Source organism: Pseudomonas sp. Z003-0.4C(8344-21) (assembly GCF_900104975.1).
GTDB classification, from domain to species: Bacteria; Pseudomonadota; Gammaproteobacteria; order Pseudomonadales; family Pseudomonadaceae; genus Aquipseudomonas; species Aquipseudomonas granadensis.
The window spans coordinates 1,934,131-1,991,151 of record NZ_LT629756.1 but is presented as its reverse complement, the minus strand read 5'-3'; the positions used below and the strand labels follow the sequence as shown (position 1 = coordinate 1,991,151).

The 57,021-nt window shown below is 60.7% G+C and carries 54 protein-coding genes, 6 tRNA genes and 1 pseudogene (2 of these 61 cut by a window edge); 12 read left to right on the top strand and 49 right to left on the bottom strand.

Annotated elements, in window-relative coordinates:
• The 14 genes from BLU24_RS09215 to BLU24_RS09150 all read right to left on the bottom strand — a co-directional run.
• On the bottom strand, positions 1-183 hold the start of the coding sequence (locus BLU24_RS09215) for a TetR/AcrR family transcriptional regulator (protein WP_090285183.1). It extends 456 nt beyond the left edge of the window; 183 of the gene's 639 nt are visible here — the first part of the coding sequence; it begins with the start codon at positions 181-183; the stop codon falls past the left edge of the window.
• A 350-nt stretch (positions 184-533) separates the two neighbouring features.
• Positions 534-1,325, bottom strand: a complete 792-nt coding sequence (locus BLU24_RS09210) for a TatD family hydrolase (protein WP_093099425.1) — start codon at positions 1,323-1,325, stop codon at positions 534-536.
• Positions 1,326-1,337: 12 nt separating this feature from the next.
• Positions 1,338-1,694: a PilZ domain-containing protein gene (locus BLU24_RS09205; protein ID WP_093099423.1), complete on the bottom strand. Its 357-nt coding sequence runs from the start codon at positions 1,692-1,694 to the stop codon at positions 1,338-1,340.
• 42 nt (positions 1,695-1,736) lie between these two features.
• On the bottom strand, positions 1,737-2,720 hold the full coding sequence (locus BLU24_RS09200; RefSeq protein ID WP_093099421.1) for a DNA polymerase III subunit delta': 984 nt from the start codon (positions 2,718-2,720) through the stop codon (positions 1,737-1,739).
• Positions 2,713-3,345, bottom strand: a complete 633-nt coding sequence (gene tmk / locus BLU24_RS09195) for a dTMP kinase (RefSeq protein ID WP_090285190.1) — start codon at positions 3,343-3,345, stop codon at positions 2,713-2,715. The genes BLU24_RS09200 and tmk overlap by 8 nt, the downstream gene beginning before the upstream one ends.
• A 19-nt stretch (positions 3,346-3,364) precedes the next feature.
• Positions 3,365-4,537 (bottom strand): endolytic transglycosylase MltG, encoded by a 1,173-nt coding sequence (gene mltG, locus BLU24_RS09190; protein ID WP_093099418.1) that lies wholly within the window; start codon positions 4,535-4,537, stop codon positions 3,365-3,367.
• Between the two features lie 3 nt (positions 4,538-4,540).
• Positions 4,541-5,356, bottom strand: coding sequence for an aminodeoxychorismate lyase (gene pabC / locus BLU24_RS09185; RefSeq protein ID WP_093099415.1), 816 nt, complete (start codon positions 5,354-5,356; stop codon positions 4,541-4,543).
• Positions 5,356-6,600: a beta-ketoacyl-ACP synthase II gene (fabF, locus tag BLU24_RS09180; RefSeq protein WP_093099413.1), complete on the bottom strand. Its 1,245-nt coding sequence runs from the start codon at positions 6,598-6,600 to the stop codon at positions 5,356-5,358. The genes pabC and fabF overlap by 1 nt, the downstream gene beginning before the upstream one ends.
• 108 nt (positions 6,601-6,708) lie before the next feature.
• The gene (gene acpP, locus BLU24_RS09175) at positions 6,709-6,945 is read right to left on the bottom strand and encodes an acyl carrier protein (RefSeq protein ID WP_005892238.1); all 237 of its coding nucleotides are present in this window, start codon (positions 6,943-6,945) and stop codon (positions 6,709-6,711) included.
• Positions 6,946-7,141: 196 nt separating this feature from the next.
• Complete coding sequence (gene fabG / locus BLU24_RS09170; protein ID WP_090285198.1) at positions 7,142-7,885, bottom strand: 3-oxoacyl-ACP reductase FabG; 744 nt, start codon at positions 7,883-7,885, stop codon at positions 7,142-7,144.
• A 16-nt stretch (positions 7,886-7,901) separates the two neighbouring features.
• Positions 7,902-8,840: an ACP S-malonyltransferase gene (gene fabD, locus BLU24_RS09165; RefSeq protein WP_090285200.1), complete on the bottom strand. Its 939-nt coding sequence runs from the start codon at positions 8,838-8,840 to the stop codon at positions 7,902-7,904.
• A 123-nt stretch (positions 8,841-8,963) separates the two neighbouring features.
• Positions 8,964-9,974: a phosphate acyltransferase PlsX gene (gene plsX / locus BLU24_RS09160; RefSeq protein ID WP_093099412.1), complete on the bottom strand. Its 1,011-nt coding sequence runs from the start codon at positions 9,972-9,974 to the stop codon at positions 8,964-8,966.
• Between the two features lie 4 nt (positions 9,975-9,978).
• Positions 9,979-10,161 carry a 50S ribosomal protein L32 gene (rpmF, locus tag BLU24_RS09155; RefSeq protein ID WP_003179396.1) on the bottom strand — a complete coding sequence of 61 codons (183 nt, stop codon included), beginning with the start codon at positions 10,159-10,161 and terminating at the stop codon, positions 9,979-9,981.
• Positions 10,162-10,174: 13 nt separating this feature from the next.
• Positions 10,175-10,702 carry a YceD family protein gene (locus BLU24_RS09150; protein ID WP_003204262.1) on the bottom strand — a complete coding sequence of 176 codons (528 nt, stop codon included), beginning with the start codon at positions 10,700-10,702 and terminating at the stop codon, positions 10,175-10,177.
• Positions 10,703-10,807: 105 nt separating this feature from the next.
• On the opposite strand from BLU24_RS09150, the gene BLU24_RS09145 reads away from it, so the two are divergent.
• Entirely contained in the window at positions 10,808-11,386 is a 579-nt protein-coding gene (locus BLU24_RS09145) for a Maf family protein (protein ID WP_093099411.1), read from the top strand.
• A gap of 50 nt (positions 11,387-11,436) precedes the next feature.
• On the opposite strand, the gene sppA is transcribed toward BLU24_RS09145, so the two are convergent.
• Genes sppA through rluC form a run of 3 tightly spaced genes read right to left on the bottom strand, consistent with a single transcriptional unit; the run spans position 11,437 to position 14,055 of the window.
• Positions 11,437-12,426 (bottom strand): signal peptide peptidase SppA, encoded by a 990-nt coding sequence (gene sppA, locus BLU24_RS09140; protein WP_093099410.1) that lies wholly within the window; start codon positions 12,424-12,426, stop codon positions 11,437-11,439.
• A 20-nt stretch (positions 12,427-12,446) separates the two neighbouring features.
• Positions 12,447-13,109 carry an HAD-IA family hydrolase gene (locus tag BLU24_RS09135; RefSeq protein ID WP_093099409.1) on the bottom strand — a complete coding sequence of 221 codons (663 nt, stop codon included), beginning with the start codon at positions 13,107-13,109 and terminating at the stop codon, positions 12,447-12,449.
• Positions 13,096-14,055: a 23S rRNA pseudouridine(955/2504/2580) synthase RluC gene (gene rluC, locus BLU24_RS09130; RefSeq protein ID WP_093099408.1), complete on the bottom strand. Its 960-nt coding sequence runs from the start codon at positions 14,053-14,055 to the stop codon at positions 13,096-13,098. Before rluC ends, BLU24_RS09135 begins: the two co-directional genes overlap by 14 nt.
• A gap of 700 nt (positions 14,056-14,755) precedes the next feature.
• Here rluC and rne point away from each other — a divergent pair.
• Positions 14,756-18,013 (top strand): ribonuclease E, encoded by a 3,258-nt coding sequence (gene rne, locus BLU24_RS09120; RefSeq protein WP_093099407.1) that lies wholly within the window; start codon positions 14,756-14,758, stop codon positions 18,011-18,013.
• A 183-nt stretch (positions 18,014-18,196) separates the two neighbouring features.
• Here the strand turns inward: rne and BLU24_RS09115 are convergent, their stop codons facing one another.
• From BLU24_RS09115 to BLU24_RS09060, 12 genes are all read right to left on the bottom strand, one after another.
• Entirely contained in the window at positions 18,197-18,793 is a 597-nt protein-coding gene (locus BLU24_RS09115; RefSeq protein ID WP_093099402.1) for a nucleotidyltransferase family protein, read from the bottom strand.
• Positions 18,790-19,770: an XdhC family protein gene (locus BLU24_RS09110; RefSeq protein WP_093099400.1), complete on the bottom strand. Its 981-nt coding sequence runs from the start codon at positions 19,768-19,770 to the stop codon at positions 18,790-18,792. Before BLU24_RS09110 ends, BLU24_RS09115 begins: the two co-directional genes overlap by 4 nt.
• Positions 19,770-22,091 (bottom strand): xanthine dehydrogenase family protein molybdopterin-binding subunit, encoded by a 2,322-nt coding sequence (locus BLU24_RS09105; RefSeq protein WP_093099398.1) that lies wholly within the window; start codon positions 22,089-22,091, stop codon positions 19,770-19,772. The genes BLU24_RS09110 and BLU24_RS09105 overlap by 1 nt, the downstream gene beginning before the upstream one ends.
• Positions 22,088-22,558, bottom strand: coding sequence for a (2Fe-2S)-binding protein (locus BLU24_RS09100; protein WP_093099396.1), 471 nt, complete (start codon positions 22,556-22,558; stop codon positions 22,088-22,090). The genes BLU24_RS09105 and BLU24_RS09100 overlap by 4 nt, the downstream gene beginning before the upstream one ends.
• 313 nt (positions 22,559-22,871) lie before the next feature.
• Positions 22,872-23,891 carry a UDP-N-acetylmuramate dehydrogenase gene (gene murB, locus BLU24_RS09095; RefSeq protein ID WP_093099394.1) on the bottom strand — a complete coding sequence of 340 codons (1,020 nt, stop codon included), beginning with the start codon at positions 23,889-23,891 and terminating at the stop codon, positions 22,872-22,874.
• Complete coding sequence (locus BLU24_RS09090) at positions 23,888-24,352, bottom strand: low molecular weight protein-tyrosine-phosphatase (protein WP_093099392.1); 465 nt, start codon at positions 24,350-24,352, stop codon at positions 23,888-23,890. The genes murB and BLU24_RS09090 overlap by 4 nt, the downstream gene beginning before the upstream one ends.
• On the bottom strand, positions 24,352-25,116 hold the full coding sequence (kdsB, locus tag BLU24_RS09085) for a 3-deoxy-manno-octulosonate cytidylyltransferase (RefSeq protein ID WP_093099390.1): 765 nt from the start codon (positions 25,114-25,116) through the stop codon (positions 24,352-24,354). The genes BLU24_RS09090 and kdsB overlap by 1 nt, the downstream gene beginning before the upstream one ends.
• Entirely contained in the window at positions 25,113-25,298 is a 186-nt protein-coding gene (locus BLU24_RS09080; protein ID WP_003179363.1) for a Trm112 family protein, read from the bottom strand. The genes kdsB and BLU24_RS09080 overlap by 4 nt, the downstream gene beginning before the upstream one ends.
• A gap of 24 nt (positions 25,299-25,322) precedes the next feature.
• Positions 25,323-26,333: a tetraacyldisaccharide 4'-kinase gene (gene lpxK / locus BLU24_RS09075; protein WP_093099388.1), complete on the bottom strand. Its 1,011-nt coding sequence runs from the start codon at positions 26,331-26,333 to the stop codon at positions 25,323-25,325.
• Entirely contained in the window at positions 26,333-26,761 is a 429-nt protein-coding gene (locus tag BLU24_RS09070; RefSeq protein WP_090285229.1) for an ExbD/TolR family protein, read from the bottom strand. The genes lpxK and BLU24_RS09070 overlap by 1 nt, the downstream gene beginning before the upstream one ends.
• On the bottom strand, positions 26,758-27,393 hold the full coding sequence (locus BLU24_RS09065) for a MotA/TolQ/ExbB proton channel family protein (protein WP_167359904.1): 636 nt from the start codon (positions 27,391-27,393) through the stop codon (positions 26,758-26,760). The genes BLU24_RS09070 and BLU24_RS09065 overlap by 4 nt, the downstream gene beginning before the upstream one ends.
• A 101-nt stretch (positions 27,394-27,494) precedes the next feature.
• On the bottom strand, positions 27,495-29,729 hold the full coding sequence (locus BLU24_RS09060; protein ID WP_093099386.1) for a DNA internalization-related competence protein ComEC/Rec2: 2,235 nt from the start codon (positions 29,727-29,729) through the stop codon (positions 27,495-27,497).
• Between the two features lie 136 nt (positions 29,730-29,865).
• On the opposite strand from BLU24_RS09060, the gene BLU24_RS09055 reads away from it, so the two are divergent.
• Positions 29,866-30,384, top strand: a complete 519-nt coding sequence (locus BLU24_RS09055; protein ID WP_093099384.1) for a DUF2062 domain-containing protein — start codon at positions 29,866-29,868, stop codon at positions 30,382-30,384.
• A gap of 804 nt (positions 30,385-31,188) precedes the next feature.
• Here BLU24_RS09055 and BLU24_RS09050 read toward each other — a convergent pair.
• The 4 genes from BLU24_RS09050 to BLU24_RS09035 form a co-directional block, all read right to left on the bottom strand.
• Positions 31,189-31,968: an ABC transporter permease gene (locus BLU24_RS09050; protein WP_039760202.1), complete on the bottom strand. Its 780-nt coding sequence runs from the start codon at positions 31,966-31,968 to the stop codon at positions 31,189-31,191.
• The gene (locus BLU24_RS09045) at positions 31,965-32,897 is read right to left on the bottom strand and encodes an ABC transporter ATP-binding protein (RefSeq protein ID WP_090285239.1); all 933 of its coding nucleotides are present in this window, start codon (positions 32,895-32,897) and stop codon (positions 31,965-31,967) included. Before BLU24_RS09045 ends, BLU24_RS09050 begins: the two co-directional genes overlap by 4 nt.
• Before the next feature lie 133 nt (positions 32,898-33,030).
• Positions 33,031-33,654 carry a glutathione S-transferase family protein gene (locus BLU24_RS09040; protein WP_093099382.1) on the bottom strand — a complete coding sequence of 208 codons (624 nt, stop codon included), beginning with the start codon at positions 33,652-33,654 and terminating at the stop codon, positions 33,031-33,033.
• 43 nt (positions 33,655-33,697) lie between these two features.
• The gene (locus BLU24_RS09035) at positions 33,698-34,357 is read right to left on the bottom strand and encodes a transglutaminase-like domain-containing protein (protein WP_093099380.1); all 660 of its coding nucleotides are present in this window, start codon (positions 34,355-34,357) and stop codon (positions 33,698-33,700) included.
• Between the two features lie 248 nt (positions 34,358-34,605).
• Here BLU24_RS09035 and BLU24_RS09030 point away from each other — a divergent pair, with 248 nt between their 5' ends.
• Both BLU24_RS09030 and BLU24_RS09025 read left to right on the top strand, forming a co-directional pair.
• Positions 34,606-37,053, top strand: a complete 2,448-nt coding sequence (locus BLU24_RS09030; RefSeq protein ID WP_093099378.1) for an acyl-CoA dehydrogenase — start codon at positions 34,606-34,608, stop codon at positions 37,051-37,053.
• An 89-nt stretch (positions 37,054-37,142) separates the two neighbouring features.
• Positions 37,143-37,550: a PA2817 family protein gene (locus tag BLU24_RS09025; protein WP_090285247.1), complete on the top strand. Its 408-nt coding sequence runs from the start codon at positions 37,143-37,145 to the stop codon at positions 37,548-37,550.
• A 652-nt stretch (positions 37,551-38,202) separates the two neighbouring features.
• On the opposite strand, the gene BLU24_RS09020 is transcribed toward BLU24_RS09025, so the two are convergent.
• Complete coding sequence (locus BLU24_RS09020; protein WP_093099376.1) at positions 38,203-39,201, bottom strand: LysR family transcriptional regulator; 999 nt, start codon at positions 39,199-39,201, stop codon at positions 38,203-38,205.
• 90 nt (positions 39,202-39,291) lie between these two features.
• Between BLU24_RS09020 and BLU24_RS09015 the strand changes: the two genes are divergently transcribed.
• From BLU24_RS09015 to BLU24_RS09005, 3 genes are all read left to right on the top strand, one after another.
• Entirely contained in the window at positions 39,292-39,918 is a 627-nt protein-coding gene (locus BLU24_RS09015) for a hypothetical protein (protein ID WP_093099374.1), read from the top strand.
• A gap of 87 nt (positions 39,919-40,005) precedes the next feature.
• Positions 40,006-40,776 (top strand): 2OG-Fe(II) oxygenase, encoded by a 771-nt coding sequence (locus tag BLU24_RS09010; RefSeq protein ID WP_093099372.1) that lies wholly within the window; start codon positions 40,006-40,008, stop codon positions 40,774-40,776.
• Position 40,777: 1 nt separating this feature from the next.
• A complete protein-coding gene (locus BLU24_RS09005; RefSeq protein ID WP_093099369.1) occupies positions 40,778-41,416 on the top strand; it encodes a LysE family translocator in 639 nt (212 codons plus the stop codon).
• A 128-nt stretch (positions 41,417-41,544) separates the two neighbouring features.
• Here BLU24_RS09005 and BLU24_RS09000 read toward each other — a convergent pair.
• The 6 genes from BLU24_RS09000 to BLU24_RS08975 all read right to left on the bottom strand — a co-directional run bounded on the left by BLU24_RS09000 (position 41,545) and on the right by BLU24_RS08975 (position 42,168).
• Positions 41,545-41,620, bottom strand: a tRNA-Gly gene (locus BLU24_RS09000).
• A 2-nt stretch (positions 41,621-41,622) separates the two neighbouring features.
• A tRNA-Glu gene (locus BLU24_RS08995) sits at positions 41,623-41,698 on the bottom strand.
• Between the two features lie 57 nt (positions 41,699-41,755).
• Positions 41,756-41,831, bottom strand: a tRNA-Gly gene (locus BLU24_RS08990).
• A 3-nt stretch (positions 41,832-41,834) separates the two neighbouring features.
• Positions 41,835-41,910 (bottom strand) — tRNA-Glu (locus tag BLU24_RS08985).
• Between the two features lie 104 nt (positions 41,911-42,014).
• Positions 42,015-42,090 (bottom strand) — tRNA-Gly (locus tag BLU24_RS08980).
• Between the two features lie 2 nt (positions 42,091-42,092).
• A tRNA-Glu gene (locus BLU24_RS08975) sits at positions 42,093-42,168 on the bottom strand.
• A gap of 380 nt (positions 42,169-42,548) precedes the next feature.
• Between BLU24_RS08975 and BLU24_RS08970 the strand changes: the two genes are divergently transcribed.
• The gene (locus BLU24_RS08970; protein ID WP_172833250.1) at positions 42,549-43,307 is read left to right on the top strand and encodes a hypothetical protein; all 759 of its coding nucleotides are present in this window, start codon (positions 42,549-42,551) and stop codon (positions 43,305-43,307) included.
• A 754-nt stretch (positions 43,308-44,061) separates the two neighbouring features.
• On the opposite strand, the gene BLU24_RS28195 is transcribed toward BLU24_RS08970, so the two are convergent.
• The 4 genes and pseudogenes from BLU24_RS28195 to BLU24_RS08955 form a co-directional block, all read right to left on the bottom strand.
• Positions 44,062-44,766 carry a methyl-accepting chemotaxis protein gene (locus tag BLU24_RS28195; protein WP_434598319.1) on the bottom strand — a complete coding sequence of 235 codons (705 nt, stop codon included), beginning with the start codon at positions 44,764-44,766 and terminating at the stop codon, positions 44,062-44,064.
• A 204-nt stretch (positions 44,767-44,970) separates the two neighbouring features.
• Positions 44,971-45,147: pseudogene (locus tag BLU24_RS28190) on the bottom strand (HAMP domain-containing protein); the annotation flags it as partial.
• Positions 45,148-46,137: 990 nt separating this feature from the next.
• Positions 46,138-47,538, bottom strand: coding sequence for an aminotransferase-like domain-containing protein (locus BLU24_RS08960; RefSeq protein ID WP_093099363.1), 1,401 nt, complete (start codon positions 47,536-47,538; stop codon positions 46,138-46,140).
• Positions 47,539-48,262: 724 nt separating this feature from the next.
• Positions 48,263-49,024: an SDR family oxidoreductase gene (locus BLU24_RS08955; protein ID WP_093099361.1), complete on the bottom strand. Its 762-nt coding sequence runs from the start codon at positions 49,022-49,024 to the stop codon at positions 48,263-48,265.
• 246 nt (positions 49,025-49,270) lie between these two features.
• Between BLU24_RS08955 and BLU24_RS08950 the strand changes: the two genes are divergently transcribed.
• Entirely contained in the window at positions 49,271-50,275 is a 1,005-nt protein-coding gene (locus tag BLU24_RS08950) for an NADP-dependent oxidoreductase (protein WP_093099358.1), read from the top strand.
• A 122-nt stretch (positions 50,276-50,397) separates the two neighbouring features.
• Here BLU24_RS08950 and pyrF read toward each other — a convergent pair whose 3' ends face one another.
• A complete protein-coding gene (gene pyrF / locus BLU24_RS08945; protein ID WP_172833249.1) occupies positions 50,398-51,096 on the bottom strand; it encodes an orotidine-5'-phosphate decarboxylase in 699 nt (232 codons plus the stop codon).
• Between the two features lie 296 nt (positions 51,097-51,392).
• Here pyrF and BLU24_RS08940 point away from each other — a divergent pair, with 296 nt between their 5' ends.
• On the top strand, positions 51,393-52,142 hold the full coding sequence (locus BLU24_RS08940; RefSeq protein ID WP_093099355.1) for a response regulator: 750 nt from the start codon (positions 51,393-51,395) through the stop codon (positions 52,140-52,142).
• Complete coding sequence (locus BLU24_RS08935; protein WP_093099352.1) at positions 52,142-53,194, top strand: sensor histidine kinase; 1,053 nt, start codon at positions 52,142-52,144, stop codon at positions 53,192-53,194. The genes BLU24_RS08940 and BLU24_RS08935 overlap by 1 nt, the downstream gene beginning before the upstream one ends.
• A 673-nt stretch (positions 53,195-53,867) precedes the next feature.
• On the opposite strand, the gene BLU24_RS08930 is transcribed toward BLU24_RS08935, so the two are convergent.
• From BLU24_RS08930 to BLU24_RS08915, 4 genes are all read right to left on the bottom strand, one after another.
• Positions 53,868-54,920 carry an AI-2E family transporter gene (locus BLU24_RS08930; protein WP_093099349.1) on the bottom strand — a complete coding sequence of 351 codons (1,053 nt, stop codon included), beginning with the start codon at positions 54,918-54,920 and terminating at the stop codon, positions 53,868-53,870.
• Between the two features lie 67 nt (positions 54,921-54,987).
• Positions 54,988-55,794: a DUF4892 domain-containing protein gene (locus BLU24_RS08925; protein ID WP_093099346.1), complete on the bottom strand. Its 807-nt coding sequence runs from the start codon at positions 55,792-55,794 to the stop codon at positions 54,988-54,990.
• A gap of 115 nt (positions 55,795-55,909) precedes the next feature.
• Positions 55,910-56,764, bottom strand: coding sequence for an alpha/beta hydrolase (locus BLU24_RS08920; RefSeq protein WP_093099343.1), 855 nt, complete (start codon positions 56,762-56,764; stop codon positions 55,910-55,912).
• Positions 56,761-57,021, bottom strand: partial view of an alpha/beta fold hydrolase gene (locus BLU24_RS08915; protein ID WP_093099340.1) — the 3' end only. It continues 546 nt past the right edge of the window; only the last 261 of its 807 coding nucleotides appear in the window; its start codon lies beyond the right edge, outside the window; its stop codon occupies positions 56,761-56,763. The genes BLU24_RS08920 and BLU24_RS08915 overlap by 4 nt, the downstream gene beginning before the upstream one ends.

The following is a 57,021-nucleotide window of genomic DNA, read 5'->3' as shown; positions in this document are numbered from 1 at the left end:
ATAGATCTCGGCCTTGGATTTGAAGTGCTTGTAGATCGTGCCTTTGCCGATACCCACGGCATCCGCAATCATCTCGACGGTGACACTGTCTTCACCTTGTTCGAGGAACAGCTTGAGCGCGGTATCGAGAATTTCCTGCTCGCGGCGACGAAACTCACGGACCTTACGAGGTTCTTTGTGCATAAGAAAAGGTCTGAAGGGTCAAAATACGAAGCCGCGTATTATGCCTAAATTGCGCAAAAATGCACGGATCATCGACCATATCTGTGTTTACCGTTCATTTTGGGAACGTTTCAGAGGCAATGAGAACTCAACTGAAGCAAACGTATTCCAAATTTGTTTAAAAACCCCGACTGGCTTACTGGACTGCACGCCAGACTGATCAATACTTGAACTGTCGGGCGACATCTCCCCCAAGTGTCGCGCCGGTAAAGGTACCAACGGACCGCGTGCCTTTGTTTTACTCCTAATGGTCTTAACCCGGATTCACCCCCCAGAACCCGGGTTTTTTTTGCCTGCGATTTGGCCAGCCGCTACGGGGCAGATCTAACACTCGCCAAAGGGAACAAACGCTTGAAGTTCTCGGTGGTCTGCTCGGCAAAGCGCTCATAGTTCTCGCCGCGCAGCATCGCCAGAAATTCCGCCACCTCGCGCACATACTGCGGCAGGTTGGGCTTGCCGCGATAAGGGATCGGCGCCAGATACGGCGAATCGGTCTCCACCAGCAGACGATCTGCCGGCACTTTGCTGGCGACATCGCGCAACGCATCGGCATTGCGGAAGGTGACGATGCCCGACAGGGAAATGTAATAACCCATGTCCAGCGCGGCTCTGGCCATGTCCCAGTCTTCGGTGAAACAATGCAGCACACCGGCCTGGGGCAATGCCGCTTCGCGCAGCAGTTCAAGCGTATCGGCTCGGGCACCGCGGGTGTGAATGATCACCGGTTTGCCGGTCTGTTGCGCGGCCTGCAAGTGCAGGCGGAACGACGCCTGCTGCAGCTCGGCAGCTTCAGGTTCGTAATGGTAGTCGAGACCGGTTTCGCCGATTGCCACCACTTTCGGGTGATCGAGCTCGTGCAGCAGCCAGTCGAGCGCCGGCGCCGCGCCGGGCTGGACGTCGAGCGGGTGCACGCCGACCGAGCAATCGACATCGCTGTAGCGTTCGGCGAGGGCTTTGACGTCGGCGGCGTTGTCGGCGCTGACGCCGATGCACAGAAAGTGCCCGACGCCGCGCCCGCGAGCTGCATCGAGCGCAGCATCCAGCGAGCCGTCATGGGCGGCGAGGTCAAGGCGATCAAGGTGACAATGAGAATCTACGAGCATAAAAACGGCAACTTACATCGTGTGGGTGGGACGGTCGGACTTCAACGCTCCGGCCAGATGGGTTTCGATGCGACTGCGCGCGGTGTCGTCGCCATCGTTAAACTGCACGCCGACACCGGCGGCACGATTGCCTTGCGCACCTTTGGGAGTGATCCAGGCAACCTTGCCGGCAACCGGGATCTTCTCCGCCTCGTCCATCAGGTTGAGCAGCATGAACACCTCGTCGCCCAACCGGTAGCTCTTGTTGGTCGGGATGAACAAGCCGCCGTTCTTGATGAACGGCATGTAGGCGGCATACAACACGGATTTGTCCTTGATCGTCAGGGACAGGATGCCGTTGCGCGGGCCGGGGCTGATCGGTTCAAACATGTTCACCTCCACTGCTGATGTTCAGAGTCTAGGTACACATCTCTATCTTTGACCAGGCAATCCCACCCATTGCACCAACAATGCTTCGAGCAGCAACGCCGGATTGAGATTGGCCTTGCTCAGCACCTTCTGCCGTTGGGCGAGAATCCAGTCCTGAATATCGAGGACTTTACCCTGCGCACTTTTCTGCGCCAGGTACTGCACGACCTTGCGCATGTCAGGCAGACCGAGGCCGGCCTCGTCCTGAGTCAGTTGATAGCGCAGAATCAGGCTCGACCAGTCGCAGAACCAGTCGAACAGACGCAGCATCGGAATGTTTTTCCATTCTTCGGCCAATTGCGTCGGCGACTGCTGGCCCTTGAGCAACTTTTTTACGCCTTCAACCACTTGCGCGCGCTGCTCACGAACGCCTTGGGCTTGCAGGCTGACCGCCATCAGCGGCGAACCGGCAGCCAGCGTCAACAGTTCGACACGCTCGTCTTCGGAACACTCCGGCAACGCTTGCGCCAGCCACTTCAGACTCATCGCCTCACCCGGCAACGGACAGGCCTGCTGCACGCAGCGGCTCTTGATCGTTGGCAGCAAACGGCTGGTCTGGTGGCTGACCAGCAGCAGCACGGTATCGCCGGACGGCTCTTCAAGACTCTTGAGCAAGGCGTTGGCGGCGTTGATGTTCATCGACTCGACCGGTTCGATCAGCACCACTTTGCGCCCGCCCAGTTGCGCGGTCTGCACGACGAAACTGACCAGATCGCGTACCTGGTCGACCTTGATGGCCTTGTCGGCTTCTTCCGGTTCGAGAATGTAGTTGTCCGGGTGGCTGCCGGCCTTGAGCAAAAGACAGGATTTGCATTCGCCGCAAGCTTCCGGCGTCGGACGCTGACACAGCAGGCTGGCCATCAGACGCTCAGCCAAAGCCCGCTTGCCGATCCCGGCCGGGCCGTGCAGCAGATACGCGTGAGCGTGCTGGCTACGCCCGGCCAATTGCTGCCAGAGGCTGTCCTGCCACGGATAGGCCTCAGCCACGGCTCAGCTCCACCAGATTCGGAATCAGGGTATCCAGCGATTGTTGCACCTTGCTCAGTGGCTGACCGGCGTCGATCCGTACATAGCGCGCAGGATCGGCTTCGGCACGCTTGAGGAACGCACTGCGCACCGCCTCGAAAAAGGCCCGCCCTTCGAGCTCGAAACGATCCAGCCGGCCACGAGCGCTGGCGCGCGCCAGGCCGATTTCCACCGGCAGGTCGAAGATCAGCGTCAGGTCCGGACGCAGATCGCCCTGCACGAAGCTTTCCAGCGTGGCGATGCGTTCCAGCGACAAGCCGCGACCACCGCCCTGATAGGCGTATGTCGAGTCGGTGAAACGATCGCAAAGGACCACCGCGCCACGAGCCAACGCGGGGCGGATCACCTCGGCCAGATGCTGCGCACGCGCGGCGAAGACCAGCAACAGTTCGGTATCGGGGTTCATGACTTCGTCGGCCGGGGCCAGCAGCACGTCGCGAATCCGCTCCGCCAGTGGCGTGCCACCCGGCTCACGGGTCAGCACAACCTCGATACCGGCGGCGCGCAGGCGCTCGGCGAGGTATTCGCGGTTGGTGCTTTTGCCGGCACCTTCCGGGCCTTCGAGGGTAATAAACAAGCCAGTCACAGGCAGTCCTTAATCAAAGTCATTGCGCGTTTTCGGGGGTAGCGGCATCCGGTGCCGGCGCAGGCTCCTGCGGCGCAACCTGTGGCAGTGTCTCCGGGGCAGGATTGGGCGAGGCTGGCGGAATCGCTTCCTCGCTTGCCGGGGTTTCCGGCGCTGTTGCCGGCGCCGGGCTGGAGCGGTAATCGGCACGGCGCTTGAGCTGATACTCGCGCACCGCATTGTTGTGCGCATCCAGATCATCGGAGAACACGTGGCTGCCGTCACCACGGGCGACGAAATACAGGCTGGTGCCTTCCACCGGATTCAGCGCGGCATGAATGGCTTCACGTCCGACCATCGCAATCGGTGTTGGCGGCAGGCCAGGAATCACATAGGTGTTGTACGGCGTCGGTTCTTTCAGGTGCGCGCGTGTCAGCTTGCCGGTGTAGCGCTCACCCAGGCCGTAAATCACCGTCGGGTCGGTCTGCAGTTGCATGCCCAGCGCCAGGCGGCGCACGAAGACCCCGGCAATCTGCCCGCGCTCCTGCGGTACGCCGGTTTCCTTCTCGACCAGCGAAGCCATGATCAGCGCCTGATACGGCTCTTTGTAAGGCACATCGGTCGAACGTTTTTCCCACTCGCTAGCCAGCACTTCGTCTAGACGAGCAAAGGCCTTTTTCAGCAGCTCGGCATCGGACATGCCGCGCACGAAGCGGTAGGTGTCAGGGAAGAAGCGTCCTTCCGGGAACAAGCCTTTATGGCCAATCTTCGCCATGACGTCGCTGTCGCTCAGACCGCTCAGGGTCTGTTCGAGCTTCTCGTCCTTGGCCAATGCAGCGCGCACTTGATGGAAATTCCAGCCCTCGACCAGCGTCAGGCTGTATTGCACTACATCGCCGCGCTTCCACGAGTCGATCAGACCGTTGACGGTCATGCCCGGCTGCATGCGGTATTCGCCGCTGTGGATGGGCGTGCCGGCGAGGTTGAAGCGCCAGTACACGCGAAGCCAGAACGCGTCCTTGATGACACCATCGGTTTCGAGAGAAAGGAATGTACGGGTCGGCGTCGAGCCTTTCGGCACATCCAGCAATTCTTCCTGGGTGATGTTCAGTGGCTGCTCCAGCGCACTGTGAATCTTCCAGGCGCTGGCGCCCAACAGCAGCCCTGCCAGAACCAGTCCGGTTTCCAGCAGCAGCAAAAGTTTACGTCTCACAAATCAGGCATCCAATAGGGCGCGGGCAAGGGTTTGCAGTTTACGGGTGAGCGGGCCAGCCGGCCAGCTCAGTGCAGCGTAGGCGCGTACCGGCCACACGCCATACACGCTGTTGCAGACAAACACTTCATCGGCCCATTGCAGCTGTTCCAGGCTGATATCAGTGATTTGGCTGGGGATGGCCAATGACTCGGCCTGAAACAAAATTTCCGCACGCATCACACCGGCCACGCCACAGCGTTTCAAATCCGGAGTTATCAACACGCCGTCGCGCACGATGAACAGGTTGCTGAACACACCTTCAATAACGCGCCCGGTACGGTCGAGCATCAAGCCTTCGGCGTGCTCGCTGTCCTGCCATTCGGCGCGGGCGAGTACCTGTTCGAGTCGATTGAGGTGTTTGAGCCCGGCCAGCAGCGGCTGCCTGGACAAGCGCGTATTGCAGGGAAACAGGCGTATGCCGTGCTCAGCGTTGGCAGCGGGATAAGCAGCGGGAGGATTGCCTTGCAGAATGCGGCGGCCTGATGCCGTCGGATCGGGCGCATAACCGCGCTGACCGTCGCCACGGGTGAGGATGAGTTTGAGCACGCCCTCACCCATAGCTGCCGCATAGCGCAGCAGCTCGTCGCCGATCAGTTCGATATCAGCGACGATGGCAAGACGCGCACAGCCTTCGGCCAGACGCGTCAGGTGCCGCGCCAGCAGAATCGGCCGGCCGCCACGTACCGCGATGGTCTCGAACAGGCCATCGCCGTAAGCCAGGCCGCGATCTTTCAGCGACAGACTGTCAGCCGGTTGACCGTCGACCCAGCAGTCCATCAGCCTGCGAACCGGCGGAACGCCAGGGTGCCGTTGGTGCCGCCAAAACCGAAGGAGTTCGACAGCACGACATCGATGTCCATGGTGCGCGCAGTGTGTGGCACGAAATCGAGGTCGCAGCCTTCGTCCGGCTCATCGAGGTTGATGGTCGGCGGCGCCACCTGGCTGTTGATTGCCAGCACGCTGAAGATCGCCTCGACCGCGCCCGCTGCACCCAACAAGTGACCGGTCATCGACTTGGTCGAGCTGACCGACAGTTTGTAGGCGTGATCGCCGAACACCGACTTGATCGCATTGGCTTCGGCAAGGTCGCCGGCCGGGGTCGAGGTGCCGTGGGCGTTGATGTATTGCACCTGATCGACATTGATCTTCGCGTCGCGCAGTGCATTGGTGATGCAGCGTGCAGCGCCGGCGCCATCGGCCGGTGGCGAAGTCATGTGGAAGGCATCGCCGCTGGTGCCGAAACCGATCAGCTCGGCATAGATGGTCGCACCGCGCGCCTTGGCGTGCTCGAGTTCTTCGAGCACCAGCGCACCGGCACCGTCAGACAGCACGAAACCATCACGGCCCTTGTCCCACGGACGGCTGGCACGGGTCGGTTCGTCGTTGCGGGTCGACAGCGCACGGGACGCGCCGAAGCCGCCCATGCCCAGACCGCACGCGGCCATTTCGGCCCCGCCGGCAATCATCACATCGGCTTCGTCGTACATGATGTTGCGCGCCGCCATGCCGATGCAGTGCGTACCGGTGGTGCATGCGGTGGCGATGGCGTAGTTAGGTCCCTGTGCTCCGAGATGGATGGACAGGAAACCGGAAATCATATTGATGATCGAGCCTGGCACGAAGAACGGCGAAATTCGTCGTGGGCCGGTCTCATGCAGGGTACGACTGGTTTCTTCGATGTTGGTCAGACCGCCGATCCCCGAACCCATGGCAACGCCGATGCGCTCACGGTTCGCGTCGGTGACTTCCAGCCCGGCGTTGCGCACAGCTTGAAAGCCTGCGGCGAGGCCGTACTGAATGAACAGGTCGAGCTTGCGCGCTTCCTTGACCGACAGGTATTCCTCGACATTGAAGCCTTTGACCGAACCGCCAAAGCGGGTCGAATAGGCAGAAAGGTCGGTGTGTTCGATCAGACCAATGCCACTGCGGCCAGCCAGAATGCCCTGCCAACTGCTCGGCACATCCGTGCCCAGTGGCGACAACATACCCATACCGGTGACTACGACGCGTCTACGCGACACAGCACTCTCCTTTTTCAAATGACGATTTTGCATCAGGCCTAAAGAAAAAACCGCACGCCATGATGGCAGTGCGGTTTTTCCATGACAGCAAGCAACGATTACAAACTATTACGCCTGGTGGCTGGTAACGTAGTCGATTGCAGCTTGTACAGTAGTGATCTTCTCAGCTTCTTCGTCAGGGATTTCGGTCTCGAATTCCTCTTCCAGAGCCATCACCAGCTCAACGGTGTCAAGGGAGTCGGCACCCAGGTCTTCTACGAAGGAAGCGGTGTTGACCACTTCGTCTTCTTTAACACCCAGTTGCTCGGCAACGATTTTCTTGACGCGCTCTTCGATGGTGCTCATACCTTGTTTTCACTCCTAATGGACAAATTCAGGCAGCTGGCCAGTGGGTAAGTGTATAGAAAGACTTTTCAGTTTTTCAACTGAAAGCTTCACTCCTCAAACCCTGCAGCCCTCTGCCTATAAATAGATTGCAGCTTTATAACGGATTTTAGACAGCTCGTATGACATTTTTTTGAAGCAATCCGTCACATTTTACTCACATGTACATCCCACCGTTCACCGGGATTGTAGCCCCAGTGACGTATGCCGCACCGTCGGATGCAAGAAAAGCGACCACGGACGCGATCTCTTGAGCTTGCCCCAAACGACCCAGCGGAATCTGCGTCTGCAAGGCTTCACGCTGTGCTTCAGGCAGCTCGCGGGTCATATCGGTGTCGATGAACCCTGGGGTCACCGAGTTGACCGTAATGGAACGCGAACCGACTTCACGCGCCATCGCCCGGCTGAAACCTTCCAGACCGGCCTTGGCGGCTGCATAGTTTACTTGGCCGGCGTTGCCCATGGCACCCACCACCGAGCCAATACTGATAATTCGACCCCAACGCGCCTTGGTCATGCCGCGCAGAACGCCTTTGGACAGGCGATACAGACTGTTCAGGTTGGTATCGATCACGTCGTACCATTCATCGTCTTTCATGCGCATCATCAGGTTATCGCGGGTGATGCCGGCATTATTGACCAGAATCGCCACCGGCGCACCGAACTGCTCCTGAATGCCCGCCAGTACCGCGCTGACTGATTCGTCGCTGGTGACGTTGAGTTCGAAACCGGTGCCCTGGATACCGTTTTCCTTCAGGGTCGCGGCAATGCGCTCGGCGCCCGACGCGGAGGTCGCGGTACCGACAACGATAGCGCCCTGACGACCCAGTTCCAGCGCGATGGCCTGGCCGATACCGCGGCTTGCACCGGTGACCAGTGCAACTTTACCTTGCAGACTCATGCAAGTTTCTCCTGATTCAGGCCTGCGCTGCGCGAGCGGCAGCGAAGGCATCTGGGGTATTGAGGTTAGAAGTCGCAACGCCTTCGGCGCAACGCTTGTTCAGACCGGCCAGGACCTTGCCCGGACCGCATTCGACCAGATCGGTCGCGCCTTTGGCGGCCAGCGTCTGCACCGACTCGACCCAGCGCACTGGCTTGTAGAGCTGTTCGAGCAGATCGCGTTTGAGGGTTTCCAGGTCGGCCGGCACTTGTGCACTGACGTTCTGTACGACCGGGATCTGCGGCGCCTGCCAGTCGATGGCGGCGATGGACTCGGCAAAGCGCTCGGCGGCCGGGCGCATCAGTTCGCAGTGCGACGGCACGCTCACCGGCAGCGGCATGGCGCGCTTGGCACCACGGGCCTTGCAGCCTTCAATGGCACGTTCGACGGCAGCCTTGGCACCGGCAATCACCACTTGGCCAGGCGAGTTGAAGTTGACTGCGCTGACGACCTCACCTTGCGCCGCTTCGGCGCAGGCGGCCAGCACGTCAGCATCTTCCAGACCGAGAATGGCGGCCATGCCGCCCTGCCCGGCCGGAACCGCTTCCTGCATCAGCTGACCGCGGCGCTCAACGAGCTTGACCGCATCAGCCAGAGTCAGGCTGCCGGCAGCGACCAGCGCGCTGTATTCACCCAGGCTGTGACCGGCAACGAATGCCGGACGCGCACCACCTTCCGCCAGCCACAGGCGCCACAAGGCGATCGAGGCGGTCAGAATGGCCGGTTGGGTCTTGTCGGTTTGATTGAGCAGCTCTTCCGGGCCCTGCTGGGTCAACGCCCACAGGTCATAGCCCAGCGCAGCAGAGGCTTCTTGAAAGGTTTCGAGGATCAGCGGATGTTGCGCGCCCAGCTCGGCCAGCATGCCGAGGGACTGCGAACCCTGTCCTGGAAAGACGAATGCGAGGGAAGCAGACATGTAACAAGCCCCTAATGATCTTGTCGTCGGAAAATAACGCCCCGCTCGGGACGCCAGAAACTGACAGTTTGGATGGCCCTTTGAACCGGGCGGTCACATTTAAGCATTGTCCGACGAAAACGCCTAAGACAACAGGTCCTCCAGACGACCGTGGAGACGCTGGGGCAAGTTCTCCTGGATCTCGATCAGTGCACGGGAAATCGCGCTCTGAAAGCCCTGAACGCCGGCCGATCCGTGACTTTTCACCACGATGCCCTGCAAGCCGAGAAAGCTTGCGCCATTATGTCGCGCCGGCGCCAGATCGGCCTGCAAGCGCTTCATCAGCGGCAGCGCCAGCGCTCCTACCGCCCGCGAGGCAAGATTCTTCTTGAACAACGCTTCGATGCGCGCAGCGATCATCGTCGCCAGGCCTTCGCTGGATTTGAGCAGAATGTTGCCGACGAAACCGTCGCACACCACCACATCCGCCTCGCCACGGTACAAACCGTCGCCTTCGATGAAACCGGTGTAGTTGATGCCACGCGCCGCCTGTAACAGCGTCGCCGCCAGCTTGACCTGCTGATTGCCCTTGATGTCTTCGGTACCGATGTTCAGCAAGGCCACGCGCGGGCGATGAATGCCCAGCGTCTGCGCCGCCACCGAGCCCATTACGGCGAACTGCAACAGATGTTCGGCGCTGCAATCGACGTTGGCGCCCAGATCAAGCAACTGACAATAGCCAGTCTGCGTCGGGATCGCGGCGACCATTGCCGGACGATCAATGCCCGGCAAGGTCTTCAGCACGAACCGCGACAACGCCATCAACGCACCTGTATTGCCGGCGCTGACACAGGCCTGAACCTTGCCGTCACGCAACAATTCGAGGGCGACACGCATCGACGAGTCCGGTTTGCCACGCAGCGCCTGGGTCGGCTTTTCGTCCATGGTGATGACTTCGCTGGCCGGTACAATCGTCAGGCGCGCGCGATCGGCAGCCGATTGGCCGTTGATCAGTTCTTCAAGAAGGGAAGGTTGACCGACGAGGGTCAGGTGCAGCGAGGGCGTAGCAGACAGGCAAGCAAGGCTGGCCTGAACAATGCTGCGGGGACCGAAGTCCCCGCCCATTGCGTCAATCGCGATGACTTGAGCAGACAAGTGATTACTCGTCAGCGCCCTTGTCGATCACTTTACGGCCACGGTACACGCCTTCTGGCGATACGTGGTGACGCAGGTGAACTTCACCGGTGGTTTTTTCTACAGACAGGGTGCTAGCCTCGAGAGCGTCGTGCGAACGGCGCATGTCACGGGCAGAGCGGGATTTTTTGTTCTGCTGAACAGCCATAATTGATTAACTCCTAAACGTTTGGGTCACGCTTTAACTGCGCCAATACACTGAACGGGTTGGACCGCGTTACCTCGTCCTCGCTCGGTTCGGGCTCATCTGCTCCCGCCGGCTGCTGGCATTCTTCCGGATGATGAGCAGGCACAATGGGCAAGGCGAGCAAAAGCTCCTCCTCGATCAGTGACTGCAGATCCAATGGATCTTCGCCCAGTTCCAGCACGTCATAACCTTTCGGCAACGACTGGGTATTCGCACCCTCCTTCACCACGGCGTAACTGCATTCGCTGTGGATCGGCAGGGTGACCAGCTCAAGACAACGCTGGCAAACCATTTTGACTTCGGTGTCGATAAAGCTGTGGATCACCACAGATTTACGTTCATCTCGTTCAAAAACGAATTTGGCCTGCACCGTACCGACATCGTCGGAAAGCGGGTCGCAGAGTCTCTTCAAATCGGCCAGCAGCAGTTCACCTTGAAGGGTGGTGCCACGGTCAGCCAATTTGCGCGGGTCAACGTGAGGTGGAATCGGGTCATTCAACATAGGCGCAGCATTATAGGGATGCACCCACCCATGTCAAAGGAAATTGTGCCCTGTCCGTCACTTGCGTGCCTCCGCTAGAATCCGCACCTGCCTGAGGAGACGTCCATGCTGCCTTTATTACTTGCTTCAAGCTCGACCTATCGACGCGAATTGCTCGCTCGCCTGCACTTGCCGTTCGTCTGCAGCTCGCCGGACATCGACGAAAGCCACCGTCCCGGCGAGCGAGCCATCGACCTGGTCAAACGCCTCGCCGAGGAAAAAGCGCGGGCATTGGCCGACAGCCATCCGGACCATCTGATTATCGGCTCGGACCAGGTTGCCGTACTCGGCGAGCAGATCATCGGCAAGCCGCACACCTTCGAGAAGGCTCGCGAGCAACTGCTCGCCGCGAGCGGCAGTCGCGTAACCTTTCTGACCGGCCTGGCCCTGCTCAACAGCCAGACCGGCCACTGCCAGGTCGACTGCGTGCCGTTCACCGTGCACATGCGCCAACTCGAGCCAGCGCGCATCGAGCGCTATCTGCACCTCGAACAGCCTTACGACTGCGCCGGCAGCTTCAAGGCCGAAGGCCTCGGCGTGAGCCTGTTCCAGTCCACCGAAGGCCCGGACGCCACCAGCCTGGTCGGCCTGCCGCTGATTCGCCTGATCGACATGCTGCTGGCCGAAGGCGTGCAGATTCCCTGACCCAGAAAAAAACCGGCCATTGAAGGCCGGTTTTTTTCTACAGCGAAGGCTTATCGCAACGATGGACCGTGGAATCCCATCCACATCGCCAACTGCTCGGCCACACTGGCGCCGAGCTTTTTCGAGAAGCGATCGAACGGCGATTCCTGGACGGTGAAGTCCACCAACTCCTTCTCGCCAATCACGTCACGCGCAACCGAACTGGCACTGCCCAGACCGTCGATCAGACCCAGCGGCAGCGCTTGCTCGCCTGACCAGACCAGACCGGAGAACAGTTCCGGATGCTCTTTGTCCTTCAAGCGATCGCCACGACCCTGCTTGACGCTGTTGATGAACTGCTTGTGCGTGGTATCCAGCACACTCTGCCAGAAAGCCGTTTCTTCAGGCTTCTGCGGCTGGAACGGATCAAGAAACGCCTTGTGCTCGCCCGACGTGTAGGTGCGACGCTCGACGCCGAGCTTTTCCATGGTACCGACAAAGCCGTAACCGGCTGCCGTTACACCAATCGAACCGACCAGACTGGCCTTGTCGGCGTAGATCTGATCGGCCGCGCTGGCGATGTAGTAGGCCCCGGAAGCACCAAGATCGGAAATCACCGCATACAACTTGATCTCTGGATGCAGACCGCGCAGCCGCTTGATTTCGTCATAGACATAACCCGACTGCACCGGACTGCCGCCAGGACTGTTGATGCGCAGGATCACGCCCTTGACCTTCTTGTCCTCGAATGCCGCGCGCAGGCTACCGACGATATTGTCGGCACTCGCGGGTTCTTTATCCGCGATCACGCCGTCAATTTCGATCAGTGCCGTGTAGTTCGGGCCGCGCGTGGCGCTCTTTTCCATATCCATCAGCGGCGTGAACAGCAGCAATGCAACAAACAGATAAACAAACGTCAGCAGCTTGAAGAAAATCCCCCAGCGCCGCGAGCGACGTTGTTCCTGCACGCCCGCGAGCAAGGTTTTTTCCAGCAGCTTCCAGCTTTTCGCGTCACCGTCGTCGGCACTTGCCTTGGCCGGTGCTTTCCATTCGTCGGTCATGCCATCACCCCAAAAACGTATTAAGCCTGCTGTCCCAGCCAGGCATGCAATTCAGAAAACCGGTCGATCGACAGCAGCGGCTCGAACTGTTGCAACGATTCGATCGACTGCGCGCCATAACTGACGGCTACCGAGCCCATTCCCGCGTTGCGCGCCATCAGCAGATCGAAGGACGAATCCCCCACCATCAGCGCCTGCTCGGCCCGCACACCGCAATGTGCGAGGATCTGCTCCAACATCAGAGGGTGCGGTTTGCTGGCGGTTTCATCGGCGGCGCGGGTGATATCGAAATAATCTTCCCAGCCATTGGCCTTGAGCACGCGATCAAGCCCGCGGCGGTTCTTGCCGGTCGCTACCGCCAGGTGATAACCCTGCTCGCGAAACGACGCCATCGATTCGATGACACCCTCGAACAACGGCGAAGGCACGGCTTCGGCAGCGATATAGTGATCGGCGTAGTACTCGCGAAACGCGGTCATTTCGGCATCGCTGATCTCCGGGTACAAGGTGCGAATCGCCTCTGGCAAACCCAGACCAATGATGCCCTTGACTGCGAAATCATCGCGCAGCTCGAAGCCGGAACGCCCGGATGCAGAGTGCATGGCCTCCACAATCCGGTGAATGGAATCGGCCAGCGTGCCGTCCCAGTCGAAAATCAACAGTTTGTAATCAGGGTGCTGCACTCAGGCGCTCCACAGTCTTGGCCCACATCTCATCGACCGGGGCCTGCAAGGTCAGCTTGCCGCCATCGGGCAGCGGCACGGTCAGCATGTAGGCGTGCAGGAACAGGCGCTTGCCGCCCAGATCGCGAATTTCCCTGGTGAAATCGTCGTCGCCGTACTTGCTGTCGCCGGCAATGCAATGCCCGGCGTGCAAGGTATGCACGCGAATCTGGTGCGTACGACCGGTGACCGGCTTGGCCTCGACCATGGTGGCGAAATCACCGAAGCGGCGCAGCACCTTGAACACGGTCAGGGCTTCCTTGCCTTCATCGTTGACTTCGACCATGCGCTCGCCGGAGCGCAGATTGCTCTTGAGCAACGGCGCACTGACCTGCTTGATTGAAGTGGCCCAGTTACCGCGAACCAGCGCCATGTAGCGCTTGTCGACGCCGTCGCCACGCAGTTTTTCGTGCAGGTGACGCAGCATGCTGCGCTTCTTGGCAATCATCAGCAGGCCAGACGTGTCACGGTCGAGACGGTGAACCAGCTCCAGCTCTTTCGCGTCGGGACGCAACTGACGAAAGGCTTCGATCACGCCAAAATTCAAGCCGCTGCCACCGTGAACAGCAATGCCCGCGGGCTTGTTGATCACGATCAGCGCCTTGTCTTCGTAGATGATCGAGGCCTCGAGACGCTGCAGCAGCCCCTGGGCCAGCGGCACCGGCTCATCGCGCTCAGGCACGCGCACCGGCGGCACGCGCACGATATCGCCGGCCTGCAGCTTGTATTCGGGCTTGATCCGGCCTTTGTTCACACGCACTTCGCCTTTGCGCAAAATGCGGTAAATCAAGGTCTTGGGCACGCCTTTGAGCCGGGCGAGGAGGAAATTGTCGATTCGTTGGCCGGCATACTCCGGCGAGACTTCAAGCAGTTGAACGCCTGGAGTCGAAGGGGCAGTAGTTGTCATGCCGCGGATGATAACAATTTTTATGGAATTGAAGCACTTAATCATTGCTGCTATAGTCGCGAACGCCGCCAAAAGCGGCCTGGACAGAGGAATCACGGTCAAAGACCGGCCCTGACCAACGCAATTCACCAGGGCGCGAGGCCGTCCTACGGGGCTTTCGCTACGTAACGGTGGAGTTTGCAGTTGTAACGAGCGCAGGTGACATGAGGCCTGAATCACACCGCCGAGCAGCGTTTCCAATCGCCCGGCAGGCAAATATTCGAGGCCAGTTCACAAAGTGCAGTCAGCTGCGAATGACCCCGAGCGAGCGCTTCGGAAACATCGCCTGAATTAGCCATGATGCGTGACCTCCCCTTTCGGAGCTCACGGTAAATGCCAACCCGCTGCGGATTCTGCGCGCGGCAGCACCCGAATTATCAGGGATACGTGTAGGGTGGAGATGCACAACCGCCGGACTGTGTAGCAACAAGCTTTTATCAAGACGCTTCATCTCGTCCACAGCCGCTGGTTGATTCCTCCTCCTGACTGAGTGCTTAAGTAGCCACAGCAAGCAGGACGCGTACGTCGCGGTATCGGCCCAATTGGCCTGACATCGCTGGACACGGGAATGGCCAACCACTCCCGACGCACCTGACACCGACCGTGAGAAGTCGTGTGTGCCGAACGCCGTTTCCGGCAGCCCGGAAACCGACGGTACTACATGAAAAGAATGCTGATTAACGCAACTCAACCCGAAGAGTTGCGTGTTGCACTGGTAGATGGCCAGCGCCTCTACGACCTGGACATCGAATCCGGTGCACGCGAGCAGAAGAAGGCCAATATCTATAAAGGCCGCATCACTCGCATCGAACCAAGCCTTGAGGCTGCCTTTGTCGATTTCGGCTCCGAGCGCCACGGCTTCCTGCCCCTCAAAGAAATCTCCCGCGAATACTTCAAGAAAGCCCCCGAAGGCCGCGTCAACATCAAGGACGTCCTGAGCGAAGGCCAGGAAGTCATCGTTCAGGTCGAAAAAGAAGAACGTGGCAACAAGGGCGCGGCCCTGACCACCTTCATCAGCCTGGCCGGTCGCTACCTCGTACTGATGCCGAACAACCCGCGTGCCGGTGGCATCTCCCGTCGCATTGAAGGCGAAGAGCGCAACGAACTGCGTGAAGCGCTGAACGGCCTGGTTGCACCGGCCGACATGGGTCTGATCGTGCGCACTGCCGGCCTTGGCCGCAGCAGCGAAGAAATGCAGTGGGACCTCGATTACCTGCTGCAACTGTGGACCGCCATCAAAGAAGCCTCGCTGGATCGCTCCGCGCCGTTCCTGATCTATCAGGAAAGCAACGTGATCATCCGCGCGATCCGCGACTACCTGCGCCAGGACATCGGCGAAGTGCTGATCGACAGCGTTGAAGCCCAGGACGAAGCCCTGACCTTCATCCGCCAGGTGATGCCGCAGTACGCCAGCAAGATCAAGCTGTACGAAGACAGCGTACCGCTGTTCAACCGGTTCCAGATCGAAAGCCAGATCGAGACCGCCTTCCAGCGCGTCGTCGAATTGCCTTCCGGCGGCTCCATCGTCATCGATCCGACCGAAGCCCTGGTGTCCATCGACATCAACTCGGCACGCGCCACCAAAGGCAGCGACATCGAAGAAACCGCCCTGCAGACCAACCTTGAAGCCGCCGAAGAAATCGCCCGTCAGTTGCGCCTGCGCGACATCGGCGGCCTGATCGTCATCGACTTCATCGACATGACTCCGGCCAAAAACCAGCGCGCCGTGGAAGAAAAAGTCCGCGAATGCCTGGAAGCCGACCGTGCCCGCGTGCAGATCGGCCGCATCTCGCGCTTCGGCCTGCTGGAAATGTCCCGTCAGCGTCTGCGTCCATCGCTGGGCGAAAGCAGCGGCATCGTCTGCCCGCGTTGCAACGGTACCGGCATCATCCGTGACGTTGAATCGCTGTCGCTGGCGATCCTGCGCCTGATCGAAGAAGAAGCCCTGAAAGACCGCACCGCCGAAGTCCGTGCCCAGGTGCCGATCCCGGTCGCTGCGTTCCTGCTCAACGAAAAACGCAACTCGATCACCAAGATCGAACTGCGTACCCGTGCCCGTATCGTCATTCTGCCGAACGATCACCTGGAAACGCCGCACTTCGAAGTCCAGCGTCTGCGTGACGACAGCCCCGAAGCCGCGACCAACCAGTCCAGCTACGAAATCGCTGCCGCCGCTGCCGAAGTCGAAGAAGTCCAGCCAGCCGCTGCGACCCGCACTCTGGTTCGCCAGGAAGCCGCGGTCAAGACGGCCCCGGCCCGCGCCAACGCGCCGGTGCCAACCGAAGTCGCTCCAGCCGCCCCTGCTCCGGCCCCGGTGGCCGCGCCAGAGCCAAGCCTGTTCAAGGGCCTGGTGAAATCGCTGGTCAGCCTGTTCGCCACCAAGGAAGAGCCTGCCGCTCCGGTCGCCGTGGAAAAACCGGCTGCCGAACGTCCGGCGCGCAATGAAGAGCGTCGCAACGGTCGTCAGCAGAGCCGCAACCGTAACGGTCGCCGCGATGAAGAACGCAAGCCGCGCGAAGAGCGTGCACCGCGTGAAGAACGCGCCCCACGTGAACCGCGTGAAGAGCGTCAGCCACGTGAAGCCCGTGAAGTACGCGAGCCTCGCGAAGCTCGCAGCGAAGCGCCGGCCGCCCGTGAAGAACGCGCGCCACGTGCACCGCGTGAAGAACGTGCCCCGCGTGCGCCGCGTGAAGACCGCAAGCCTCGCGGCGAGCGTGAAGAACGCGTACGTGAACTGCGTGAGCCACTGGACGCCATTCCAGCGGTAGCCGCTGCCGCCGCCGTCACCACTGAAGAGCGTCCGGCCCGCCAGCCACGCGAAGAACGCGCACCGCGTCCGCCGCGTGAAGAACGCCAGCCACGTGCCGAACAGGCCGCTGCTGCCGTCGCCGAAGAAGAAGTGATCAGCAACGAAGAGCAACTGCCGGAAGACGGTCAGGACAGCGCCGAAGGCGACCGTCCACGTCGTCGCTCGCGCGGTCAGCGTCGTCGCAGCAACCGTCGTGAGCGTCAGCGTGATGCCAACGGCAACGTGATCGAAGGTTCGGAAGAATCCGAATCCGGCGAAAACGCTGGCGAGCCAAGCACTGCCGATCTGGCTGCCGGCCTGGCCGTCACCGCCGCCGTTGCCAGCAGCGCGATCAGCGCTCCGGCCGAAGCACAGGCGCACGAGCAAGCCGAACGCGCCACCGCTGCCACACTGGAAACTGCTCCAGTCGAAGCGCCGGTTGTCGAAGCCAACACCCCGGTGGAGGTGACTGCCTCGCCGGAAATCGAAGTGGCCCCGGTCCGCGAAGCTCAGCCTCAGGTTGAAGTGCCCGCTGAACCAGAAGCTGCTGTTGAAGCGCCAGTTGCAATCAGTGAACCAGCAACTGAAACCGTCGCTGAAACCGTAACCGAAAGCGTGCGTGAAGTGCGCGAAGAGCAGACTGCCTTCAACTGGACTGCCGAGCCTGCGAAGACCGAAGCGCCAGCGCCAGTCGCTGAAGCAGAAGTTGCAGAGGCGATGGTTTCCGAGCCAGTCGTCGCGGCCGCCGAGCCGGCCCCGGCGCCAGTGGTTGAAGCGCCGGTTGTCGAGGCCCCTGCCGTCGTCGAAGCGCCAGCCGCGGTGGTTGAAGCACCAGCTCCGGTCAGCGCTCTGACGCCAAACGGTCGCGCACCGAACGATCCGCGTGAAGTGCGTCGTCGCAAGCGTGAAGCCGAGCGTCTGCAGAAGGAAGCCGAACTGGCCGCCACTGCGGCGCCAGTGGTTGCCGAACCCGCCGCTGCTACCGAAGTGATCGAGGCAGCACCTGCCCCGGTTGCCGAGGAAGCATCGGTTGAAGCAGTAATCGCCGAGGCACCGCGTTCCGTACAGGACGCGGTCGAGCAACGCGAAGAGGCCGAGGAAAAAGAGCACGAGCCTAAACCTTTCGTGTAATTTCCCAAGCCGTTAAAAAGCCCCGCCCGGTGTAAGCCTGGCGGGGCTTTTTTATGCCTTCAATTTATGCCTGCCCCTGTAGGAGTGAGCCTGCTCGCGATAGCGGAGTGTCAGTCGACAAACATTTAGCTGAACCACCGCTATCGCGAGCAGGCTCACTCCTACAAGGGATCCATGCATGAATCAGGAACGGGCAAAGACCAGCGCCTCAGGCACGTCGACATCCCAAAGCACGCCGGGATCATCCACCGCCACCTCAACCACCCTTCCCTGAGCGAACAGCGGCCTGGCACCCCGATCACCGGACAAACCGGACAACGCCGGGCCAAACGAACGCCCAAACCCCACCGGATGGCCAAACTCACCACCCAGCACGGGCACACTCACCGCGTCATCAGCCATCGCCGCAACCACCCGCTCGGTACTTGACGACAGAATAAACGGCATGTCCCCCAGCACGATCAACCAGCCATCCGCATCGGCACACGCAGCGACACCTGCGGCAATACTGTCGCCCATGCCGGTCGACTCGATCGAAACAACGTCACAGCCATAAGCCTGGGCCATGCGCATCGCCTGCGGCCGCGCCTCGGTCGTGACCAATACGCGCTTATCGAGTTCCGCTGGCAAGCTCACCAGCACCTGCTCGATCACCGAGCGCATCGCGCCATCGCGCCCGGTGCAGTCAGCGAGCAATTTGTCCTTGTCGGGACCGGCAATCTGGCGAAAACGACTGCCCTCGCCTGCTGCCAACACAATCACTGCGATGGATCGGCTCATGCACCCTCCAGCGGTTTCTTCTGCTTCAACTCCACGCCGTTCTTGATCGCGACGATCTCCGCCAGCAGCGACAACGCAATCTCGGCCGGCGAGTGACTGCCGATGTGCAGACCGATCGGCCCGTGCAAGCGATCGATGGCCGCTTGGGACAAGCCTAGCTGAGCCAGATTCTCTCGGCGTTTCTGACTGTTGACCCGCGACCCCAGCGCGCCGACGTAAAACGCCGGCGAATCCAGCGCCGTCAGCAGGGCCATGTCATCCAGACGCGGATCGTGGGTCAGCGCAACAATTGCGGTGCGCTCATCGGTCTGAATGCTCAGCACCGCGTCATCCGGCATGCCCGGTACAAACCGCCCATGCTGTTCTTCCCAACCATAGGCGAACTCGGTGCGCGGATCGCAGATCAGCACTTCGAAATCCAGCAGCCGTGCCATGTCCGCCACGTAGCGCGACAACTGCCCGGCGCCGATCAGCAGCAGACGCCAGCGCGGGCCATAGATGGCTCGCAACGTCTTGCCATCGAATACCAGCGAATCGCTTTTACTGGCGGGCGCAAGCGTCACTTCGCCGGTTTCGATGTTCAGTTCGCGGGCGACGATCTGGTGATCTTCGCAACGGGCGAGCAGCCCTTCGACCCACGCCGGATCGCCAACGCGCTCCTCGGTCAGGCGCAAGGTACCGCCGCACGGCAAACCGAAACGCGCCGCCTCCTCACGCGTCACGCCGTAGGTAATCAACTGCACCGGCGGGCCATCGATGGCGATGCGACCATCGTGCAGGCGGGCGATCAGGTCATCCTCGACACAACCGCCCGACACCGAACCGATCACCACGCCGTCCTCGCGCAAGGCGAGCATGGCACCCGGCGACCGCGGGGCGGTGCCCCAAGTTTGCACCACGCTGAACAGCACCACCCGCTGGCCAGCGCGGCGCCATTCAAGCACGCTGCGCAGGACATTCAGATCGACGCTGTCCATTACGCTTGCGCCTTCTGCCAGTCCTGCAACTGATAGCGCACGGGCAGGTTACGGATGCGTTTACCAGTGGCAGCGAAGATCGCGTTGCACAAGGCCGGCGCAATCGGCGGCACGCCTGGCTCGCCAACGCCGCCCAACGGCACATCGCCCGGCGGCGTAACCAGATGCACGGCGACTTCTTTCGGCGCCAACGACATGCGCGCCACTTCATACATATGGAAATTGTCCTGCTGGACCTTGCCGTCCTTGAAGCTGATTTCACCCAGTACCGCGTTGCCCAGGCCCATTACACAGGCGCCTTCGAACTGCGAGCGGATGCGCTCGGGGTTGATCTGCGGTCCGCAATCCACGGCAATGTCGGCTTTGTGCACGATCAGCGTGCCATCGTCCTTGACCTCGACTTCGATCACCGCCGCCACGTAAGTGACGAAGCTGTAGTGCACCGCCAGGCCAAGACCGCGGCCCTTGGGAAATTTGCGCCCCCAACCGGCTGCCTTCGCTGCGGTTTCCAGCACGGTGCGCATGCGTCCGGTGTCAATCGGATAGCGCTCGGGGGACTCGCCGTAGTTCCACTCTTCGCTCAAGGTGCGCGGGTCGATCTGGCGATCGGCGCCGAGCAGTTTGATCTGATACTTCAGCGGGTCTTCGCCGGCCTTGTGCGCCAGTTCGTCGACGAAACTCTGGATCGCGAAACCATGGGGAATGTTCGACACCGAGCGATACCAGCCCACCCGCGTGTGCACCTTGGCTTCGGGGTTTTCCAGACGCACGTTGGGAATCGCGTAGGCCATGTTGGTGAAGCCCATGCCCAGTTCGAACGCCGCTTCATGGTTCATGTCCGGGGCGAACAATGCGGTGATGCTCGGCGCTACGGTGCGGTGCAACCAGCCAGAGGGCATGCCGTCCTTGCCGACGGCGGCCTTGAGGTACTCGGCCGACACGGTATGGAAATACGAATTATGGATGTCGTCTTCGCGCGTCCACTGCACACGCACAGCCTTGCCCGGAAACTCCTTGGCGAGGATTGCCGCTTCAACGACGAAGTCCGGCTTCGACTTGCGACCGAAACCGCCGCCAAGCAAGGTGACATTGAAGGTGACGTTGTCGAACGGCACGCCAAGACGTTCGGCGATGCGCTCGCGGGTCACTTGCGGGGCCTGACTCGGCGCCCAGGCTTCGCAGATGCCCTTGTCGAAACGCGCAATGGCGACCATCGGTTCCATCGGTGCCTGCGCCAGATGCGGCAGGTAGTAAGACGCCTCCAGGGTGCTGGCCGCGCCGCTCAACGCCTTGTCGATATCGCCGGTGTTGCGCACCACTTTGCCGGGCTTCAACGACGCCGCTTCCAGCTCCTTGCGATAGGCGATCGAGTCATAACTGGCGTTCGGGCCGTCGTCCCACTCGATCTTCAGCGCTTCACGGCCTTTGATTGCCGCCCAGGTATTGCTGGCAACGACTGCCACGCCACCCAATGGCTGGAATTCCGATGGCAACGGACGAGGTTCGATCCGGACCACTTTGAGTACGCCCGGCACCTTCAGTGCGGCGCTGTCATCCAGCGACTTGACCTTGCCGCCGTACACCGCCGGGCGCGCAATGGTGGCGTACAGCATGCCGTCGAAGTGCACGTCGGCACCGTAGACCGCACGCCCGTTGACGATGTCGTCACCGTCGATGGCCTTGTTGCTTTCCTTGCCGATGTAGCGAAATTCCGCCGGCTGCTTGAGGCGCAGGGTGTCACGCGCCGGTACGGCCAAGGCACTGGCAGCCGCGGCAAGTTCGCCATAGCCCAGCTCACGGCCGGAAGGTTTGTGCACGACTTTATGCAACTGCGCGTGGCATTCACCGACCGGCACTTTCCACTGCGCCGCCGCAGCCTGCTCGAGCATGGTTCGCGCGGCCGCGCCGCAACGGCGCATCGGCTCGTACCAGTGGCGCATGCTGCGTGAGCCGTCGGTGTCCTGGTTGCCGAAGCGCACTTCATCACCCGGCGCCTGCTGCACCTTGACTCGCGCCCAGTCGGCTTCCAGTTCATCGGCGACGACCATCGTGAGACTGGTGCGCACGCCCTGGCCCATTTCCGAACGGTTGCAGACCACGGTGACAGTGCCGTCGGCGGCAATGCTCACATAGACTTTCGGATCGTCGATCCAGCCATTGGGCATGCCGTCGGCGCCAAACTGCTTGGGCTTGTCTTCGGCCAGCGCGTCCTGCCAGCCCCAACTCGCGGCCAACACCAGCGCACCGGTGGCGCCGACGCCTTTGAGGAAACCGCGGCGGCTGAGGTTGCTCAGGGCGAAATCGTTCGGCAGGCGGCTCATGCCTTGGCCTCCTTCAGGTGAGTGGAGGCCTGGCGAATCGCAGTCTTGATCCGGTTATATGTACCGCAGCGACAAATGTTGCCGACCATGGCTTCTTCGATTTGTGCGTCACTCGGGTTTGGGTTGGTCTTGAGCAATGCCGTGGCTGACATGATCTGCCCGCCCTGGCAGTAACCACATTGCGCCACCGCGCTGTCGAGCCAGGCTTGCTGGACGATTTTGCCGATCGGGTCGGCGTGCAGGTTATCGATGGTGGTGACGTTCTGCCCGATCACCGAACCGATCGGGGTGATGCAACTGCGCGCGGGGGCGCCGTCGATATGAATGGTGCACGCGCCGCACAGGCCCATGCCGCAGCCGAACTTGGTACCGTTGTAACCGGCGACATCGCGAATCGCCCAGAGCAGCGGCATGTCTTCGGTGACATCGAGGGAGTGGTCTTGACCGTTGAGTTTCAGGGTAATCATGGGCACGCCCGCATATTTTTCGTGGTTATCGGGTCGAGCAATCTGCCGCCGGAAAATCAGCGGTGGGTTCGCGCAGATCGACTCAGGCTAATCAGGCTCTCTTGTGCTGAGCAGAACGTCTGCACCGGGCCTTTGGTGGAGCAAATGGTTGGTATCGTTAGCTGACTAAGTTAACCCAGCATTAACAAAAAAGCCCTGCTGAAACAGGGCTATTTAGCTGCGAGCTTTTAGCTACGAGCTGCAAGTAAAAGCAGTAGCTGATTCACTGAACAGATTGTAGCTTGCCGCTTGAAGCTCGCAGCTTGAAGCTGCCTCAATACCGATTGGGCTCCATTTCCAGCTCGACATTGAACCGCTCGGCAATGTCTTTCTGGATACGCTGCGCCAGACTCAGCAGTTGCAGACCGGTAGCGTTGCCGTAGTTGACCAGCACCAGCGCCTGCAACTTGTGCACGCCGGCGTCACCGTCGCGAAAACCTTTCCAGCCGGCGCGTTCGATCAGCCAGCCAGCGGCGAGCTTCATTTGCCCGTCTGCCTGCGCATACGCCACGACGTCCGGATGTTCCTGCTTGATCTGCGCGACTTGCGCCGCGGATACCAGTGGATTCTTGAAGAAGCTGCCGGCATTGCCGAGCACCGCAGGGTCGGGCAGTTTTTCGCTGCGGATGCTGCAGATCGCGCGGCTGACATCGCTCGGCGTTGGCTGCTCGATGCCCTGTTCGGTCAGGCGCTGGCGCACCGGGCCGTATTCCAGATGCAACTGCGCGCCGCGATCAAGCTTGAAGCGCACGCGTAGAATCAGCCAGCGTCCCGGCTGCTGCTTGAACAGGCTGTCGCGGTAAGCGAAGTTGCATTCTTCGAGGCTGAAATCGCGCAATTCGCCGGTCTGCCGATCCAGCGCAGTGAGGCCGGCAAATACGTCCTTGATCTCAACGCCGTAAGCACCAATGTTTTGCATCGGCGCCGCGCCGACCGTGCCGGGAATCAGGCTGAGGTTTTCCAGACCGGAAAACCCCAGCGCCAGCGTATGCAAAACAAACGGATGCCATGGTTCGCCGGCCTCAGCTTCGATGACCACGCGGCTGCCGTCATCGCTGAGTACGCGGATCCCACGCGTCGCCATGCGCAGGACCAGCGCCACAATATCCGCCGTCAGCAGCAGATTGCTGCCGCCGCCGATCACCAACAGCGGCACGTCGTGCGCCGTGGCATAGGCCAGCGCTTCACGGACATCGTCGTCGCTGTGGGCTTCGGCGAACAGTTGCGCACGCACCTCAACGCCAAAACTGTTGAACGGTTTCAGGGAAACCTGCGCTTGCACCGGCAGACTCATAAGCGCCCCTTCACTTCGATCAACAGTTGGTCACAGGCTGCTTCGATCAGATCCAGCACCTGCTCGAAGCCCTGATCGCCGTCGTAATACGGATCGGGCACTTCGTCGACCAGCCCGGCATAGCGGCGCAGGAACAGATCCAGTTCGGCCTTGCCGGTGGCCGGCTGCAACGCCTTGAGGTTGCGCAGGTTACTGTTGTCCATGGCCAGAATCAGGTCGTAACTGGCGAAATCGGCGCGGCTGACCTGCTGCGCACGTTGCAGCGACAAGTCGTAGCCGCGCACTTTGGCTGCAGCCTGGCTGCGCTTGTCTGGCGGGTTGCCAACATGCCAGTCACCGGTGCCGGCGGAGGCCACTTCGACCTGATCCGCCAGCCCCGCTGCTCGCAGCTTGTGACGCAACACACCTTCAGCGGTGGGCGAACGGCAAATGTTGCCCAGGCACACGAACAGAACGCGCATCAGGCCCCCAGCAGGCGACGAACGCGTTCGAGGTCTTCGACGGTGTCGACACCGGTCGGCGGCGCGGTCAACGCATCGGCGACGTGAATGCGCACGCCGTGCCACAGTGCACGCAGTTGCTCGAGGGATTCGGTGTTTTCCAGCCAGCATGGGCCCCAGTTGACGAAGTCCTGGAGGAACCCGGCGCGATAGGCGTAGATGCCGATGTGGCGGCGGTATGGCACGCCTTCCGGCAGGTGCTCGCGACTTTTGGCGAACGCATCGCGGGCCCATGGCAAGGTGGCGCGACTGAAGGTCAGCGCGAGGCCATTGATGTCGCTGGCGACCTTGACCACATTCGGGTTGAACAAGGTTTCCACGTCTTCGATCGGCTCGGCCAGTGTGGCCATGCGCGCTTCGGTGTGGGCGGCAAGATTGGCCGCGACCTGATCGATCACGCTGGGTGGAATCAGCGGCTCGTCGCCCTGCACGTTGACCACGATCGCATCGGGCTCGAGGCCCAGCTTCGCGGCGACTTCGGCCAGACGATCAGTGCCGGAATTGTGATCCTCACGGGTCAGCACCACTTCGGCACCAAAGCCCTTGCAGGCCTCGACGATGCGCGCATCGTCAGTCGCCACCACCACACGGGTGGCGCTGCTTTTGCTCGCCTGCTCCCAGACGTGCTGGATCATCGGCTTGCCGGCAATATCCAGCAGCGGCTTGCCCGGCAGACGCGTCGAGGCATAGCGCGAGGGGATCACAACGGTGAAGGCAGTGCTCATTTATCCAGGCGCTCGTCGGTGGTCAGGGTGCGGGCTTCGCTTTCCAGCATCACCGGGATGCCGTCGCGGATCGGGTACGCGAGGCCAGCGCCCTTGCTGATCAGTTCGGTCTTGTCAGCGCTGAGCTTGAGCGGACCTTTGCACACAGGGCAGGCGAGGATGTCGAGCAGTTTGGTGTCCATGAGCATTCCCAGATAAATAAACAGTCAAGGCAATAGCCGATCGGGCAACAGGCGCATCAGTTGCGTGTCGAACCAGGCCACGAAGGCCGGCGACGGCAGCGCATCGACCGCCAGATACCACCAATCGGCAGCAGCAAAGGCGCGGCACTTCACCGCGTCCTTTTCGGTCATCACCAACGGCAATGACGGGGTGAAATTCAAGGCTTGCACGCTGTACTCGGCGTGGTCGGCAAACGCATGGGGGATTGCGCGCCAGTCTAGCGCTTCGAGCGTATTGAAGAAACGTTGCGGATTGCCGATCCCGGCCACGGCGTGCACCGCCTGACCGGGCGCAAAATGTTCGAGCGGCTGGCGCTCGCCGCTGCGCAGATTGACCAGTGCAGTGGGTTGCAGGCGAAAGGCAAAACCGTCCTTGCGATCTTCGCTGGCGCCGTTGTACAGCACGCCGTCGACGCTTTGCAGGCGCTCGACCGGCTCGCGCAGGGGGCCCGCCGGCAGGCAGCGTTGATTGCCGAGACCGCGTGCCGCGTCGATCAGCACCAGTTCCAGATCCCGCCCCAAGCGGTAATGCTGCATGCCGTCGTCGGAGAGGATCAGGTCCAGCGGTTCGCTGGCAAGCAAGGCTTTGACGGCGGCGCTGCGATCGGGATCGATCATCAGCGGCACGCCGGTGCGCTGGACGATCAGCAGCGGTTCATCACCGGCAATATCGGCCGTCTGATCGGCCTCGACGCGCCACGGCAGTTGCGCAGGTTTGGCCCCGTAACCACGGCTGACCACGCCGACGCGCAAACCACGCTGACGGCAATGTTCGATGAGCCAGAGAATCATCGGCGTCTTGCCGGTACCGCCCACAGTGATGTTGCCGACCACGATCAACGGCACCGGCGGCTGGTAGATCGTGCCCTCACCGTCGAGAAAGCGCTGGCGCTTGTTGACCACCACCCGGCGGTAGAGCATTTCCAGCGGCCGCAACAGCGTCAGGGCCGGGTGACCCGCATACCACGCAGCAAGCAAGCGATCGGACAGGCTCATCAGGATTTGGGCGCCGCCTCGACCGTGGTCATGCGCAGATGGCTGAAACCGAGCTTGCCGGCCGCGTCCATGGCGGTGATCACGGATTGATGCTGGGCCTTGCCGTCAGCACTGATCGACAACGGCATGCTGGTGTCGCCGTTGGCTTCTTTCTGCATGGCGTCCATCAGCGTCGCCAGATCGTTCTTCGGCAGGACCTTGTTGTTCACCGAAAACACACCTTCGGCGCTGATCGCGATATCCAGTTGCTTGACCTGCTGGTCCTCGGCCGGCGAACCACTGACCGCTTCCGGCAGATCGACGCGCAGTTGGGTTTCGCGGGTGAACGTGGTGGTCACCACAAAAAACAGCAACAGGATGAACACCACGTCGATCAGCGACGCGAGGTTGATGTCCACGGTTTCCCGGGGCTTGCGACGGAATTTCACGCTTTGCCCTCGGCCAGGTCGACGTCACGGTCGCCCTGCACCACTTCCACCAGTTTGATCGCTTCCTGCTCCATGCCGACCACCAGTTCATCGATGCGGCGTTGCAGGAAACGGTGGAAGAACACCGCCGGGATACCGACCATCAAGCCCGCCGCCGTGGTGATCAGCGCTTTGGAAATACCACCGGCGAGGACCGAGGCATTGGTGGTCATGCCGGTACCGGTGAACGCGCTGAAAATGTCGATCATGCCCAGCACGGTGCCGAGCAGACCGAGCAGCGGCGCCATCGCAGCGATGGTGCCGAGCGCATTGATGTAGCGCTCCAACTCATGAATGACACGGGCGGCGGCCTCTTCGATGCACTCTTTCATGATCTCGCGACCATGCTTGGAATTGGCCAGGCCAGCAGCAAGGATTTCACCCAGCGGCGAGTTGGCGCGCAACTCCTTGAGTTTTTCCTTGTTGAGCTGTTTGTCCTTGATCCAGACCCAGACCTGGCCCAGCAGATGCTCGGGAGTGACGCGGCTGGCGCGCAGGGTCCACAGGCGCTCGGCGACAATCGCCATGGCCGCGATGGAACTCAGAATGATCGGCAACATCATCCAGCCGCCGGATTTGACCAATTCCCACACAGTGACAGTCCCCTCGAAAAAGTGCGCCACTTTACCATACCGATTGCCGATTAAGGCCCGCCGCCCCGACGACCGTAATGCCACCGCCGCCCACGCGCCGATCAGCGGGCCAGTGCCGGCGGATCCCGCCAGAACCGCCGCTGGTGACGCAGGGTTTGCGCGGACTGGAAGGTTCCCAGTTGCAGGTGAATGGCGCCGTGTTCGGCGCTGTCGTAGATACGCAGCCGCTGTTTGCGGTAACGCGCCAGCACCGTCGGATGGGGATGGCCGAAGGAATTGCCGTGGCCGCGAGAGATCAGTACCGAGTGCGGCTGCAATGCCTTGAGCAGCGCCATCGACGATGAACTGCGGCTACCGTGATGCGGCGCTTGCAGCCATTGGGTCGGCACCGCCAGCGGTCCGTCGAGCAGGAGCCGTTCGGCGTGACTGTCGATATCACCGGTCAATAGCAGCCGCTCGCCATTGGCCTCGATCTGCAACACGCAAGAGCGCTGATTGCTGTTGCGGGCGTCTGCCCATTGCCAGAGCTGAAAACTGACCCCGTCCCACTGCCATTGCTGTTCTGACTCACAGGCAGCGGCGTTCAGCAGTTGAGGTAATCCCTCGGGATCACCACTGATCACGCGATTGATCGGCAAACCACGGGAGACGGCCAGCGCACCGCCGGCGTGATCGGCGTCGGCGTGGCTGAGCAGCATCAGGTCGAGTTTTTCCACGCGCAACTTGCGCAACGCAGGCAAGACTACGCGTTCGCCGATATCGAACTCACCAAACCGCGGCCCGGCGTCGTACAGCAGCGTGTGATGCCGCGTGCGGATCACGATCGCCAGACCTTGACCGACGTCCAGTTGCCAGACATCGGCGATACCGTCCGTCAGTCGCTCGCGCGGCGGCAGCGCCAGCAGCAACAACAGCGGCCAGCCCAGCGGACGCAGCGGCACCCCACGCGGCAACAACAGCAGCACCGCGCCGAGGCTGCCGAGCAGCCAGACCACGCTGGGTAACGAGCCGGGAATCCACGCAGGCCATTGCCCGGCAATCACCGCGAGCCCGCGAAACAGCCAATCGATCAAGCCACCCGCCAGCCACAGCAAGCCTTCGCCGACATACGGCACTGGCAACAACAGCGTCCCGAGCAACGCTGGCGGCAACACCACCAGACTGACCCAAGGGACCGCGAGCAGATTGGCCAACGGCCCGCTCACGCTGATCGGCAGATTCAGGGCCAGCAGCACCGGGCACAGGCCGATTGCGATCAGCCATTGCGCGCGCGTCCAGGTCTGCCACCAGTGCCAGGCCCCGAGACGACCGCCGAAGGTGAAGATCAACACTGCCACAGCCGCGAACGACAACCAGAAACCCGGACGCAGACTGGCCAGCGGGTCGAGCAACAACACCCCATTGAACGCCAGCAACAGCGGCCACCATGCCCCGAGATGGCGAAAACGCAGACGCCATAACAGCACCAGCCCGACCATCACGCAGGCCCGCTGCACCGGCACATCGAATCCGGCGAGCAGGCCATAGCCCAGCGCCGCCGCAAAGGCCAGACCACAGGCCCATGGCAACCACGGCCAGCGCAGCGGCCACAGCCCATACCGCGCCAGCCCGGCGACGAGCAGGTACATCACCGCCGCCAGCAGGCCGATGTGCTGGCCGGAAATCACCAGCAGGTGCACGGTGCCGGTGTCCTGCAGGATCTGCCAGTCCTCGCGACTCAGTCCGGAGCCATCGCCCAGCACCAGCGCGGCCAACGCGCCGCTGCGGCCTTGCGCATCCACCCCCAGCAAACGCTGCCGAACGCTGTCACGCCAGGCCCAGCGCGCCTCGCTCAGGCGCTGGCCATCCTTGATCGTGCCAGTCGCGCCGATGCGTTGCGCCAGCAGCCAGGCCTCGAAATCGAAGGCATCGGGATTGCGCAAGCCACCCGGGCGTTTCAGTTTCACCGCCAGACGCCAACGCTCGCCGCTGTTGACCGCCGGCCCGGCGTACCAGGCCAGGCGCATTCGCGCCGGCAGTTTTTCGTGCCGCGACCGCGCGTCAGCCAACTCGAAGCGCACCACGCCATCGCTGTTTTGCGGCAGCCCGACGACGCGTCCTTCCAGCCAGCGGGTTTCACCGTCAAGCTTCAACGCCAGACGATCATCCAGAGCCCACTGCGCCGCGACGCTGGACCAGGCGAACCCGAACAGCACGAACGCCAACGGATAACTGCGAAACGGTAACAGCATCAGCGCCACCACCGGCATCAACAGCATCAACCAGACCGGCGGTAACGCCGGCATAAAAACCGGGGCCAGCAAACCGACTGCCAGCGCCATCATCCCTGTGCGCATCAGCCCGTCCTTGAGAGTCCCACACCTAGGCATAGCGGGTGTCGGGCACCCGCGCCGTCAATAATTGTCACAAAGTCTGAATGGGCGGTTCGTAGAATCCAGACATACTTGCCGCCTTAACCGACCGAGAAGCCTTATGCCCCGGCGCTTATTCAAACGTTACATGCCCGACCCGACGAGCATCAGGGAACACAAATCCTTACGCTTTCTCGGCAAGTTGCTGCATGACCCGAACCTCTGGCACCTCAACCGTCACTCGGTCGCCCGAGCGATGGCGGTCGGCCTGTTTGCCGCATTCCTGCCCATTCCGGCGCAAATGCTGGTGGCCGCCGCACTGGCAATCTTCGTACGCGGAAACATGCCGATCGCCGTCAGCCTGGTGTGGCTGACCAACCCGATCACCATGCCCGCGGTGTTCTTCTGCACCTATCAGGCCGGCGCATGGTTGATGGACGTACCCGCGCGACACCTGCCGGACGAGCTGTCCTGGGAATGGATCAGCGGGGAACTGTCGACGCTGTGGCAACCGTTTTTGCTTGGGTCGGTGGTGGTCGGACTGGCGCTCGGCGCACTCGCCTACTGCGTTGTAATGATGTATTGGCGCTGGTGGGTCGCCCGACAATGGGCTCGGCGCAAGAAAAGCCGGCAGAAATGAATGCAAAAACGGCCTCCGAGTGGGAGGCCGTTTTTTATTGCAGTGTCTGGGGTGGCGCCATCGCTTGCAGGCAAGCTCCCACAAAAAACCGCGGCCACCCTCAGGTCGAGTATCAGCTCGCAGGCTGTTGATTTTGATCCACCGGCGACGTTGAAGCCTGGGGCTTGAAATCAGCTGAAAATCAAAAGCCCCTCACCCTAGCCCTCTCCCAGAGGGAGAGGGAACTGATCGTGTTGGCTTGAAGACTTACGCCGACATGCGATACCGAGTCGAACGAAAATTTCGAAGCCAACCAAAATCGGCTCCCTCTCCAGGGGGAGAGGGCTGGGGTGAGGGGCAGCCACACCACAAATTCAAAGCCATGCGACGCTTCTCACCACTCAATAGGCCGAGTGTCAGCTCGCCTGCTTTTGATCTTGATCCACCGGCGACGTCGGAAGGCTGAGCGCAGGGATTGATCCGGGCGTGGGAGCGCAGCGACCGTCTGGCGCAGCCAGACACAGCGGAAGGAGGTGCAGCGCAGCAAACCGTAGCCGCTGCGCCCGGATCAGTCCCGGAGCGAAGGAACCCGAGCTTGCGAGGGCCGAACGCAGGAGCAAGCCTTTTGGGTTACCTTTTTGGCGTTTGAAAAAGGTGACCCGCCGTAAGGGCGGAACCCTAAGCAGCCGTTACCGCAGCAACGGATATGTACCCAAAATTCACCGCCTGAAAGAAAGTCATCGCTTGCAGGCAAGCTCCCACATTAACAGCGGCTGTACTCAGGAATTGTGAGCGACACCGGACCCTGTGGGAGCCAGCCTCAGATCAGGTACGCATCCCCCGCCCACTCACCAGCAACCGCGCACAACCGAGATACAACACCACCGTCGCCACCAGCATAAAAGTGATCGCGATACCGATGCGGATATCCGAGACCCCCAGAATGCCGTAGCGGAAGGCATTGACCATGTGCAGCACCGGGTTCGCCAGCGACACCGTCTGCCAGAACGGCGGCAACAGCGTGATCGAATAAAACACCCCGCCCAGGTAAGTCAGGGGCGTCAACACGAACGTCGGAATAATCGAAATATCATCGAAGTTTCGCGCAAACACCGCATTGATGAAGCCCAGCAGCGAGAAAATCGTCGCCGTCAGCACCACCACCAAAATGGTCACACCCAAGTGGTGCACCTGCAGATCGGTAAAGAACAGCGACAGGATCGTCACGATCAAACCCACCGCCAGACCACGCAATACGCCACCAATGGTGAAGCCGATCAGAATGGTGTGCGGGGAAACCGGCGAGACCATCAGTTCTTCGATGGAGCGCTGGAACTTGCTGCCGAAGAAACTCGAAACCACGTTGCCGTAGGAGTTGGTGATCACTGACATCATGATCAACCCCGGCACGATGTACTCCATGTACGTGAAGCCACCCATGTCGCCGATCTGCCGGCCGATCAAGTTACCGAAGATCACGAAGTACAGAACCATGGTGATCGCCGGCGGCAGCAGGGTCTGCGGCCAGATCCGCATGAAGCGTTTGACCTCGCGGTAAACGATGGTCTGCAAGGCGACGAGGTTGGGACCGAACTCAGAACTCATACCGCCACCTTCGACAGATTTTTCTCCACCAGAGACACGAACAACTCCTCAAGGCGATTGGTTTTGTTACGCAGGCTCAGCACTTCGATATTCTGCAAAGCCAATTGGCCGAACAGCGCAGTAATGCCCATCGACTTGTCGACCTGCACTTCCAGCGTGTGCGCATCGATCAGCCGCGACGGGTAACCGACCAGTTGTGGCGCGGCCGCCAGATCGCCCTTGAGATCGAGCAGGAAGGTTTCCACATGCAACTGACCGAGCAGTTGGCGCATGCTGGTGTTCTCGACAATCGTGCCGTGGTCGATGATGCCGATGTTGCGGCACAACTGCTCAGCCTCCTCCAGATAATGCGTGGTGAGGATGATGGTGATGCCTTTCTGGTTCAGTTCGGTGAGGAAGGTCCACATCGACCGGCGCAGCTCGATGTCGACACCGGCAGTCGGTTCGTCGAGGATCAGCAGCCGCGGCTCGTGCACCAAGGCGCGAGCGATCATCAAGCGCCGCTTCATGCCGCCGGACAGCGAACGCGACGGCACATCGCGCTTGTCCCACAGGCCCAATTGCGTCAGGTACTGCTCGGCGCGTTCCTTGGCGATTTTCGCCGGGATGCCGTAGTAACCGGCCTGGGTCACGACGATGTCGAAAGTCTTTTCGAACTGGTTGAAGTTGAATTCCTGGGGCACCACGCCGATCGAGCGCTTGAGCGCGGCCGGGTTCCTGTCCAGGTCGTGGCCAAAGATATTCACCGTGCCGCTGGTCTTGTTGACCAGGGTCGAGAGAATGCCGATGGTCGTGGATTTGCCGGCGCCGTTGGGGCCGAGCAAGGCGAAGAAGTCACCTTCGGCGACGTCCAGATCGATACCACTCAAGGCCTGGAACCCGTTGCCGTAGGTTTTGGTTAGCTGCCGGATGGACAGAGCGGAACTCATATCGGATTTACGCACCATGAAGGGGAGAAAAGAATAAATAAGGGCGAGCGGCGAGGGAAACAACCGCGGCGCAAGTTCGCAATGGTGCTTGCCGACGCCGCACAAGTACAGTCAAGTGTGTCGATAGTAATTATCAAGTCAACGCGGTCATGACCGCTTTCTGATAGGCCGGACGCTGTTTCAGGCGCTCGTACCAGGCTTGCAGATGGGGTTGTGGTGCGCGCTCGATGGGCATTTCGAACCAGGCATAAATGAAGCTGCCGAGCGGGATATCGCCCATGCCGATTTCATTGCCGGAGAGGTAAGGCTGGCTGATCAGGGCATGGTCGACCATGTTCAACAACTCATCGCACTCTTTGATCGCGGCATTGATCGCCGCCCAGTCCTGCTTCTCGGCGGGCGTACGCAACACGCCCCAGAACACTGTGCGAAACGGCCCGGCAAAACTCGAGCTGGTCCAATCCATCCATTTGTCAGCGGTGGCGCGGGTGCGCGGATCCGCCGGATACCAGGCGCTGTCGGGCGCGTGTCTGGCCAGCAGATAACGGACGATGGCGTTGGATTCCCACAGCACCAGACCTTCGTCTTCGATTACCGGTACCCGGCCATTCGGATTCATCGCGCGGTATTCCGGCGTATCGACCACACCGAACGCGCCACCGGCATCGATCGCCTCGTAAGCCAGGCCAAGCTCCTCGGCCGCCCACAACGCTTTCCTGACATTCGATGAGTTTTTCCGTCCCCAGATCTTCAGCATGACCGCCTCTTTGCAAATGCGTGGACGGCCAGCATACGCCGGATCAGCGAGCACTCACATCACTGAGCATGTCACCCAGTAACGCCGGTTGCTGATCGGTAAACAGGTGCGGATAGCATTTTTGCAGATGCTCGAAGAAGAACGCTTCCGGCACATCGCTGAACTGGCCGTGATCGACCAGATATTCCATCAGCAGCGCGCCATCACGGTTGTACGGGTGAAAAACGCTGTCATTGACGCCGTCGAATTCCAACGGCGCGACATTGAACAGCTCACACAATTGCTGATTGAACGCCGGCGTAGCCTTGACCCAGCGGCCATCAAGAAAGAACTCGGTGTAGCCATGCATGGCGAATCGGTCACTTTTCAGCAACTCGAGCAGACGCGGCGTCGACAGGTGATTGCGCACATCGGCCAGACCAATGCGCGCCGGAATCCCGCAGTGTCTGGCGCAGCCAGCCAGCAGCGTAGCTTTGGGCACGCAATAACTTTCGCCTGTCGCCAATGCATGGCTGCCGCGCAAGGTCTGCGGGTCGCGGCTGAACGTGTAGGGGTTGTAGCGCACTGCTTCGCGCACGGCGTAATAAAGACCGATTGCCTGCTCACGCGGATCTTGGCTGGCGCCGCGATGCTGCTCTGCGAACTCCACCACTGCCGGGTGGTCACTATCGATGAAGCGGCCGGGGCTCAGATACTCGTGCATGACGGCAATCTCCTGGATGAGTCACGAGTCTAGCGACAGCTTGAGCACAGAGATAACGACGTTTCGGCCAAACCTGGAAGCAAAGCCGCGGGATCGGCGAACGATTTCCCACACGTGTTGCCCACCGAACCTACGAAAACCATCCGGGGTTTCCCACGATTTCAATCACCTTGGTCTGACCACCCGCTTTTACAGATGCCGTCTAAGCTCTGGAGGGTCGATTTGCCTTGGTTCACGGAGGACTGAATATGCTGTTGTTGTGGATACTGGTTTTGATCGTTGGTGTGGCGTATCTCGCTCACCGGCGCATCGCCCCTCTGCCTGCCTTAGGCATCGTTGCCGTCTACCTGGTGGCGATGGGCATCTTCAGTCATGCACCGGGCTGGTTGCTGGCATTGTTCTGGGTAGTGCTGGCGCTGATCGCCGCCCCCTTGCTGCTGCCTGACCTGCGCCGCCAGCATTTCACTGCGCCATTGTTCAACTGGTTCCAGAAAACCCTGCCGCCGATGTCGCAGACCGAGCGCGATGCGATCGACGCCGGCACCGTGTGGTGGGATGGCGAACTGTTCAGCGGGCGTCCGGACTGGGACAAACTGCTGGCCTATCCAAAGGCGCAATTGAGCGAAGAAGAGCAAGCTTTCATCGACGGCCCGACCGAAGAACTTTGTGCAATGGTCACTGATTGGCAGATCGGCCAGTCGATGGATCTACCGCCTGAAGCCTGGGCACACATCAAGGAACACGGCTTTTTTGCCCTGATCATTCCCAAGGAATTCGGTGGCAAAGGTTTCTCCGCGTACGCTCACTCGCAAGTGGCGATGAAACTGGCGACCCGCAGCGGCGACCTCGCCTCCACGGTAATGGTGCCGAACTCCCTCGGCCCGGCCGAACTGCTGCTGCATTACGGCACTGACGAACAACGCAATCACTATCTGCCACGGCTGGCCCGTGGCGATGACATCCCGTGCTTCGCCCTCACCGGCCCGCTCGCTGGCTCCGACGCCGGTGCCATGCCCGACACTGGCATCATCTGCAAAGGCCAGTGGCAAGGCGAGGAAGTTGTCGGCCTGCGCCTGAACTGGGAAAAGCGCTACATCACCCTGGGCCCGGTCGCGACACTTCTAGGCCTGGCCTTCAAGGCTTATGACCCCGAGCATCTGCTCGGCGAAAAGGAAGACCTCGGCATCAGCCTGGCGCTGATCCCGACCGACACCCCCGGTGTCGAAATCGGTCGTCGTCACCTGCCGCTGGGCGCGGCATTCATGAACGGGCCGAACTCCGGCAAAGACGTATTCATCCCGCTGGACTACCTGATTGGCGGCCAGGAAATGCTCGGCAAGGGCTGGATGATGCTGATGAACTGCCTGTCGGTCGGCCGCTCGATCTCGTTGCCAGCAGTCGGCACCGGTGCGGCCAAATTCACCAGTCTGGTCACCGGACAATACGCACAGATTCGTGAACAGTTCAACGTACCGCTGTCGGCTTTCGAAGGTATTCAGGAGGCCATGGCACGCATCGGCGGCAACGCATGGATGATGGACGCCGCGCGCATGCTCACGGCCAATGCGGTGGATCTGGGCGAGAAACCTTCGGTGCTGTCGGCGATCCTCAAGTATCACCTCACCGAACGCGGGCGCGAGTGCATCAGCCACGCCATGGATGTGCATGGCGGCAAGGCGATCATCATGGGCCCGAACAACTACCTGGGGCGCAGCTGGAACGGCGCGCCGATCTTCATCACCGTCGAAGGCGCGAACATCCTCTCGCGTAATCTGATGATCTTCGGTCAGGGCGCGATCCGCTGCCATCCGTTCGTGCTCAAGGAAATGGCCCTGGCCGGCCGCGAGGACAAGGACCAGGCGCTGAAAGAGTTTGACGGCCTGCTGCTCAAACACATCGGTTTCGCCATCAGCAATGCCGCCAGTACCCTGGTGCTCAACCTGGGCTTGGGTCACTTTGAACACGCACCGGGCGACAAGATCAGCCAAGGCTACTTCCGTGCGCTCAACCGTCAGGCTGCGGCGTTCGCCATGCTGGCGGACTTCAGCATGATGCTGCTGGGCGGCGAACTGAAACGCCGCGAACGCCTGTCGGCGCGCCTCGGCGATGTGCTGAGCAACCTGTACCTGGCCTCCGCCGCGCTCAAGCGTTATCACGACCTCGACTCGCCGGCCTATATGGAGCCGCTGCTACGCTGGGCCATGGAAGAAAGTCTTGGCCAGTCGGAACGAGCACTCGATGAACTGCTGCGCAACTTCCCCAACAAAGTGTTCGGCTGTCTGTTGCGGGTCATCGTCTTCCCGTTCGGTCGTCGCCACACAGGCCCGTCGGACAAGCTCGGCGCCGAAGTGGCGGGAGTCATCGGTCGCGCCAAGGGCGATCCGGCGCTGGAACAACTCCTCGCCGGCTGCTACCGCCCGCAATCCCCAGACGACGCGGTCGGCGCGCTGCAACACGCCAGCGATCTGCTGCATGCCGCGCAGCCACTGCACAAAAAGCTGCACACCTCGCTGAAAAGCGGTCAGGTCAAACCGGTCGCCGGCGAACATGCCATCGACGCGGCACTGGAGGCCGGCGTACTGCAACCGGTAGAAGCGCAAAACCTGCGCGACGCCGAAGCCGCACGACGCAAAGTGATCGATGTCGATGATTTCGACAAGGAAGAACTGGCGCTGGCCGAGGGCAAAGTCCGCTGATCTCTGCTGCCGTACAGCGTTTAATCTGTGAAAAACGGGCGCGGGGGCTTTATACTCCCGCGCCCGTTTTGCTCTTGAGGACTTATCTCGTGTCCAACGTCGTTGCCGATCATCTTGTATTGCTCGACCACCTTCGCAGTATCCTGGTCGCCGTAGGTGAGGCCGAACAGGTGCCCGAAGAAAGCCACGCCCTGTTCCTCGAGCGCTTCGACGAACTGCTGGCGTCCTTGCCGATCGATCCTATCGAAAGCCAATATCTTGGCCAGGACATCCTGACCCAGGTGATCTCCCGCTACCCGCAAATCGCCCACCTCATCCCGCGCGACCTGCTGTGGTACTTCGCTGGCGACTGCCTGCATTACCTGTCCGACGAAGAGATCGACCTGTACCAGGCACTCGAAGAGCGTCGCTTCGAAGCCGAACAGAACGACGAACCGTTCGACTGGAACCAGGAAAAGCAACTGATGGCGATGTCCGCGCAGGACAGCAAGCACTGAGATTGTCCTGCTCATGAAAACGCCCGCATGGTGATGCCATGCGGGCATTTTTTTTGGTGGTTTAACAGGCGAACATAACGCTGGCTTTTGGCTGCGGACTCACCGATAAAGATCAAAAGCCCCTCACCCTAGCCCTCTCCCGGAGGGAGAGGGGACTGACCGAGGTGGATGCGAGAACTACGCCGACTTGGGATATCGAGCCGTACGCGATTTCGAAGCCAACATAGGTCGGCTCCCTCTCCCTCCGGGAGAGGGCTGGGGTGAGGGGCAGCCACGCCACAAATCCCAATCCTACCCCCCGCTTCTAACCACTCAACAATGAGCGTTAGCTCGAGTGCCCTTGATCTTGATCTTGCCTAACCGGCGACATCGGAAGGCTGAGCGCAGGGATCGATCCGGGCGTGGGAGCGCAGCGACCGTCTGGCGCAGCCAGACACAGCGGAAGTAGGTGCAGCGAAGCAAACCGTAGCCGCTGCGCCCGGATCGATCCCGGAGCGAAGGGACCCGAGCTTGCGAGGGCCGTACGTAGGAGCTAGCGTTTTTTGCTTACTTTTTTAGGCGCTTGTAAAAAAGTAAGTCGCCGTCAGGCGAAACCGCCAGCCGCAACACCCGAAGCAACGGATATTCACCCAAAACCCCAAAACCCAAGAGCTCAAAGCAACCCCTCCCCCTCCGGCAACTCATAAGCCATCGCCACATTCCCCCCGCCCCCCGACCGGCCCGGCCGCCCCAAGGTCGGCTCCTTCTGCAGACACTCCACCAGATAATCGATAAACACCCGCAGCTTGGGCGGCAAATACCGAGTCGGCGAATGCAACAACCACAACCCACCGTGATACGACGCCAGAAACGTCCACTGCGGCAATACCTGAACCACCAGACCCTGCTCCAACGCATAACGCGCCGTGAAGTACGGCAGACTGCCAATGCCAATATGCTGCAACACCGCCCCTAACCGCACACCCGTATGGTTGGCGGCATAGCGCCCACGCACCCCGACCGTCACCGCTTTGCTGCCCTTCTTGAATTTCCAGCGAGCATCACTCGGGGTTTCGCCCAGATAAATACAACTGTGATTGAGCAAATCATGCGGATGCGTCGGCGTGCCGTGTTCGGCCAGATACTGCGGCGTCGCACAGAGCAAATGATCGATGGTCAGCAACTGTCGTCCGACCAGCCCCGCCGGCGGCCGATCGGTGATGCGAATCGCCAGATCGACGTGATCATCAATCAGATCCACCTGGCGATCCTCCAGCAGCAACTCGACATCGACCTTGGGATAACGCCGCAAAAACTCCGGCATGTGCGGATGAATCACGAAGCGCCCCACCGCCTTCGGCACACTCACGCGCACCAGCCCTTCGGCCTCATGGGTGAACTGGCCGCTGATTTCCATCACCGAGCGGGCGGCACTGATCATCTCCTGACAGCGCTTGAAGACTTCTTCGCCACCGTCACTCAAGCGCAGCTTGCGCGTGGTGCGCTGCAACAAGCGTGTCGCCAGCGCCTTTTCCAGGCGGGAAATGCTGCGGCTCACCGCTGAGGGTGACGAACCCAGTTGGCGAGCGGCCTCAGAGAAGCTGCCGGTCTCCACGACCCTGACGAAAATCGCCATTTCTCCGAGTAACGGTAGCGGCAAATTTATGCTCACAGCGCACAAGTCCTTTGATGTTTGAACGGATTATCACGCTATTAACCGATTCATATAATAAAAAAAGAAACTTTAATAAGGGCATGGAATATGACGCTTCGCCTCTTTTTCCATAGTGATGACCTCAAGGCCAATGTGGAAGTCCTCGACTGCACGCCCCAGGAAAACGAATTTGCTGTCGTGCTGCGCGCAACCCTGTTTCATCCACAGGGCGGCGGCCAGCCCAGCGATACCGGCTGGATTGGCGAAAGCCAGGTATCGCGCGTGATACAGGAGCCGGAGCGGATCATCCATTTTGTCGACCGCCCGGTACCCCCGGGCATGACAGTGATCCGCATCAACGAACAGCGGCGACGTTTCAACACGCGCATGCATTCGGCCGGCCACTTGATCGGACATTTCATTCAGGCGCAGGGCTGGACGCCGATCAAGGCTCATCACTGGCCGGATGAAGGTCGTGTGCAATTCAAACCCGGCGACGCCGCGCAGGAACTTGACGTAGCGGCCGTACAACAAGCGCTCGATCAATGGATCGCCGACGATCTGCCACGTCTGACCTCACTGCGCGAAGGTGCGCGGGAAATCAGTTTCGGTGACCTGCCCGCTTATGGCTGCGGCGGCACCCATGTACGCAGCCTGAAGGAACTGGGCACAGTCACGATCACGTCCCTTTCGCAGAAGAAAGGCACGTTATCCGTCCACTACAACGTGGATTGAGGATTTCGAACGCTGCCGCACGCAGCGTTCGACGCCGGGGGACCGCATTCGCCGGTTCCGTTGACTATCGATAGATGGACCTAAGACATGATGCTAGACGTCGAGCGTCTCGATGAGACGTGCATAAAAAAACTGGCCAACGAAGAAGTCCTCGCCATCCGCGTCAAAAGCTTTCTGGCCGAGCCGCTGGCGATCGAGATTGGCAACAAGATCCTCGCACCCGGGTTCGAGGGTTACATCAACGCGCCGAGCATTGGCCGCATCGGCATGGCGTTTTACGAGGCGGAAAATCAACCGCTGCTGATCGAGGACTACTTCGAACGGGCGGCCAGCAACATTGCTGAATTGCGCAATCGCTGTGCGCCCTACTCATCACCGATCGACACCTTGCGCTGCATGCTCGACGAATCCTGGCCGGCTGGTGCGCACCTGGAAAACCTCTACGGGCGCAAAATGTATGTCGGCCTGTCACGGGTAGTGAAGCCGGGCGTGTGCTTCCTCGCCCATCACGACATCTTCGCCAAGGACGCCCCGGACAGTTTTCAGGCGCGCAGTCTGGAGGCGCAGTTCGCCTGCAACGTCTACCTGAACATGCCGACCGAAGGCGGCGCGTTGCAGATGTGGGACGACCGCATCACCCCTGACCAATTCGATGAGATGCGTGGCGACAGTTACGGCATCGACCCCGCCCTGCTCGGCTCTCCTGCACTGGAGGTCCGGCCGCAACCGGGCGATTTCATCATGTTCAATTCGCGGCGCATGCACTCGGTGACCCCGGGCGTGGCTGATCCGCGCTTGAGCCTGTCGTTCTTTGTCGGCTATCGCGGCAATGCATCACCCCTGACTTACTGGAGCTGAAATGTATTCGAATTATCTGGGCGAATTTCTCGCGCTGGCGACCATCCACTTTCTGGCGGTTGTAGCGCCCGGACCGGACTTTGCCGTGACTATCCGCCAAAGTGTGCGCTTCGGCCGGTTGGTTGGTATTTGCACGGCGCTGGGCATCGGTGCGGGAATTTCCGTGCATGTGCTTTATACCCTGCTCGGTGTCGGCGCCTTGATGCACACCACGCCGTGGTTGCTGACCGTCGCCAAAGTGATCGGCGGTGCCTACATTCTGTATCTCGGCGTCAGCTTGCTGCGCAGCAAACCGAAATCGGCCGTCGAGGGTGAAAAATCCAGCGACGAACCAATGGTCGAACAGACCTTGTTCAAAGCCTTTAGCACCGGTTTTCTGACCAACGCCACCAATCCGAAAGCCACGCTGTTTTTTCTGGCGATCTTCACCACCATCATCAGTGCCAGCACGCCGCTGCAAATCCAGGCGCTCTATGGATTGTGGATGTGCTTTGTCAATGCATCGTGGTTCGTGCTGGTTGCGCTTTTCTTCTCGAGCAACCGGATCAGATTGCTGTTCATGCGCATGGGGCACTGGTTCGAACGCACCATGGGCGTGGTACTGATTCTGTTCGCCGGTCGATTAATGTTGTCCTGGTAAAGGGATACACGCAAAAAGGCCCGCCGAAATCGCTTCAGCGGGCCTTTTTCAGGATTTACATCGACGGCTGGTACGAATGCTGCGCAAACAAAAACGCCGATCATCAGTGATCGGCGTTTTTGTGGATATGGAGCGGGAAACGAGACTCGAACTCGCGACCCCGACCTTGGCAAGGTCGTGCTCTACCAACTGAGCTATTCCCGCAATGGCGTCCCCTAGGGGACTCGAACCCCTGTTACCGCCGTGAAAGGGCGGTGTCCTAGGCCACTAGACGAAGGGGACACAGGCTACAACTTTCACTAATAAAAACGCCGCTCACTGAGCGGCGTTTCTAGAATTTGGAGCGGGAAACGAGACTCGAACTCGCGACCCCGACCTTGGCAAGGTCGTGCTCTACCAACTGAGCTATTCCCGCAAATGGCGTCCCCTAGGGGACTCGAACCCCTGTTACCGCCGTGAAAGGGCGGTGTCCTAGGCCACTAGACGAAGGGGACACGCTACCCGGAACACATGGTGTGTGTTTCGGTGTCCAGATCCGCATCAAAAGACTTGGCTCTGGTTTCACTCGGCACCGCCCGAAAGCACTGCCGTTTAAAACTGGAGCGGGAAACGAGACTCGAACTCGCGACCCCGACCTTGGCAAGGTCGTGCTCTACCAACTGAGCTATTCCCGCATTGGCGTCCCCTAGGGGACTCGAACCCCTGTTACCGCCGTGAAAGGGCGGTGTCCTAGGCCACTAGACGAAGGGGACACACTACAACATTCACTCCCTGCCGCGCTTCGCTGTGTGCTTTACGCTGCAAGTGGCGCGCATTCTATGGATGGATTGAGGGGTCGTCAACCCCCTGATATAAATTTATTTAAATCAATGACTTCGCCCCGCTTTAGGGCAGCAGGGGGGCTTTTCCGTCGTCCGATGTTTGACGCCTATATTCTGCCACCCGGCAAGACGTTATAGTCCACACAGTGATGGCAATCTGTACATCAAACGCCAGCATTCATATAAACAGTGTGCGGCCGATACAGATTGAACTGCCGAACCGAATCGTCGAGTGGCGCTAGGCGGCCCTATGCCCAGCCACTACACTCGCATGCGAACCCTATAAAGAGGTCTTACCGGTGACACCACTCATGATCACCCTGCTTGTCATAGCCGGGATCGCAATTCTGATCGCCATTGGCTACATGAACCATGTGGTGGAAAACAACAAACTGGAGAAGGCCCGCACCAAGGTCGAACTCAACGACCGCCTGCGCCGCTGCGGCGAACTGACCGAGACCTTCCCCGGCCAGTTCATGAGCCCGGCACTCAAGCTGCTGCTGACCCGCCTGGAACTGAACGTCTGCCAGCGCCTGCTGAACCTGGAAAAAACCAGCGCCACCACCAAAGCGCGCATCACCGAGCTGAGCGCCCTGGTGGCCCAAGGCGAATCGATCCCGGTCAACAACCCACCAGCGCCGATCATCACCGAAGCCAAGGCCAAAGACGTACGCTTCCTCCTCGAAGCCCTCCACGGCCAGATCACCCGCGCCGCCCACGACGGCTTCCTGCCACCGAACGAAGCCAAACACTGGGTTCGCGAAGTGCGCCATATCCTCGTCCTGCTGCACATCGAATTCTTCAATAACCTCGGCCAGCAATCCCTGCAACAAAACCAGCCCGGCCAGGCCCGCCTCGCCTTCGAACGCGGCGTGCAATACCTGCGCAAACAACAAGACCCGCAGATCTACGCCGAACAACTGCAATACCTGGAAAAACTGCTGGCCCGCGCCAACGCCCAGGTGATGGACAAGATCGCACCGGTCGAAGGCGAAGAAAACCAACTGACCGCCGGCCTCAAAGACGTCGAGGCGGATGCGGACTGGAAGAAGAAAGTCATTTACGACTGAGTGCAGAGATTTGAAGAGAAGCCACCGAGAGGTGGCTTTTTTGTGAGATCACGGCAAGAGCCTGACAAAATTTCGCTGAAGAGGAGACCGCTTTCGCGAGCAGGCTCACGCAACGCGTCGCTGCTCACCACTCCTACGATGAGCGGTAGCTCGAGTGCTTTTGATCTTGCCTTAATGCTGGAAATCAATCTAAAGAATCAAAAGCCCCTCACCCTAGCCCTCTCCCGGAGGGAGAGGGGACTGACCGGGGTGGATGCGAGAGCTGCGCCAACCTGAAATACCGAGTCGTACACGATTTCAAAGCCAACACAGATCAGCTCCCTCTCCTGGGGGAGAGGGCTGGGGTGAGGGGCAGCCACACCACAAATCCAAAGCCAACCACCCGCTTCTAACCACTCAACAATGAGCGCCAGCTCGAGTGCTCTTGATCTTGATCTTGCCTAACCAGCGACATCGGAAGGCTGAGTGGAGGGATTGATCCGGGCGTGGGAGCGAAGCGACCGTCTGGCGCAGCCAGACACAGCGGAAGGAGGTGCAGCGCAGCAAACCGTAGCCGCTGCGCCCGGATCGATCCCGGAGCGAAGGGACCCGAGCTTGCGAGGGCCGTACGTAGGAGCAAGCCTTTTGGTTCCTTTTTGGCGTCTGAAAAAGGGACTCGCCGTAAGGGCGAAACCGCCACCCGCCACACCAAAAAAAACGGATATTCACCCAAAACACCCAAAGCCTGGTCGGCCCAGAGGCCGCCAAGGCTCAATCAAAGCCGAAAATGCCCAACCATGGACCTCAACTCCCCCCCCAACTGCGCCAGCTCAACACTCGAAGCCGCATTCCCCCGCATCGCAATCGACGACTGATCGGCACTCGCACGAATGCTCGTCACACTGCGATTGATCTCCTCCGCCACCGAACTCTGCTCCTCGGCCGCCGCCGCGATCTGCTGATTCATCTGCTGAATCAACGACACCGCTACCGCAATGCTCCCCAGCGCACTCTCGGTCTGCAACGCATCACTGACCGCCAGCTTCACCAGTTCGCCGCTGCTCTGAATCTGCTGCACCGACGACTGCGCCGCCGAGCGCAACGCACTGACCAGCCGCTCAATCTCCTCAGTCGATTGCTGCGTACGCCGCGCCAATGCACGTACTTCATCGGCCACCACCGCGAAGCCCCTACCCTGTTCCCCGGCCCGTGCCGCCTCGATCGCGGCATTCAATGCCAATAGATTGGTCTGCTCGGCGACGCTCTTGATCACCTCCAGCACCGTGCCGATATTCTGAATCTCAGCACTGAGACTTTCGATGCTTGAACTGGCGGAAGTTGCGGAATCGGCCAACTGCTCAATCCGCGCCATGCTCTGTCGCACCACCTGCTGGCCACTCTCGACCTTGTCATCCGCGGTCTGCGCGGCCAACGCCGCCTCCTCGGCATTGCGTGCCACGTCGTGCACCGTGGCGGTCATCTGGTTCATCGCGGTGGCGACCTGCTCGGTCTCTTCCTTCTGACTGCTCACCTCAAGGTTGGTCTGCTCGGTGACCGCCGACAATGATTGTGCCGAACTGGCCAGTTGTTCGATCCCCGCCTGCAAACCGCTGACGATGGTGCTCAGCCCCGCGCCCATCTGCTGCATCGCCAGCATCAATTGGCCAATCTCGTCGCGCCGGGTCACTTGCACGCTGGCACTCAAGTCGCCGGCAGCGATCTGCTGCGCCACCTGAATCACGCTGCGCAACGGTGCGACGATCAGCCGGGTGATGAACCATGCAGCAAGTACCCCGACCAGCAACGCCAGGGCCGAGGAGCCAATGATCAACAGCGAATTCTTCTTCAGTTCTGCCTGCATCGCGGCGTCCTCGGCAACATAAGCCTGATTCACCCGCTCGACCACCTGCTCAGCACGCTGATGCAATTGTTCATAGACCGTTTTTTCCTGATCCAGCAAACCGGTGTATTCGGCAAGCTTGTCGTTGAACCCGGCGATATGCCCGGACACTTCGTTGAGCACGGTCAGATAACCCTCGTCCTTGACCGTGGTTTTCAGCTCTTCGGCCTGCGTCTGCGCTTGCGCCGCCTGTTCGATGTTGCCCTTGCCGGCGCTGTCGGCGTCGCCCTTGCGACTTTGATCGAGACGAACCCGGGCCTCATTCATCGCCTGCAACATCAGGCGCGATACCTGGCTGACCTGACTGGCTTGTTCAATGAACTGCGTCCCATCCTTGCCCTCGGTGTCCTTCAGGGTATACGCGCCGTCGTCGGCCAGCCCGGCCTGCAGCACGTCCAGGTTATTAGCCACGCTGGATACCGACCAACTGGCCATCTCCAGCGCAAGATCCTTGGCCTGGCTCAGCGATACGAATTCATCGAACGCCTTGCGATAGGCGCCCAGCGACTGCTCGACATCGTTCATCACCGACACATTGGCCGGCGTGCGCGCCTTGAGCTCGTTAGCCAGGGCCACCAGACCGTCCACGCCTTCACGCAGGGCATCGGCCGTCTTCGGGTTGCCGTGCAAGGCATAATCCTGTTCGAGCAGGCGCACCTTGAGCAGACCGCTATTGAGCGAGGACATCTGCTTCAGCCCGTCGAAGCGCAGGCTGATGGTCTGCAGGGACCAGACGCCAATCGCCGCCACCAGAGCGGTCAAGAGCAAGACCAACACAAACCCGATTCCCAGTTTTTTCGCCATGCCGAGGTTGGCGAAACGTCCTTGCATGGCCGAAATCATTGCGCGAGCCCTCTGCCATTGTCAGTAAAGCGAAGAGTCGCAACGGCCAGGAACCAGCACAAGTCTCTGCCGTCGCAATAATGGCAAAAAGCTACAGCCGCGTCGTTTTCAGAACACTGGAGGTCGATCCGAACCGGTGTTGCGGAAAAACTGCCGAGCCCGTGGGTCACAGGCGTACGCCACGTTGATGCGATGCCAGTCACCCGATTCGCCGCTGGGACTGAACGCATTCACGTTCGCCAGCATCACGCCACACCGCTGGGCCTGGCCGCGAACCAGGCCCTGATCGGCCGTCCGCGCACGCGCCCAGATAAACAACCCGCCCGCCGGCCGGCCGAACACCTCCCAGTCGGCGTCTTCCAGCGCCTGCAAAGCCGCGACGCGATCAGCATTCAAGCGCTGCCGCTGGCGCTGCACCAGCTTACGGTAAGCACCACTGGCCAACAGCGTTGCCAGCACCGCCTCGGAAAATCGCGATACCCCAAGTCCACTGACCATTTTGACCTGAGCCAGGCGCCTGACCAGCTCACTGTCTGCGAGGACAAACCCGACCCGCAAGGAACTGCTCAGCGTCTTGGAAAAACTGCCCACATAAATCACTCGACTATCATCGTCCAGCGCAGCCAGACGCGTACCGTGACCTGTGTGCAGGTCGGCGTAGACATCATCCTCGATCAGGCGCAGGTCATGAAGCCTGCTCAATTGCAGGATACGTTGCGCCACGCCCGGCGACAGGCAACTGCCGGTAGGATTGTGGTGATGACTGTTGATGAACATCGCCGCCGGCCGGAACTGCTGCAGCAAAGCTTCAAGCGCTTCGACATCCGGCCCGTTCTGCGTACGACGCACCTCCAGCATGCGCACGCCATGCAGGCGCAGCAGATCGAACAACGGCGCATACCCCGGCGTCTCAACCACCACACAGTCGCCGGCCTTGAACAACGTGCGCACGATCAGATCCAGCGCATGACTGGCGCCGCCGGTACTCAACAACTGCGCACTGCCAGCGTCGATATCCAGCCGCTTCAAGCGCCTGACAATCTGCTCACGCAACGCTGGCAACCCAAGCGGCGTGCTGTAATTGAACAGACTGGCCATGTCCGTACGCGCCACCTCACGCAACGCATAACTGAGATCGTCCGGCTCACGCCAGCTCTGCGGCAAACCACCGCAACCCAACTTCAAGCCACCGCCGACATCGCAAACCGCATCGCACCAGCCATAGCGCCCGCCAGACAATTCAGGATCAACATCGGCGCCAGCCATCGACGGCGAAGCAGCAACCACAAACCCGGTCCCCTGGCATGAGCTCAGAACCCCCTGCGACACCAACCGCTCACATGCCTCGACAACACACGAATGACTCAGCAGATTGCCCCGGGCAATCTGCCGGGCAGAAGGCAAACGAGTGGCGGGTGGCACACCACTTTGCAGAATCCAATCCGTCAGCCCATCAACAATCTGCTGCACGACCGGCACCATTGCCTGTCGATCAATTCTCAATTCCATGAGCAAGCAAACTCCTGTCCGTTTTGCTGACCGCAGTAAAACACAGCCACGCCGCACAGCCTGTGCGACAACGCCGCCAAAAGCGACCGATCTAACGGCTTGATACACATTGTTTAAAGGGATACACGGGATTGGGCGCGCATCAACGCAAAGCCGGAAATCAAAAGCGCCCTCACCCTAGCCCTCTCCCGGAGGGAGAGGGGACTGACCGGGGTGGATGAAAGAGATGCGCCAACGCGCAACATCGAGTCGAACTCAGGATTTGAACGGCCCCCAAATCGGCTCCCTCTCCAGGGGGAGAGGGCTGGGGTGAGGGGCGAATCCACCACAAATCCCAAAGCCATGCGGCGCTTCTCACCACTCAACAATGAGCGTTAGCTCGAGTGCCCTTGATCTTGCCTAACCAGCGACATCGGAAGGCTGAGTGGAGGGATCGATCCGGGCGTGGGAGCGCAGCGACCGTACGACGAAGTCGTACACAGCGGAAGGAGGTGCAGCGAAGCAAACCGTAGCCGCTGCGCCCGGATCGATCCCGGAGCGAAGGGACCCGAGCCTGCGAGGGCCGTACGTAGGAGCAAGCGTTTTTTGCTTACTTTTTTAGGCGCTTGTAAAAAAGTAAGTCGCCGTAAGGGCGAAACCGCCAGCCGCACCCCCCGAAGCAACGGATATGCACCCAAAACCCAAAGAGCATGGTCGGCCCACAGGCCGCCACGCCCACAAAAAATCAGAACGCCGTAACCCCCCCATCCACCGCCAACGAATGCCCCGTCGTAAATGCCGCCCCATCGCTGCACAAATACAACACCGCGCTGGCAATCTCCCCGACCGTACCAATGCGCCCCACCGGATGCATGGCATTGGCAAATTCGCCCTTCTTCGGGTCCGCCTCATAAGCACGACGGAACATATCGGTATCGATCACCGCCGGACACACCGCATTGACGCGGATCTTCTTCTTCGCATATTCGATCGCCGCCGACTTGGTCAGCCCGATCACCGCATGCTTGGAGGCCGCATAAATGCTCATCTTCGGCGCCGCACCCAACCCCGCCACCGACGCCGTGTTGACGATCGCCCCGCCGCCCTGCGCCAGCAGCAATGGCAACTGATACTTCATGCACAGCCAGACGCCTTTGACGTTAACCCCCATGATCGCATCGAACTCATCCATCGAACCGTCGGCCAGTTTGCCCTTCTCGATCTCGATGCCGGCGTTGTTGAAGGCGTAATCGAGACGGCCGTAGGTATTGATGACTTCGTCCATCAGATTTTTAACATCGCTCTCGACGGTCACGTCGCAACGCACGAAGGATGCTTCGCCACCGGCAGTACGAATCAGCGCCACCGTCCCCTCGCCGCCTGCCGCATCGAAATCGGCGACCACTACTTTCAGGCCCTCGGCAGCAAACGCCTGAGCGGTCGCGCGGCCGATGCCGTTGGCCGCTCCGGTAACGACAACGACTTGACCGGAAAACGTCATGCTCATGCGGGTGTCCTCGAACGCTGGATATGCCGAAACGGCTGGAATGTGCTGAGTGGCAGCATAGCCATCGCGCTCGGTCGCACGTCAGCACTATCCACACAGCGGTTATGCGCCCATGAACCGCAGTGATTAATCCATAACCTGAACTATCACCGCACTGGATCGACGTGCATTCGCCGCGTCAGCCAACCTTGCACCATCGCCGCCGAGGGTCTATCAACAAGGCTTCATTCCGTTCGAGTGCCTGTCATGACCAACCAGACAAATCGCCAGTTCCTGCTCGCCAAACGCCCGGTGGGTGCGGCCAGCCGCGAGACCTTTACCTATCAGGAAGTGCCGGTCGGCGAACCGGCTGAAGGACAGATTCTGGTGAAGAACGAATACCTGTCCCTGGACCCGGCCATGCGCGGCTGGATGAACGAGGGCAAGTCCTACATTCCGCCGGTCGGTATCGGTGAAGTCATGCGTGCGCTGGGCGTAGGAAAAGTCATTGCTTCGAACAATCCGGGCTTTGCTGTCGGCGACTACGTCAACGGCGCCATCGGCGTGCAGGATTATTTCCTCGGCGAGCCAAGAGGTTTCTACAAGGTCGATCCGAAACTGGCCCCGCTGCCGGTGTATCTGTCCGCGCTGGGCATGACCGGCATGACCGCCTACTTCGCCCTCCTCGATGTCGGCGCGCCAAAGGCTGGCGACACCGTGGTGCTGTCCGGTGCGGCCGGCGCGGTGGGCAGCGTTGCCGGGCAGATCGCCAAGCTCAAGGGTTGCCGGGTGGTCGGCATTGCCGGTGGCGCCGACAAGTGCAAGTTTCTCATCGAGGAACTGGGCTTTGACGGTGCCATCGATTACAAGAGCGAAGACGTTATTGCCGGGCTTAAACGCGAATGCCCGAAGGGCGTCGACGTGTATTTCGACAACGTCGGCGGTGACATTCTCGACGCGGTGTTGAGCCGCTTGAACATGAAGGCGCGCGTGGTGATCTGCGGCGCAATCAGCCAGTACAACAACAAAGAAGCGGTCAAAGGCCCGGCCAATTACCTGTCGCTGCTGGTCAATCGCGCGCGGATGGAAGGCTTCGTGGTGATGGACTATGCCGCACAGTACGCCAGTGCCGCGCAGGAAATGGCCGGGTGGATGGCCAAGGGGCAACTGAAGAGCAAGGAAGATATCGTCGAAGGCCTGGAGACGTTCCCGGAAACCTTGATGAAATTGTTCAACGGCGGGAATTTCGGCAAGTTGGTACTGAAGGTCTAAATTCACCGCAAAACAAATGTAGGAGTGAGCCTGCTCGCGATAGCGGTGTGTCAGTCACAATGTATGTAACTGTCAGACCGCTATCGCGAGCAGGCTCACTCCTACACGCAGATACGTGTTGCTCAGGCGATCTCGGCCACAACCGAAGCCAGCGCCTGGGCCGGATCGGCCGCCTGGCTGATCGGACGTCCAATCACCAGATAATCGGAACCGGCATCCAGCGCCTGACGTGGGGTCAGAATGCGGCGCTGGTCGTCCTGCGAACTGCCGGCCGGACGAATCCCCGGAGTCACCAGTTGCAATGACGGGTGCGCGGCTTTCAGTGCGGTGGCTTCCAGCGCCGAACAGACCAGACCGTCCATTCCGGCTTTCTCGGCCAGTGCCGCCAGACGCAGCACCTGTTCCTGCGGCTCGATGTCCAGACCGATGCCGGCCAGATCCTCACGCTCCATGCTGGTCAGCACGGTCACGCCGATCAGCAATGGCTGCGGGCCGCTGCGCTTGGCCAGCTCTTCACGGCAGGCCGCCATCATGCGCAGGCCACCGGAGCAATGCACGTTGACCATCCACACGCCCATCTCCGCAGCGGCTTTCACGGCCATCGCGGTGGTGTTGGGAATGTCATGGAATTTCAGATCGAGAAACACTTCGAAACCCTTGTCACGCAGGGTGCCGACGATTTCCGCGGCGCAACTGGTGAACAGTTCCTTGCCCACTTTGACCCGGCACAGCTTCGGGTCCAACTGGTCGGCCAGCTTCAGTGCGGCGTCACGGGTGGGGAAATCCAGGGCGACGATGATAGGAGTCTGGCAGGCGGACATGAATGGGCTCTCAGGCAGGTCGAAATCGGCGCGCATTGTAGCGGAACCGGCGGCAGCGCGGCACCCGATGATCGGTAAATCGTCGCGCCGACGCTGATCAGCATAGCGCTCGCTGCTATTGTGTCGACTTCGATACACAGCCGACACGCCGCCAACATGCACCCGCATTAGTCTCGCCAGCCGCAACACGTCCTTACAACAGCACTTCCCGCCTCACGGCCGGACGCCTATGCTGAAAACCACCACCTCGCAGCCCATCTTTGTGGTTGGCGGCCTACTGGCAGACGAACAGCCCCATGCACAACACCCAAACGCCCGCTACAGATGAGCCCAAAGACGACAAGCGCTGGAGCATTCGTGCCCTGATCGTTGACGACGACGTGCCGATCCGCGAGTTGATGATCGATTACCTCGCCCGCTTCAATATCCACGCCAGCGGTGTCACCGACGGTGCAGCCATGCGTCAGGCGATGCAGGCCGAACATTTCGACGTCGTGGTGCTGGATCTCATGCTGCCGGGTGAAGACGGTTTGTCGCTGTGCCGCTGGCTACGCGCCGAATCGGATATTCCGATCCTGATGCTCACTGCCCGCTGCGAACCCACCGACCGCATCATCGGCCTCGAACTCGGCGCCGACGACTACATGGCCAAGCCGTTCGAGCCGCGCGAACTGGTGGCGCGCATCCAGACGATTCTGCGCCGCGTGCGCGACGACCGCAGCGAACAGCGAGCCAATATCCGTTTCGATAACTGGCGCCTGAACAGCGTCATGCGCCAGTTGATTGCCGACAATGGCCTGGTGGTGCCGCTGTCCAACGCTGAATTCCGCCTGCTCTGGGTATTTATCGAACGTCCGCGCCGGGTGCTCAGCCGCGAACAATTGCTCGACGCCGCCCGCGGCCGCTCGATCGAAGCATTCGACCGCAGCATCGATTTGCTGGTGTCGCGCCTGCGGCAGAAACTCGGCGATGACCCGAAAGCGCCACATCTGATCAAAACCGTGCGCGGTGAGGGATATCTGTTCGACGCACGGGACATCGGCTGATGCGGGCGCGCTTCGACACGCTGTTCGGACGCCTGTTCGGCGTGCTGTTCGTGGCGATCGTCCTCGCGCACCTGCTGGCGTTCACCTGGTTCCGCCTGTACGGCCCGCCCCCGCCTCCACCACCGCCGCCGGAGTTTTCCCAAGGTGCCGAGGGGCAACAGGCGCCGCCCGACCCGCGTTACCCGCACCGCCCACCTCGTCCATGGTTCGGTGGCCCGGTGGTGCCGCTGACCTTTCAGTTCATCACCTTGATGATCGCGGCATGGTACGGCGCCAAGCTGCTCAGCCGCCCGATCCAGCGTCTGAGCGATGCCGCCGAACGCCTCAGCGAGGATCTCGACAGCCCGCCCCTCGACGAGTCCGGCCCACGCGAAGCGCGACAAGCGGCCTCCACCTTCAACCTGATGCAACGGCGTATTCGCGAACAGGTCCAGCAGCGCGCGCGCATGCTCGGCGCCGTCTCCCACGACCTGCGCACACCGCTGTCACGACTGAAACTGCGCCTGGAAAACCTCAGCGACGAAAAGCTCCAGGGCCAGATGCGTCAGGATCTGGACGACATGATCAGCATGCTCGATGCCACCCTCACCTACCTCCACGAACAGCGCACCAGCGAAGCCGTGCAACTGATGGACGTGCAGGCGCTGGTCGAATCGCTGTGCGAAAACGCCCAGGACCAAGGTGCCGACGTGCAAGTCAGTGGTCATTGCGCCCCGTTGCCGGTACAGCCAATGGCACTGCGTTCATGCCTTAACAACCTGCTCGACAACGCCCTGCGATATGCCGGCCAGGCGCGCATCGAACTGCACGATCGCCGCGAACAAGTGCAGATCCACGTAATCGACCATGGCCCGGGGATTGCCGAAAACCAGCGCGAAGCCGTGTTCGAGCCCTTTTACCGACTGGAAGGCTCACGCAACCGCAACTCCGGCGGCGTCGGCCTGGGCATGACCATTGCGCGCGAAGCTGCACAGCGTTTGGGTGGAGAGTTAAATCTGGAAGAAACCCCGGGGGGCGGCCTGACTGCGGTGATTCGCCTGCCGCGGACCTGAAAACACAATGCTCCCCGGTAAAAGTACGAGTATCTGGATGTGGCGGCCTGAGTTGAGCCGGCAGTTGCGGTCAGCCTGAAAAGCCCCTCATCGGAACGCCGCCCGCCTAGCCCTCTCCCAAAGGGAGAGGGAACTGACCGGGGTGATTGGGAGAGTTATGCCGACCCGAAATACCGAGTCGAACTCTAGTTCTGAAGAATGCACAAATCTGCCCCCTCTCCCTCGGGAGAGGGCTGGGCGGGCGGCGTTCCGATGAGGGGCGAATCCACCGAAAATCTCCAGCCATGCAGCGCTTCTAACCACTCAACAATGAGCGCCAGCTCGAGTGCTCTTGATCTTGATCTTGCCTAACCAGCGACATCGGAAGGCTGAGTGGAGGGATTGATCCGGGCGTGGGAGCGCAGCGACCGTCTGGCGCAGCCAGACACAGCGGAAGTAGGTGCAGCGAAGCAAACCGTAGCCGCTGCGCCCGGAGCGATCCCGCAGCGAAGGGACCCGAGCCTGCGAGGGCCGAACGCAGGAGCCAAGCCTTTTGGTTCCTTTTTGGCGTTTGAAAAAGGGACTCGCCGTAAGGGCGAAACCGCCAGCCGCAACACCCGAAGCAACGGATATTCACCCAAAACACCAAGAGCCTGGTCGGCCCAGAGGCCGCCAAGGCCAAGAAAAAAACGACCTACCGCCGCTCCTCGACCCGCCCCTGACTCTTGCTCCAGTCCGTCAACAAACTATAAGCCACCGCCAACAAAGTAGGCCCGATAAACAACCCGATAAACCCAAACGCAATCAACCCGCCGAACACCCCAAGCAACACAATCACCAGCGGTAAATTCCCCCCGCGACTGATCAGATACGGCTTGAGCACGTTGTCCACCCCACTGATGATAAACGTGCCCCAGATCCCCAGAAATACCGCCATCCCGTACTCACCCTTCCATGCCAGCCAGGCCGTGGCCGGCACCCACACGAGCGGTGGCCCCATCGGAATCAGACTGAGCAGAAAGGTCACGATCCCCAGCACCAGCGCGCCCGGCACCCCGGCAATTAGAAATCCGATCAACGCCAGAACTGCCTGCGCCGCCGCTGTACCGATCACCCCGTTGACCACCCGCTGCACCGTACCCGCCACCAGCTCGATGTAATAGCCGGCACGCTCGCCGATCAAGCGTTCCAGCAGACTGTGCACGAACGCCGCCAGCCGTGGCCCGTCACGGTAGAAAAAGAACACGAAGACAATACTCAACGTCAGTTCGAGAATACCGCCGCCGATCTGCGCACTGCGCGCCAGCAGCCAGTTACCGACCTGCCCCAGATAAGGCTTTATCGACACCATCAGCGCCGCGCCCTGCTGATCGATGCTGTTCCATAACCCCACCAGCCGTTCCCCCACAAACGGCAAAGTTCCGAGCCAGTCCGGCGCTTCCGGCAGTCCGTCGACCTGCACATCCTTGATGAATGCCGTGGCATCTCGCACATGATCGGCAAGATTAAAACCCAGCCAGACCAGCGGCGCGGCTACCAGCAGCATCCAGCCCAAGGTCAGAATGGCCGCGGCCAGCGATTCACGGCCATTGAGCCAGCGCGTCAACAGGCGCATCAGCGGCCAACTGGCGAACGCCAGCACCGCGCCCCAGAACAGCGCCGACCAGAACGGCGCCATTACCCACAGGCTGGCCCCGAACAGCACCAGCAGGAGGATTTGCACCAGCAGGCGATCGTTATTGAGCATGTGAGATCTCGGAAAAATCAGTCAGGCAAAGAGTAGGCGAACACGCCGTGCATGTTCGCCCGGTAGCTTATCGCAACAGGTCGATGCGCAGACCTTTGCCTTCGACAGTGCCGGTTTCCATGCGCGCCGCTCGCACTCCCTGACTGATCAGCGCCTGACGCCACGCTTCGGCCTTGGGCCCGGACAGCGTCACGCGCAACGTGGTATCGAGGTTGAGGCCACGGGAGATCAGCCTTAGCCAGGTATCATCCGGGGCATCGACGCGGTCCGGGAAATCCAGCTCGCCGGTGCTTTTGAGCTGGCGCAGCAGGGTCGCCGAGGTCGGCAGCAACTCACCGAGTGGCGCCGCTGCCTCGAACTGCTCGACATGCAGATAGGCTTTGCGATTGCCACGAGTGATGCTGTACAGCGCCACCAGTGTGTTGTCCCGCGGTGCGGCCAGGCGCAACAGCAGATACGCCTGCTGCTCGTCGGCGCCATACAGCTTGGCGTTGCCGAACACTTCGTTGGCCCACAGGCTGCTTTCACCGCAATCACGCGCCTGACACCAGAACAGCAACTCGGCGTCCTGTTTCTGCAGGGCCTTGCGCGCCTCGGTGAAGGCTTCGGTGGCGGAATGTTCGGGCGGCAACTCGTAAGTGACCGCGGTGGTCTGGCCACGGGCGGTGACCTGGCCGTCGAAGCGCAACTGGCCGCTGATCTTGCGGATCGAACCCAGCGGGTAGATCCGCTCAAGCTCGACTGGCGGGCGATAGTCGACGATCTGCGCGTCGGCCAGACGCGGCACGATCGGCAAATCCTGACTGCCCGGCACGTCGGCGGCGAACGAAACGGTGCTGAAACAGCACAGTGCCCACAGACTGATCAAGCGCATCGTCAGGCTCATCGGATCGGCATGACTGGGTGATTCGGGGTCGCAGCGGTGTAGAAATCCATTGTTGTCGTCTCCCATTTCAACCCGACCAGCCTCGACAGTTGCCCGCTGCAAGTCAAGGAATGGCGAAGAAGCGATTGAAACAGTCTGCGACAAGATCCGCGCCGGCCTCATCGTTGAGGTGCAAATGGTGCCCGCCCGCCAACTGTTCCCGGCCAAAGGGCAGACGCTCCAACAGCTCGGGATGTTTGGCCAGCATCCCCTCGGCCGCCACGACCAACTGCGCCGGACAAGCGATGCGCGCGACAAAAGCCAGCGCCTGTTCCTGGGTCAGGCGTAATGGCGAGGGCAAGGTCAGGCGATTGTCGGTGCGCCAGGTGTAACCGCCGGGCACCGGCATCAGGCCGCGCTGGGCCAAAAGCTCAGCCGCTTCCCGACTCACGGCTACCAGCCCTTTCATGCGCGCTTCGATGGCGCGGTCGAGGGTCGGATAAACCGGTTTGCGCTTGTCACGCAGATCCAGTTGCGCTTGCAGGGCCATGCCCATGCGTTCGGCAGCATTTTCGCCTTTGTCTGTAGGCGGAATCACACCGTCGATCAGCGCCAGATGGCTGATGCGCTCCGGTAATGAGCCAGCCAACACCAGGGAAACGATTGCGCCCATGGAATGCCCGAGCAGGCCGAAACGCTTCCAGCCCAATTGCTCAGCGACCTGCAGCACATCGTGGGCGTAATCCCACAGCGCATATCCGGCACCGTTCGGCCGGTGCCCGGAGTGACCGTGCCCGGCCATGTCCAGCGCGATGATGCGCAATCCCTTGAGCCTGGGTGCCAGACGCGCAAAGCTGTTGGCGTTGTCGAGCCAGCCATGCAGAGCAATGACCGGCAAGCCGTCCTCAGGACCGAACAAATGCGCGGCCAGCTCGATATGCGGCAGGCTCAGGCGCACTTCTTCGAAGATCGGGCTCATGCGCAGTCCTTGTCCTGACGGATTTGCCAGCGGCTGAACAGGGTCTTCAACAAGCGCGCCGTATCCTGCGGGCGTTCGAGCGGGAACATGTGCCCGCCGGGCATGCTCAACGCCTCCCCTTGGGCCAGGCGCGAAACGAAACGGGTGTGATGACGCATCACCACGCGACTCTTGTGTCCGCGCACCACCGCCAGCGGCACCTGCAATTGCCGGGTATGAGCGGGGCTGGTGTGCGGCACGCCGCGATAGATGCTGAT

Bases quoted from the DNA above. Each gene is read 5' to 3' on its own strand.
- BLU24_RS09030 (WP_093099378.1), top strand. From the start codon at position 34,606: ATGCTGTTGTTGTGGATACTGGTTTTGATCGTTGGTGTGGCGTATCTC.
- BLU24_RS09090 (WP_093099392.1), bottom strand. From the start codon at position 24,352: ATGCGCGTTCTGTTCGTGTGCCTGGGCAACATTTGCCGTTCGCCCACC.
- BLU24_RS09055 (WP_093099384.1), top strand. From the start codon at position 29,866: ATGCCCCGGCGCTTATTCAAACGTTACATGCCCGACCCGACGAGCATC.
- BLU24_RS09100 (WP_093099396.1), bottom strand. From the start codon at position 22,558: ATGATTACCCTGAAACTCAACGGTCAAGACCACTCCCTCGATGTCACC.
- BLU24_RS09045 (WP_090285239.1), bottom strand. From the start codon at position 32,897: ATGAGTTCCGCTCTGTCCATCCGGCAGCTAACCAAAACCTACGGCAAC.
- pyrF (WP_172833249.1), bottom strand. From the start codon at position 51,096: ATGTCCGCCTGCCAGACTCCTATCATCGTCGCCCTGGATTTCCCCACC.
- BLU24_RS09110 (WP_093099400.1), bottom strand. From the start codon at position 19,770: ATGGACAGCGTCGATCTGAATGTCCTGCGCAGCGTGCTTGAATGGCGC.
- BLU24_RS09060 (WP_093099386.1), bottom strand. From the start codon at position 29,729: ATGCGCACAGGGATGATGGCGCTGGCAGTCGGTTTGCTGGCCCCGGTT.
- BLU24_RS09205 (WP_093099423.1), bottom strand. From the start codon at position 1,694: ATGTTTGAACCGATCAGCCCCGGCCCGCGCAACGGCATCCTGTCCCTG.
- rluC (WP_093099408.1), bottom strand. From the start codon at position 14,055: ATGACAACTACTGCCCCTTCGACTCCAGGCGTTCAACTGCTTGAAGTC.
- BLU24_RS09010 (WP_093099372.1), top strand. From the start codon at position 40,006: ATGATGCTAGACGTCGAGCGTCTCGATGAGACGTGCATAAAAAAACTG.
- BLU24_RS08925 (WP_093099346.1), bottom strand. From the start codon at position 55,794: ATGCGCTTGATCAGTCTGTGGGCACTGTGCTGTTTCAGCACCGTTTCG.
- fabD (WP_090285200.1), bottom strand. From the start codon at position 8,840: ATGTCTGCTTCCCTCGCATTCGTCTTTCCAGGACAGGGTTCGCAGTCC.
- lpxK (WP_093099388.1), bottom strand. From the start codon at position 26,333: ATGAGCCTGTCCGATCGCTTGCTTGCTGCGTGGTATGCGGGTCACCCG.
- BLU24_RS09015 (WP_093099374.1), top strand. From the start codon at position 39,292: ATGACGCTTCGCCTCTTTTTCCATAGTGATGACCTCAAGGCCAATGTG.
- murB (WP_093099394.1), bottom strand. From the start codon at position 23,891: ATGAGTCTGCCGGTGCAAGCGCAGGTTTCCCTGAAACCGTTCAACAGT.
- BLU24_RS09145 (WP_093099411.1), top strand. From the start codon at position 10,808: ATGCTGCCTTTATTACTTGCTTCAAGCTCGACCTATCGACGCGAATTG.
- pabC (WP_093099415.1), bottom strand. From the start codon at position 5,356: ATGGACTGCTGGGTCGACGGTCAACCGGCTGACAGTCTGTCGCTGAAA.
- BLU24_RS09005 (WP_093099369.1), top strand. From the start codon at position 40,778: ATGTATTCGAATTATCTGGGCGAATTTCTCGCGCTGGCGACCATCCAC.
- BLU24_RS09040 (WP_093099382.1), bottom strand. From the start codon at position 33,654: ATGCTGAAGATCTGGGGACGGAAAAACTCATCGAATGTCAGGAAAGCG.
- BLU24_RS08920 (WP_093099343.1), bottom strand. From the start codon at position 56,764: ATGAGCCCGATCTTCGAAGAAGTGCGCCTGAGCCTGCCGCATATCGAG.
- BLU24_RS09035 (WP_093099380.1), bottom strand. From the start codon at position 34,357: ATGCACGAGTATCTGAGCCCCGGCCGCTTCATCGATAGTGACCACCCG.
- BLU24_RS09080 (WP_003179363.1), bottom strand. From the start codon at position 25,298: ATGGACACCAAACTGCTCGACATCCTCGCCTGCCCTGTGTGCAAAGGT.
- BLU24_RS09115 (WP_093099402.1), bottom strand. From the start codon at position 18,793: ATGAGCCGATCCATCGCAGTGATTGTGTTGGCAGCAGGCGAGGGCAGT.
- BLU24_RS08955 (WP_093099361.1), bottom strand. From the start codon at position 49,024: ATGAGCATGACGTTTTCCGGTCAAGTCGTTGTCGTTACCGGAGCGGCC.
- BLU24_RS08950 (WP_093099358.1), top strand. From the start codon at position 49,271: ATGACCAACCAGACAAATCGCCAGTTCCTGCTCGCCAAACGCCCGGTG.
- BLU24_RS09150 (WP_003204262.1), bottom strand. From the start codon at position 10,702: ATGTTGAATGACCCGATTCCACCTCACGTTGACCCGCGCAAATTGGCT.
- fabG (WP_090285198.1), bottom strand. From the start codon at position 7,885: ATGAGTCTGCAAGGTAAAGTTGCACTGGTCACCGGTGCAAGCCGCGGT.
- BLU24_RS09050 (WP_039760202.1), bottom strand. From the start codon at position 31,968: ATGAGTTCTGAGTTCGGTCCCAACCTCGTCGCCTTGCAGACCATCGTT.
- rpmF (WP_003179396.1), bottom strand. From the start codon at position 10,161: ATGGCTGTTCAGCAGAACAAAAAATCCCGCTCTGCCCGTGACATGCGC.
- BLU24_RS09105 (WP_093099398.1), bottom strand. From the start codon at position 22,091: ATGAGCCGCCTGCCGAACGATTTCGCCCTGAGCAACCTCAGCCGCCGC.
- BLU24_RS09210 (WP_093099425.1), bottom strand. From the start codon at position 1,325: ATGCTCGTAGATTCTCATTGTCACCTTGATCGCCTTGACCTCGCCGCC.
- BLU24_RS08930 (WP_093099349.1), bottom strand. From the start codon at position 54,920: ATGCTCAATAACGATCGCCTGCTGGTGCAAATCCTCCTGCTGGTGCTG.
- BLU24_RS08940 (WP_093099355.1), top strand. From the start codon at position 51,393: ATGCACAACACCCAAACGCCCGCTACAGATGAGCCCAAAGACGACAAG.
- BLU24_RS08935 (WP_093099352.1), top strand. From the start codon at position 52,142: ATGCGGGCGCGCTTCGACACGCTGTTCGGACGCCTGTTCGGCGTGCTG.
- rne (WP_093099407.1), top strand. From the start codon at position 14,756: ATGAAAAGAATGCTGATTAACGCAACTCAACCCGAAGAGTTGCGTGTT.
- sppA (WP_093099410.1), bottom strand. From the start codon at position 12,426: ATGACCGACGAATGGAAAGCACCGGCCAAGGCAAGTGCCGACGACGGT.
- BLU24_RS08970 (WP_172833250.1), top strand. From the start codon at position 42,549: ATGATCACCCTGCTTGTCATAGCCGGGATCGCAATTCTGATCGCCATT.
- kdsB (WP_093099390.1), bottom strand. From the start codon at position 25,116: ATGAGCACTGCCTTCACCGTTGTGATCCCCTCGCGCTATGCCTCGACG.
- BLU24_RS08960 (WP_093099363.1), bottom strand. From the start codon at position 47,538: ATGGAATTGAGAATTGATCGACAGGCAATGGTGCCGGTCGTGCAGCAG.
- BLU24_RS28195 (WP_434598319.1), bottom strand. From the start codon at position 44,766: ATGACCGCCACGGTGCACGACGTGGCACGCAATGCCGAGGAGGCGGCG.
- acpP (WP_005892238.1), bottom strand. From the start codon at position 6,945: ATGAGCACCATCGAAGAGCGCGTCAAGAAAATCGTTGCCGAGCAACTG.